Genomic DNA, 57,671 nt, shown 5'->3' with positions numbered 1-57,671 from the left:
GTATCCTAGTGGATCAAACCCGTGTGGATGATTGTATTTTCCCTATTGAGGGATCAGAAGGACTTTCTGTAATGACATCGGGTCCGATCTCCCCAAATCCAGCCGACTTACTAGGATCAACAGGAATGAAAAGGTTATTTGCAGAGCTTAGTGAGAGATTTGATACGATTGTCATCGATTCTTCTTCGGTGTTAATGCCTTTTTCGGATGCCCTTATCTTGGCAAAGATGACCGAAGGGGTACTGTTAGTCGTAAAATCCGGGAAAGTGCTCTTAAAGCATACCAACTCTGCAAAACAGATCCTTGAGCAGCAAGGAGCACATATTTTGGGAGCGGTTTTGAATTATCGAAAAAGTAGCAAACGTTACAAGATTCGCGGTGAAGATTTTGCCGATTGGGCCTCAACTTCAGGGTTGGTCTAACGCATTATGACACTTGCTTCTCTTCGTTATTTATTCGGAAATATCACATACGCTGGCGCTCAATTCGTGATTGTAATTTTGCTTAATAAATTTGGCTCATCCGAAATCGTTGGGCAATATTCGTTAGGGCTTGCGGTGACTGCTCCCATCTTCATGCTGTCGCATCTGCATCTGCGTTCGGTCTTGATCGTTGATACATCTGGAAAATATCTTTTTGGAGATTTTTTTGGCCTTCGTCTCGTGACAACCGCAGTTGCATTCACGGTTACAGCAGGTTGTTGCATCCTTAGTGGTGCTGATTGGAATACAGCTTTAGTCATATTTTTCATAGGATTGTATAGAATTGTTGAGTCGGTCAGCGATATTTTATTGGGTATCGTTCAGAAGCAGGAAAGGCTAGATCAAATCTCTTTCTCGAGAGCTGCTAAAGGATTGTTCTCCATACTTGTCTTCGCCCTCGTATTTATCCCTACTCAGAGTCTCATTCTAGCGTTGTTAGTCATGATTATCGGATGGTTAGCAATAACCATTGGATATGATGCTCGCAAAGCGAGAATGCATACGTCGCTCAGGCCACTTTTTAACAAAAGACGATTATGGGGCTTGCTGCTCGTAAGCTCACCCCTTGGCGTGGTGCTGGCGTTGATGTCACTAAATACAAATATCCCACTATACGCGATTTCATATTTTAAAGGAGAACATGACTTAGGCATATACGCTACGCTCTCATACATGATCGTTGCCTGCAATGTTGTTGTGACTGCACTCGGTGAAGCGATAACACCACGTCTTGCCCGTTGGCACGCTAGCGGACGACATAAGGAGTTCATCTCTTTACTCAGTCGAATGATTGTAATGGGTATAGGAATTAGTGCGATCGCTTGTTTGATCGGGTGGATCTTTGGTCATCAGCTACTATCTCTTCTATTCAGTCCAGATGTGGCTGCTGAAATAGATTTATTTCATTGGTTGCTCGTTTCTACCCTATTGGTATTTGTAACGTCTTACCTGTGGTATGCCATAACGGCTACCGGGAAGTACAAAGCGCAGATTCCCTTGTTTCTGTGTTCCGTGATCACTAATGGGCTTTCTTGTCTAATATTCGTGCCTATTTTCGGGGTGATAGGTGCTGCGGTGGGGGCTAGCTTGGCCTTATTCGTTCAGATGATAGGCAGTGTGATCGTACTTTTCTTGGTAATCCGTCAGGCAAGGAAGCAGGTACAACGGGAATTGGCCGCATAGAGGCAATTTCTCATAGGAAAGTAGGGGCTTGTATGACATCTGTACTCGTTGTAGGGAAACCCTACACCATGCGTAATTTATTTCTGTTTGCGGTTATGGGTTACATCATCTGCCTTCCGGCTCAAATTGATTTCGGTGGCGCATTTCGAATCGCACCCTCTGACCTTTTCTTAATGCTTGGTTTGTTTGCAGCAGGTTTACACCTCAAATTGGACCCGAGGCAGTTCAGTTCATGGCATTGGGGGATGTTGTTTATTTTCGTCCTTGCTTCGTTTGTATCCATTTGGCGCAATGGATTCATTACGCAATACGCTCTATTGCAAAAAGATTTTGGGTTTATACTCCTACTGCTCACTTACATCATGCTTGTTCAGGCTGTAGACAGCTGGGATCGGTTATATAAAATGCTACGAGCTTTTTTGATCAGTGTGCTGATCTTCAATGGCGTCGCTTTGTTCGATTTTTTTAGTGGAGTGAAGGTTCCGTTTATGGTGCAAGACGGTCGCCTCTCCGGGATGCTAATTGATCCGAATGCATACGGCGGATTACTAGTTACGGCTTTTGCCATTCATATCATGACGAGTGGAGACGGGGTGAAGATGCTAAGGGGATGGGTGAGTACGCTAGCGACGATCACCTTAGCCGGGGGCATAATAATGACTTTTTCGCGTTCGTCATGGATAGGTTTGTTCCTTGTTCTGCTTACATTACTGCTGACTAATCCTTCTCGACTTCTCAAGATCGGCATGGGGTTTAGCGTCGCGTTTGGAGCATTGCTGTTGTATAAAGGTACAGCTTATCTGGATGTGCTTGGGAATATGGCCAGCAGACCCTCGCAGATTCAGTCGCGTCTAGACATCATTGGGAAGGCTGTGGAGTGGATCGCTCAAAGTCCATTATTAGGGATTGGACTCGGTAGCTATAACTATGAACTGCGGATTATTATCCATAATACTCCGATCTGGTTTATGACAGAATTTGGCTTGTTGGGCTTGATTGTGTACGGCGGATTCATGATCTGGTTCTTCATCGTTGGGATCCGTTCTTATCGCGCGGCAGATAGGGTGAACAGACCGATCATTATGGCATTATTGCTGTCTCACGCAGCGATGATTGGACTTTCGATGGGTATTGAAGCCTTATTCCAGCGGTATTGGTGGTTCATGATGGCTATGAACGCAGCTTGCATCCGATTAACGAATACGGGATGGAAAGGAGTGAAGCGATATCGAACCAAGGGCACTGAAAAGTCAACGGGTCGTAACCTACGACAACAAACAGAACAAGCGCAACAAGCGCAACAAGCGCAATAATAAGAGGTTCGGGAGCATACCTGCTGAAGACTGTGGGCCGGTAAGAGTTGCTTTTGTAGCCTCCATTTTTGGGCATTTTGAGAGTTTCCATCTACCTTACATGGCGTTATTGCAGCAAAAAGGTTGTGAAGTGCATGCTTACGCGCAGCCCGGGGAAGCGAGATTGCGATTAGAAGAGAAGGGGATCGTGTGCCATGATGTGCCCATTCAGCGTAGCCCTTTACAGATGCAGAACTGGGCAGCGCTAGGGATACTAACGGAAAGCTTCAAGGAGGAGGGGTTCCAGTTCATCCATGTACATACGCCAGTCGCTTCGATTCTCGGACGGATTGCGGCCCATAAAGCAGGTGTACCTTGCACATTGTATACAGCGCATGGTTTTCATTTTTTCAAGGGAGCTCCTTTTCTGAACTGGATGCTTTATTATCCGCTCGAGAGGTTAATGGCCCGCTGGACAGATGTGCTAATCACCATAAATAGAGAAGATTATGAACGCGCCCAGAAATTTTCTATACGGAAAAAGGTGACTTATGTGAGTGGTGTAGGACTTGATCTCCAGGTTTACGGCAGTGAACAGGGTCATCCTGAAACTGCGTCGGAGAAGGCAGATAGGCGACGCCAACTGTTTGATCTGCTGAAGAGTGAGCATGATGAACCTCCCTTCGTCATCCTATGTGTTGCTGAATTGAACGCCAACAAGAACCAGAAGCAGTTGATCGAAGCGCTGGGTCAGTTGGGGTCTCAAGCAGGCAACATCCATCTGGCTTTTGCGGGTACAGGACCGTTCGAGCAGACTCTATTGGAACTTGCTAATCGGCTGGTTGTCAGCGATCGGGTGCATATGCTTGGGTACCGTAGAGATATTCCGGATCTACTCAGAGCATGTGATGTTGCTGCACTTGTGTCTTATCGCGAGGGACTACCTCGGGCGATTATGGAGGCGATGGCAATAGGGAAACCCGTTATAGGTACTCATATTCGGGGGATTCATGATTTGATCGAACATGAGTCAACAGGCATGTTGGTTCCTGTTGGTGATATTACCGCTACCGCTAAGGCTTTTACTCAATTACGTGATAATCCAGCATTAACTAGGGCAATGGGAGAAGCAAACAAGGAGAGGATCATTCGTTACGGGTTGCCTGCGGTGCTCCGTGAAATGGACTCGATCTATATAGAAGCGCTAAACAAGGAGGAAAGAAAGCGGGTTCCGTCTGAAATGCATGCCAGCCTATCGGGGGATTGAATATTCACTCTCACTTAAAAGGCGAGTAAATGAATTTTTAGTTAATTAGGGAGAAAGAAGTGATGAAAATGCGGATCGTCCGTTTGGTCATGTTGGATGCAGGGATTATTGCGGCTTCAGTGTGGCTTGTGTTTTTACTTCGGTTTGATTTTCAAATCCCTGAGATGTACGTGTGGATGCTTCCGTGGGCAATATTGATTCACATTGCGGTGTATGCGGCCTTCTCATTTGGATTCAAAGTGTATAACAATATCTGGCGATACACCGGAATGAGAGAGTTACTGCAGCTTCTAAAAGTGAGTGTATTAACCCTCGTTGGAGTGATTGCTGTCAACCTATCCACCCATGCAGTAATTCCTTCCTATCGACTACCGATTTCTATCTATTTTGCAGCGGGTTATGTGTTTCTGGGCATTGTTGGGTTACGAATGGTTAAACGTCTTCTAAATGATGGATTTGAGACAACGGGTGTGAAGGATGCCTTCGAAGGTAATCTTCTAATCATTGGGGCTGGTAAAGCAGGAATCCTCGTTACTAAAGATATCAAGCATTCAAGGTTCAAATTTATGCATCCGGTCGCTTTCATTGATGATGATGCATCCAAACAAAAGCTGGAAGTAATGGGGCTGCCGATTGTGGGTAATAGAAATTTCATTCCCGAGGCTGTGAAACAGCTGGACATTGCGTTCATTATTATTGCCCTCCCGACAGCGCCACATAACGATTTAATGGAGATTATCGAGATCTGCAAATCAACAAAAGCACAGATTAAGCTAATGCCTAGTATGACAGAAATTTTGGACGGGAAAATGGCAGTCAATCGAATTCGTGAAGTGTCCGTAAATGATTTGCTGGGTAGAACTCCTGTTGAGATTAATACTGAAGAGATTCGTGAGAATTTAGGGAGTGAGTGTATTCTCATCACGGGTGCAGGAGGCTCCATTGGCTCAGAACTGTGCCGTCAGCTAGCTGCGTATCGTCCGAAGGAAATGTTGCTGCTTGGTCATGGTGAGAACAGCATTTACCTGATTGAACAAGAGCTACGCCAGTTATATCCCGATCAGAAGATTCAACCTATCATAGCTGATATTCAGGATGTGTCGCGGATCGATAGTGTTTTTCAGAATTTCCGACCTACGATTGTGTATCACGCCGCTGCGCATAAACATGTGCCCCTTATGGAGATGAATCCGGTGGAGGCGGTAAAGAACAACGTTATCGGAACAAGGAATGTAGCGGAAGCGAGTGCCAAATATGGTGCTAAGCGGTTCATTCTGATCTCTTCGGACAAAGCGGTTAATCCAACAAGTGTCATGGGAGCTACAAAGCGAGCGGCAGAAATGATTATTAATGATCAGAATTCATCTAGCAAGACGGTTTTTGCTGCTGTCCGTTTCGGTAATGTTCTCGGTAGTCGGGGAAGTGTTATTCCGTTATTCAAAAGACAGATCGAGAGTGGTGGCCCGGTTACGGTTACCCATATGGATATGGTGCGGTATTTCATGACGATCCCTGAAGCAGTGCAATTGGTTATCCAGGCGAGCGTACTGGCACAAGGTGGCGAGGTGTTCGTGCTTGATATGGGTAAGCCGGTTCGGATATACGATCTAGCAAGAGATTTAATACGTCTGTCCGGCTTAGAACCCGATAAAGATATCCCTATCGTGGTCACGGGCATTCGTCCCGGAGAGAAATTATTTGAGGAACTCCTGACAGAAGAAGAGGGATTGATGGTCACCAATAACTATCGCATCATGATCAGTCGGCCTCAAAGTGTTTCGAGATCCGAATTGAATTTGGTCCTTGGTGTGCTGGAGAATTTGTGCAAACGGTACGAATTTGTGCCAAGCAGTTATCAGATTAAGAAATTATTAAAGCAGCTTATTCCAAGCTATTCGGGCTTTCAGGAAGAACCACAGGTGGCTACTCATGAGCTTGAACGGATCAAATCCGAAGTTCATGCGGGGATCTAAGTGATGAAGTCGTTTATGAGTAGATGGAACAAGAAATTGCGTTTGCGTGGCAAGAGTGACAAGAAATTCACAAGAAAGCAAATAGTCATGCGGCGAATTGGAAGATTCGCCCTGATTGGTTTTCTGATTGTGATTGTAATTGGTGGCATTTGGATTAGAGGGGTATTAAATGCTGAGCAGCGATTTCAAAAGGCTGCCCTAAATCCATTAACGATACCTAACTCTAAAATTTCTGCAGTACCTGTGGGGAAGACGCAGTCGGATGGGACTACGAAAAGTCCAGCAAATTCGGATGGCGTGGTACTACCATCGACTGAACCAGCAGCATCGCCAGAAGCAACCGATAAAAAAACTTCATCCTTTAATGTTGTATTAATTGGAACAGATACGTGGGGTGGGGAAATCTCGCGTGCAGACACGATAATGGTTGTGCATGTAATGCCGGAACAGCGGAAGGTGAACATCGTCTCTGTACCGCGCGATACAAGGGTTTATGTACAAAATGTTGGATACACCAAAATTAATCATGCTCATATTGTTGGTGAATCCAAAGGTGGGAATGAGCAAGGAACGTTGACGCTCATTCAAGCGGTGAGCGACTTTATGAATATTCCCATTCATCATTACATCAAGACGAATTTCTCTGGAGTTCGTGATTTCATCGATTCAATCGGTGGGATCGACATGGTAATCGATCAGGATGTCACAATAACCCCAGAGATTACCATCAAAAAAGGCGAACAGCATTTGGATGGTGTGCATGCTCTCTACCTTGCTAGGGCGCGTTACTCTACTCCGAACGGTGACTTTAGTCGTCAAGAGGAGCAATTCAATATCGTTAGAGCTGTGGCCAATAAGCTGTTGAGCCCTGAGCATCTTCCGGATCTGGCGGGATTATTGCTCCATGAAAAGAAAGACATTATCGATACAAGCTTCAGTGACAGTGATTTGCTCAGCTTAGCTTGGTTATTCAAGGGAATAACTTCCGAGGACTTTAAATACGAGCAGATTCCAGGCAACAACAGTTTTGGTTCTGATCCGCTAGTCAGAACTAAGGTGTACTACTGGAGTGCTGATTTAAAACAGGTGAACTCACTGAAGGAACGTCTTTTTACGGATTAAGAGAAAGGCGGGAGGAGTACTAACATGTATCGCCATATGAAACGAGGCTTCGATCTTGTGGGAGCGATCGTTATGTTATGTATATTTAGTCCAGTCATGGCTGTGGTGGCGTTGTTGATTCGAATGAAGCTTGGAAGCCCAATCTTGTTCAAGCAGCAACGACCAGGGCGGGGAGAGAAACCCTTCTTTATCTACAAATTTCGGACCATGGCTGAACTGTATGACACGCAGGGTCAGCCGTTACCAGATGAGCGACGATATATCAAATTTGGCGGAATCATCCGGAAGCTAAGTCTGGATGAACTACCACAATTGGTGAATGTTGTGAAGGGAGAAATGAGTCTGATTGGTCCAAGACCCTTACTCATGCGTTATAGCCCATACTATTCCGAACAGGAGAGGCTGCGTTTCTCAGTAAGACCAGGAATTACGGGATTAGCACAGGTGTCAGGACGTAATACTTCGTCGTGGAAAGACCGGCTTTCGTATGATGTCACCTATGTCGAGAATTTAAGTTTCAGACTTGATGCGCTGATATTATGTAAGACCGTCTTGAAGGTGATTCGCCAGGATGATGTTGTAGCCAATCCAGGTCGGCATAGCCTGCCTCTGGATGAGTATAGGCTGAATAAAAAGGAGGGCCAGGCATGAGTGTGCAGTTTAGACCGCTGCATGAAGACGATATACATCATGCATGCCGGCTCTTGAAGAGCAATTTACCGGAGCATGTGTACAATCAAACGATATTTGCTTGTACGGGTTATCCAGCATATCTACAAGCGGCTTGTAAGTGTGGAGGTCATTCGGCCACATTGTTGATTGGAGCCTATATTGGAGAAGTGCTCATTGGATTCGCGGAATGGCGAAGAATGGAACAAATATTGGTTCTGAATAATTTAAATGTGGATGCGGCGTTTCGCAAGGACGGTATTGGCGGAATGCTCATGGCGTACGGAGAGAAATTAGCCAAGAAGGACGATATTAAGAAGTTGGTACTGGATGTGTTCTCGTGGAATGAACAGGCGCATGCTTGGTACCTTCGCCTTGGCTTTTTAGAAGAAGGACGTACTTATTGGTATGTGAGGGATCTGGATCGTTCATTAACGGCTAGCGCAGATGTTATTGCTTCTGGAGCGGATATAGATGATGAAGAAGTGACTTACATTATTGATGATTACCCAATGGCAGAGGCTCATCATCTAAAATACGGATTTTCTTCATTTAGGATTAGAACGAAGCAGAAGACTTCAGTTGTGGGCCGGCTCGGCGAGCAGTATTTTCGCATCCAACTGCAAAGTGGGGAGTGGGACGGCGGATATCCACTAACCGATGTGTTACTCGACCTTGACCGGGAGAGAAAGCTGTTATTGCTTTCATCCGATGCATTCTTACGTGAGAGAGACCCAGCGCTAAGCTTAAGCACTGAAAGTATACGTATGATCAAGATATTGGATTAGCAGCGAATGCATCCGAAGTAAGTTTTGTCGAAGTATCTCAAGGAAGCGTACGCTAACATAACTTTTAGGAGGTGACGTATGAGTGATTTTATTGTGCTTAATAGCTCGCAATCTGAAGAATGGGATGCTTATTTGAATCAGATGGATAGTAAGGATATCTATTTTTCTGCAGATTTTTTTCGGCTGTTTGAGGATGATGATCATCAACAGGCAGAGCTGTTTGTTTTTAAGCAGGGTGAGAAGCTCATCATTTATCCTTACTTACTTCGCTCCATTAGCCATCTTCCCGCAGTCATCCAGCTGGGACTTGAAGGAGAATGGTATGACATCAGCACACCTTATGGATACGGGGGCCCAATATCTAATGTGCCTATAGGAGCGGAACGAACGGAATTGTACCGACAATTCAGTGATACGTTTACAGATTACTGCAGAGAGAAAAAGATCATGACCGAGTTTGTAAGATTCCATCCTTTCATAGGCAATGCCGCTGAATACCAAAAAGGGCTTACTACGGAGCTCAATCGGAATACAGTATACATGGATTTGACAGTTGGCTCAGAGTCAGTGCTAATCCAGAACTATGGCAGCAATCATAAAAGAAATATCCGTAAATTAAAGTCAGCTCCATTCACCATTCGAAAGTCGGATCTTAAGGATCGGATCGAGCCTTTCATCGAGTTATATTACGGGACGTTAAATGATTTACAAGCAGATCCCTTTTATTATTTCCCTCGAAAATTTATAGAAGATACAAGCCTTATGCCAGAAGGACGGGTAGCGCTGTTTGAGGCGATGGATGGGGAGAGGAGTGTAGGGGCAAGTATTGTACTCCTTGATCGACCATGGATGCATTATCACTTATGCGGTTGGGATCGAGCTTATCTGCAGTGGTCACCCACCAAATTTCTCATCCACGCAGCAGCCGTGTGGGGGATGGAGAATGGATACGACAAATTCCATCTCGGTGGGGGATATAAGGGGAATGACGAGTTGTTTCAGTTCAAGCTAAGATTCGCTACTCAACTAGAACCACTAGACTATTACTTAGGTAAGCGAATATTTTTCCCCGAGGTGTATGAACGAATGATTGCACTCTGTGACACTGGGGTTGCGGGAAATTATTTTCCGCTCTACCGGCATCCATCTCTGTTGAATCAAAATATCATGGACCACGCTCTGAAGTAAGACAATAAGATATGTATTCCATTTGGATTAAAGCATCCAAATGGAGAAAGGAGCAAGGCATGAGTATTCGTCAACCACGCATTCTACCACGAATCTTGTTATCCCCACCGCATGTAAGTGGACGTGAACAGGCTTATTTGGAGGATGCAATTCACTCTGGCTGGATCGCTCCCATCGGACCACAAGTCGATGCTTTCGAGCGGGAGATGGCCGACTATACAGGTTCAAAGGGTGCACTTGCATTAAGCTCTGGAACAGCGGCAATTCATCTCGCACTACGTCTAGCTGGCGTTTCTCAAGGAGATTACGTGATTTGTTCGACGCTCACGTTCGTAGCTAGTGCCAATCCTATTTTATATTTGGGGGCTACACCTGTATTCGTAGACTCAGAACTAGAGACATGGAATATGTGTCCACTAGCCTTTCAGCGGGCCTGCCTGGATTTGAATGATAGAGGGATACTGCCTAAAGCAGCTGTTGTTGTCAATTTGTACGGGCAGAGCGCAGACATGGAACCAATTGTAGAAATCGCGAATCGTTACGGTATTGTTTTAATAGAAGATGCTGCGGAATCCCTCGGTGCCTTTTATCACGGAAAGGCTAGCGGTACTTGGGGCCGCTTCGGAATCTATTCTTTCAACGGGAATAAAATTATTACAACCTCAGGTGGAGGTATGCTTGTATCGGATGATACCGATGCATTAGATCAAGCCCGTTTCTGGTCTACCCAAGCACGTGACACTGCTCCACACTATCAGCATTCCGAAATGGGTTATAACTACAGGCTAAGTAACCTGTTGGCAGCCATAGGACGAGGGCAACTGGAGCTACTTGAGGAAAAGGTCGAACGACGTAGATATATTTCTCAAGTGTACTCAGATCGATTGGGATCCATTCCGGGTCTTCATTTCATGCCGGAAGCGCCAAATTGTCGCAGTACACGCTGGTTAAGTGCGCTAACGATTGATGAAGAAATCGCAGGCTTCTCCGCTAATCAACTCTTAAAGTGCCTGGAATTCAACAATATAGAAGCTAGACCTGTATGGAAACCTCTACATTTGCAACCTCTGTTCGAGAACGCCTTCTATTATCCATACATGGAGGGACATAGTGTATCTGATCAATTGTTCACAAAAGGTGTATGTCTACCTTCCGGTAGCTCTTTATCGGATGATGATCTGGTACGCGTAATGGATGCGATAGAGTCTTGTATTCAGAACCGCTGAAAAATTACTTAGCAATCCATCCGTTAGCACCGGTTCCGCTTTCCTTCACATAAAAAGTGGCTTTCGCTACACCATCTGTTCGCATAGCCAGACTTCCAATCGGAGCGGTAATGGTTCCCTCAGGCGTTCCTTCCACGATAAATACTGCAGGAAGTAATGTTCCACCAACGAGTCGGACTGCCCGTTTGAAGTTACCATAGGTAGAGAACCATTCAGTTAAAGCATACGGATTATACAAAGTACCAAGAGAAGTACCCTGCATGGCAACCAATGTTTCGAATTCTAGAATGCGTTTTACCTTTACAGAACGGGTATCGAACACTGCTACATTGTTCAGGTGCAGGAAGGGCTTAGCTGCACCATAAGAAGACGCTAGCACGACTTGATTGGTCCCGCTGTTACGGACAATCATATTGTCGACAGTAACCATCGCGTCAGACTCTGTTGTGAATAATTGTAAGGTACTGCCCGTTAAGTCCTGTGCATCTATCGTCCCCACATAAAGATCTCCTCCGTCGATTCGGACTCCGCTTGCTAAGGTGGAACCCGAGCCGTACATCCCTAACGAGCCGATATGCAATCTTGGTTTTCCTCCAGCAGCATTAAACGCAGCAAAGATCGCAGGACCTCCGATGCCATCGAAGCTCGCACTAGCGATATCAATAAATTGTGAATAGATCGTCTGTAGACCGTAACTAGCTTTATGATCGGTGGAACGAATAAATAAGTTACTGATTTTCAGCGTTAGTCCATAAGACAGTATAGCAGGACTCACTGATCCACTAACACGCATATCAAGTGAACCGATGTCGAGGGTCCAAAGTCTAGCGATTTCATCTGTAAGCCCTGCAGACAGATCATTCCCAAAACCAATGGTAGTCAAGGAATCGAAGCGTTGATAGAAGCTGCGAGTTCCTTTGAATTCATCGGGTTCCAAGTCTAGAGAGTTGGCTCCAGTGAAGCTAGGTGCTCCACCGCGATTGTTGTTTAGGACGGCTCTGTTGACATGAAGTTGATCTACAAAATGGATGACGAAGTTCTTTCGGCCAGCCGTTTCACAGCGCGCATACCCAATCTGCACATTAACGGATGGAATTTCTTCCGTACCTCCAATAAAAATATTATCACCGTAGCAATCATGGGAGTACACCGATTCGATGGATATATTTTGCGCAGAAGAAATGAACAAGCCGTGAAGCTGATCGTTGACGTTTGATTTCACTGTCGAAGCACTTCCATCAATTTCGAGAGCGCCCGTTATCGTGATATTAGAGGCGTTTAAGATGACAAGTACTCTTGTATCTGATGGAGGGTTCGAAGCCAGTGACAGCTTAGACCCCGCTTCAAAGCTCAGGTTAGTTCCGGTTGGAATGCGAAGACACCACCATTCAAGGCTGGAAGGATTACGCATGCGACCTGAAGATACTTTATATACACCAGGCGGGAAAATAACAACCTTGCGTTTGGTATTTCCAGCATTGATTGCATTTTGAATCGCGACGGTGTCATCTTTGATACCATTCCCTGTAGCTCCATAGGATCGAACATTCACGTAACCGTTAGTCTCAGGATCTAATTTAATAGAAGTGACCGCGCCGTCTGAAATAACGGACGTTGTTACAGAATTATCTGGAATAGGTGCAGTTGCCATATACTTCACTCCTTTATTTTTTAATTTGAAATATAAGGCTAAGTTTCACGTTGTATATCATCCCTATACTTCTACGAGTAACGGTTGTCGTCCAAAAAAGGATGGCAACATCGTTTCTTCTTAAGTATTTTATGTGAACTTTTCTACAGATGCACGGTACAAAGAGCACTCTTAAAGGGCGAAAGGAGTTTTTTATTTGAAGGTATTAGTAACTGGGGGGCTTGGTTTTATTGGGTCACATGTTGTTGATCGGCTTATCAGAGAGGGGATCGAAACTGTAATTGTAGATAATGTATCGGGTGCTTCCGGCTCATTCTATAGAAATCCTTCCGCTGTTTTATATCCGTACGACATTCGGGACGAGACACTGGGTGAAGTCTTTAGCCGTGAGAAGCCGGATGTGGTCATTCATCTGGCTGCACAGATTGACGTAAGAGAATCTCAGCGCAATCCATTGTTTGACGCGAATGTGAATATTGTTGGCACACTAAACGTCCTGCGGATGTGTGAGGCCCATCAGGTTGAAAAGATCGTGTACGCCTCGTCGGCCGCTGTATACGGTAATCCTGAATATTTGAGCATTGACGAGAAACATCCCTTAAATCCTGAATCTTGTTATGGGGTATCAAAAAGTGTTCCTGAGTCTTATATTCGGATGTTTGCCAGCATGCATGGGCTAAAGTACACCATTCTTCGTCTTGCAAATGTATATGGACCTCGACAAAGCTCGCATGGTGAAGCTGGTGTCGTTTCGATTTTTCTGGATCGCATAAAGCAAGGCAAGGAACTTGTGATTTATGGGGATGGAGAACAGACCAGGGATTTTGTCTATGTTGAGGATGTTGCACAGGCGTTTGTAAATGCGGCTTGTACAGATGAGAATGCGGATAATCAGATCATAAATATTAGCTGCGGGGTGGCGACCTCCATTAATACGATTGTAGAAATGATAGGCGGTATTACAGGTCGGGAATCCCAGACAACCTATGAACAGGCTCGACCGGGAGATATTCTTCACAGCTACTTAAACAATAGTAAAGCAAACGAGTTGATGTCCTGGTCACCTCACCATGATCTTCACCAGGGACTCAAGAAGACAATTGCAGCCCGATTGACTGTAGGCAGTGCTGTGGACCATTAATCGCAAATATCGAAAGGGGTTATCCCCATGGAACGAAAATTAAATTCGGAAATGTTTGTTCTACGAAGTATTGCCTGCTTAAGTATAGCGCTGTTACATGCTTTATATCGAGTCTATGACGATGGGAACACGCCTTGGGTAGAGTCAGTGGGTCTACTGCTTACATTTGGCACACCGGTATTCGTATTTATCTCGCAATTCGTATTGTCTTTTGCATACCCGGGCGGAATTCCCGCGAAATTTTGGGAGAAACGGATCAAGTATATTTTGCTTCCTTACTTTTTTTTCGGAGCTTTGTACGCAGGGTTAAAAGGATTGGATATGGCGGGCAGTGAGGGGATTCCGCTTCTTCAAGCTTTTTGGTACTTTCTCTGGCGTCATTGGTTACTTGGCGATTTTCATGGCTACTTTATCCTAATTATCTTTCAGTTTTATGCCTTGTTCCTCTTATTTCAAAAGCATGCCAAAAAATTCACTCCACGCTCTATACTGATTGCGACATTCGTTATTAATGTGGCTTACTTAGGTTTTTTCAATTTCACCAAACCCGTAGATACGGTAGCTGCTCAATATATTTGGGATAAATTGTATTGGGTTTTCTCTCCGGGGTGGATTTTCTACTTTACTGTGGCTTATTACTTGGGGCGAAATGAGGCTTGGTTCCGGGAAAAATTAAAACAGTTCCGTTTAGCTGTCTACGTGCTTCCAGTTGTAACAGGCGCGTTTGTGCTATTCGTGAATGGGCAAGGCTGGATTACGGCACATAGTTCCAAGAGAATTGATATGTTACTTTTCGCCATGAGCATGATTCTACTACTATTCACAGTGGCTTCTTCATTGAAAAAAGTGCCGCGTGTGCTGGAGTGGAGCAGTAGATACTCCTTCGGCATATATTTGCTCCACCCGTTGTTGTTGGCTTTATTCGTCAAACTTCCTTCTTCGTTCGGGTTGCAAAACCTTGGACTATTCAGTGTGCTTCTCCAATTTGTTGGATGTGTGGTAGGATCGGCGATCATCATGAACATAGCGAATCGTATTCCAGGCGGAGCCTTTGTGTTCGGTCGAGTCGGGATTGGAATCAATCAGAGAAAACCCCCGAAACCGCTGGATAAGCCCATAAGCTCGAGTATAGGGAACATGAACTAGCTAAAAATAGACCACTAAACTTCCGTTTTTCAGGTGATTAGTGGTCTTTTAATATTGTCTTGGCTCTTACATCGCACTAGTTTCGGACCGTATAGTTGTTATTTCTATAAAAACACACATTTTGGTATTGGTTTTGAGCAAAAAGCAGCATCTGAGTCCAATAATCTCGCAAAATGGACAAAACCATTAAAATAAGGGCACCTCAGACCGATCAATAATCGAGGGGATCTGAAATAGTTGGAATTATCGGTGAATCCTATTATAATGGGTTTCTTGATTAAATGTAATTATGAATATTCAAACATTTACATCCAGAGAATAATGCATCGTGCAGAACTTTAGGAGGAAACGAAAGTGGAACTTGGAATAAGTACCTTTGTCGAGACAACGCCCGATGTCCAAACGGGTGAGACAATAAGTCATGCAGAACGACTACGTGAAGTAGTGGAGGAAATTGTACTTGCCGAAGAGGTGGGACTAGATGTATACGGAGTGGGCGAGCATCATCGTAATGATTATGCGGCTTCATCACCTGCGGTTGTGTTAGCTGCAGCTGCATCGTTGACTTCGAAAATTCGTTTGACCAGTGCCGTAATGATCCTGTCTTCAGCAGATCCCGTACGTGTATTTCAAGATTTTGCAACGCTAGATGGCATTTCGAATGGACGTGCAGAAATTATGATCGGCCGCGGCTCGTTTACAGAGTCTTTTCCATTATTCGGCTATGATCTGAAAGATTATGAAGAACTCTTTAATGAGAAGCTGGAATTGTTATTAGCCATCCAAAAGTCAGAAAAAGTAACCTGGAGTGGCAAACATCGAGCAGCCATAAACAATCTGGGGATTTACCCGCGTCCGGTTCAAGATCCGTTACCGATTTGGATTGGGAGTGCAGGTAGTCCAGAGTCTGCGATCCGCACTGGAGCATTAGGTTTACCTTTTGTATTAGCTATTATTGGAAATGTTCAACCGCTTGATTATGCGAAGCATGTGCAGCTCTACAAAAAAGCAGCGGCTGAAGCCGGATATGATCTTTCAAGCCTGCCTATTGCCTCGCACTCACACGGGTTTATTGCTGAGACTAATGAGTTAGCACTGGAGAAATTTTTCCCTTCAACGCATGCTCGGACCAATGTGCGGGCGAAGGAAAAAGGGACACCCCCATACCATCGGTCCGATTACGATGCAGCATGCAGCTTTGATGGCGCTCTGTACGTAGGTGATCCAGAAACCGTTGCGAACAAAATCATTCATCTTCGCAAGCATGTGGGAATTACGCGATTCTTTTTACATATGCCCCACGGTACAATGCCTCATGAGGATGTTATGCAGGCGATTAGACTGCTGGGAACGGAAGTAGCTCCTCGTGTTCGTGAAGAAGTAGCGCGCTGGGAAGCAAGTAATCGTTAACGAATAAGCTGCGTCCTTAGGACGTGGCTTTTTTTGTGCGGTATACTAAAATAACGAATAACGTTATATAAGGGAGGGGCAATGGAGACTATTCATTATTTATCTCAATTCAATTTGCTTCAATCGTTAGCGCTGGAAGATCTAATGGAAATGGAAGAGTTAACTCGAATAACAGTAGTTCCGAAAAATACATATATCCAGACACCGACAACCTTCTCTGAAGGATTATTTTTTGTGAAAAAAGGGAAGGTGCGTTTATACCGATTGAATGCGGATGGGAAGCAGTTTACTTCGGATATTCTGAGTGAGGGTAATGTTTTTGGTGAAATGAACGTGATTTCGTTTGGAACCAAAGATCATTACATTGAAGCCATGGAAGAGTGTCATATCTGTACAATTGATCCTGTAAGATTTGAAGAATTCGTAGCTACTCGACCTAGATTTTTGATGTCATTAATGCAAGTATTGAGTGATCGTATAAAAAGTATGAGTCAGTTAACTCAAAACCTAGCCATCGGAAATCTGCATGATAAAATATTGTGCGTTCTTTTAAAGCTATCGGATCAACTAGGCGTTAAAAGTGAGGATAATTATTATAAAATCAATGTTCCACTGTCACATCAAGAAATCGCCAATTTGATTGGTGCGAGCAGAGAAGCGGTTACTGTGGCATTGCAAGAATTGGTAAAAGCTGAGGTGCTTCAGACTGGGTTCAAAACTATACGTATCCATCATGATAAGATTTTGGAAAGAAATTTATAAAGATTATGAGTTGTAAATGAGATTACATCTTTATGGTTAGAAATACCCGTATCCTAGATATAAGAAGAAGGTTATCCAAGCCTTTAAAATCATAGGTGAAGGGAAGATTTCTATGGAGCATAGGAAGGGAGCTCGAAAAGTTAGCGATATTCCTGCTGATGTTGTAGGACTATTGCATAAAGGACAATTACAGACTGTAAATCTAACGGAATGGCTTGCTGTCGACCATATGGTTTTGTTGAAAAATGTGCTGGACGAGCTAGGTTTTGGACAGGAATCCGAACCAATTTTACAAAGGCTTCGCGATTCATCGGAAAAGAAAATCATGAAGCTCATACCGGCTATCGCGCGGGAGTGGCAACAGGTATTGGAGTGCAAATCAGAGGTGGAACAAGTCCGAGTATTCTCAGCTTTAGCGCAGCATCGTTCCGATAGTGTCCGCTGTTGGGCTGCCTATATGATCGGTCTAAATCAATCTTTAAGTCTATCGCAAAAGCTAATGGATATCCGTCCCTTTGCAGCGGATGATCATTTTGGGGTACGTGAGATTTCATGGATGGCTTTAAGGGAATCGGTCATTGCAGAATTGGATGAATCCATTAAGTTCTTAGAGAGCTGGGTTCATGATCAAGATACGAACATAAGGAGATATGCAATCGAATTGACGCGGCCACATGGGGTATGGGCGAAGCATATTACTGCGCTAAAAGAAAACCCAGCAATAGCACTTCCATTATTAGAACCACTTAAGTCAGATCCGGCAAAATACGTTCAGGATTCTGTAAGTAATTGGTTGAACGATGCGAGTAAAAGCAATCCAGACTGGGTGCAACAGCTTAGTGAGAAGTGGTTAATTTCTTCGGATTCCAAGGAAACGAAACGGATTGTAACACGGGCAACTAGGAGTATTACTGATCTACGTTGAAAATGAATTGTCGCTTTAGAATGGATGATAAACGTCAAACACTATGGCTAATTAGCTAATAAGTGTTGGCGTTTTTTTATTGTACCGAAGAAGGAGGCTTGGATAATTAAAGATATCTAATAGTTCTGATTTATTATTTAAACCTAGAAGCGTATAAATATTTATATTGTTAATCTGGAATCCATCTGTTATACTCAAAAACACAAAATGTTATAAAATCTAACATTGAATTGAGTTGAGGAGGATTTGACTATGAAAAGACAAACATTTCTGAAGGTTGGTGTCATTTTATCAGCGGTTTTGCTAGCAGGATCGTCAACGGGTGTTATTTTTGCTGACACGATGGAAAGCGCGTATAAACCGAAAACGCATGTTCTAAAAGCGAATTCGGAGACCGTTCGCTGGGGGAATATTGGTAAAGGTGATCCAGCTTTAACAGTACAATCGGGAGATATTGTGACGGTCGAGGCCATCACGCATCATTCCGGTGATGATTACGATCGGATGATTAAAGGGGATGCGGGTGTTGAAGATATTTTTCACTGGATAGAAGGGGAGAAGAACGAAGCGCTTCGTGGACCAGGCGTACATATTATGACGGGACCTATCGCAGTAGAAGGCGCTGAGCCAGGGGATGTTCTGGAAGTGAAGATTCTGGACATGAAGCTGAGACCTAATGGAAATGACAAATATGCAGGCAAAACCTATGGCGTGAATGCCGCGGCGAACTGGGGTTATCTATACGGAGATATGGTGGAGGAGCCGAAAAAACGTGAAGTGGTCACCATCTATGAGATGGATACTGAAGGTGGGACGGATTATGCAACAGCTGTTTATAACTACAAATGGACAGTGCAAACCGATCCGGATGGTCAAGTGCACCCGACAATCGACTACCCAGGTGTAATTGTAGACCATAATACGATTGATAAGAACTTTGATGTATTGAAAGGTATAAAGATTCCAGTACGTCTTCACTTCGGCACGATGGGTGTGGCGCCTAAAGAAGCGGATATTGTAGATTCAGTACCTCCTTCATACAATGGTGGCAACGTTGATGATTGGCGGATTACTGAAGGTGCAACGATGTATTATCCTGTATCCGTACCGGGTGCGCTACTGTCGATTGGTGACCCGCATGCCGGCCAAGGGGATTCCGAGATTAACGGAACTGCGATCGAGACATCAGTTACTGGTGATATACAAGTCATTCTTCATAAAAAAGCAACGCTTAACCAAAAACTGAGTGGGTTAAGTTTCCCATTACTTGAAAATGAATACGAATGGGTTGTGCATGGCTTCAGCTACGCCAATTATTTGGAGGAGCTGGGGACTAGTGCTCAGACGGATATTTTCAAAAACTCGTCCATCGACAAAGCAATGAAGGATGCCGCTCATAAAACAAAAGATTTTTTAATGGCTGGAATGGAATTGAGCGAGGATGAAGCGTACTCATTGATGTCTGTGTCCGCGGATTTTGGAATTACACAGGTGGTGGATGGAAACTGGGGTGTGCATGCTTTGATCGATAAAGGCCAATTCGGTGATTCGGAGCGCAAGGCAGTGGGATTACGTAGCAACTTTGAAAGCTTTGGTGCGAAGGTGAGCTGGAAGCCGACTACTCAGACAGTAACTATAAGCTACAATAATAATGTTCTAGAGATGAAAGTCGGGGCGACGACAGGAATGTACAATGGAGAGATCGTTAAGCTCGTTGCTCCAATAGAAGTTGTAAAAGAGAAGGTTCAGGTCAGCGAATATTTCGCGAAATTTTATAAAGCTAAGTTATCTAAAACAGAGTAGGTCGAATTAGCAATCATTTCATAAACATAATAAGATCCAAACCAGAGAAGAACCGTCTTAAAGTCGGTTCTTTTTTTTATATATTTAGACCATCCTGATTTTTGTGGCGTTTTAATAAGATTTGGTTTTCTACACGGACTAGACCATCCAGACAGTAGATGGATTCATGCATAAACCGTTCCATCTCTTCAAGGTTCTCAACTAGAATGTGAATGTGAAGAATGCACGGCCCTGTCATTTCATAAAGTACAGCTACGCGTTCATTTTCTTTTAGGACTCTGACAATATGATTTAAATGGGCAGGCTCCACTTCAAGCTCTAGATACGCCGAAATTTTCTTTCCTAATTTTTCTGCGTTGATGACGATTGAGAATTGCTCAATAATTCCTTGATTGACGAGCCGATCAATACGATCCTTAACCGCGACACTTGATAAATTAACTTCTTTAGCTAGATCGGTGTAGGAAATTCTGCTGTTTTGAGTTAGGCGTTCTAAAATATGATTATCGATTGGATCAAGCATACGGAGTCGTTCACCTCTTTTTTCGTAATTGTAACAGAAAAAAATAGGCAATGCCTAGTAGTGCGTCACAGCAGGAGTGTGTCTCAGCATTCTCAGCTTAAGATGTTGACATTGAAGAATTATTTCACTATACTGGCTGTAATCTTATATACGATATACGTTGAAGAAGCCCAGTAGTAGCTTAGTCCCTGTTTCAGAAAGCCGGGGGTTGATGAAACCCGGTACACACTAAGAGTACGAATTACACTTTGGAGTATCTCGGCTAACACCGAGCGGAATGGCGAACGATATCTCGTCACGAGTGGCATCAATGCTGTGTTTTAGCATTAGCGTTTCATTGGTGCAATCTGGGTGGTAACACGGTTATTCAATCGTCCCTATGTCTACAATAGACAAGGGGACGATTTTTTTGTTTTTAAATATAAGGATTTATAAGTTTCTCTTCATCAACTATCCTTATATTCGCTTGGCGGACTGATGATTCGTTATAGGATATCTACTAATTTAAGGGGTGTTAGGCAATGAATATTATCGATGAACTAGAATGGCGCGATGCCATCAATCAACAAACCGATGCCGAAGGGCTTAGAGAATTGACCAACCAGAAATCCGTTTCGGTGTACTGCGGTGTAGACCCGACGGGTGACAGTATGCATATTGGTCACTTGATTCCGTTCATGGTACTCAAAAGATTCCAGCTTGCAGGACATCGTCCGGTTATGCTAATTGGCGGTGCTACAGGTACGATAGGTGATCCAAGTGGACGACAATCCGAGCGTTCATTGCAGACACTGGAGCAAATCCAAGCTAACGTAGATGCGCTTACCGCACAAATGAAAAAACTGTTCGTTACTGATGGCGACAATCAAATTCGTATGGTGAATAACTATGATTGGACGCATAAAATCAATGTGATCGAATTTTTGCGTGACTATGGTAAGAACTTCAGCATCAATTCGATGCTTGCCAAAGATGTTGTAGCGAGCAGATTGGACAGCGGAATTTCCTTTACTGAATTCTCTTACCAAATCCTGCAATCCCTAGATTACCTGCATCTGTACCAGCATGAAGATGTGCAGCTGCAAATTGGTGGCTCCGATCAATGGGGCAACATTACAAGTGGTCTGGATCTGATCCGTAGAAAAGAAGGACCTGAAGCAAAAGCATTCGGTCTAACGATCCCGCTTATGTTGAAAGCTGATGGAACAAAATTCGGTAAATCAGCTGGAGGAGCAATCTGGCTCGATCCAAACAAAACGACTGCGTTTGAGTTCTACCAGTTCTGGGCGAACACTGATGACCGTGATGTTGTGAAATACTTGAAGTACTTTACATTCCTATCTAAAGAGCAAATTGATGCACTTGCGGAAAAAGTTCAGACTGAACCGCATAAACGCGAAGCACAAAAAACACTTGCTGAAGAAATGACCAGATTCGTGCATGGTGAAGAATTGCTGGAGCAGGCTAAACGTATTACTGCTGCTCTGTTCAGTGGAGATATCAAATCCCTAACTGCTGATGAGATCGAGCAAGGCTTCAAGGAAATGCCGACCTACGAAACTACACTGGAATCTAAAAATATCGTAGAGTGGTTGGTTGATCTCGGTATCGAGCCGTCTAAGCGTCAAGCACGTGAGGATATCACCAAAGGAGCAATCACCATGAATGGTGAGAAAGTTAGCGACGTAGCACTGGAAGTTACAGCTAGCGAAGCTATCGGCGGCCGGTTTATCATTATCCGTAAGGGTAAGAAAAACTACAGCTTGGTGAAATTGTCCTAAAAATAAGAGCCTTCCTTATGAATAAGGGAGGTTTTTTGTTGTATTTTAAGTATAGAGGCGGATCATTTGCATATTAAGTGAAATTTGAAAGGTGAAATAGCGAAAATTATGGTAAGCTTAGGATTCGTGTGATTTATGGATTAACATGATATTCTACAACTATAACAGAAAATTAGGAGTGGTAATTTGAGAAGACAAAAACCAATGACCATGGAAGAATTGATGAATGAGTTACAAGGACAGAAAACGTATCAAGAAGATCCCAATCACATCTCTTTCGAGAAATTGTTTAATGAAGCGTTTATGAGTAAGTATTCCAATTACAAAAGTTTCGATGAGTTTGTAACCAAAGGAAACTTTCAAGTAAAGACAGAAGAAGATGTTGCTGACATACCTGATGAACTTTTTGATCGTCATGTAGTTAGAGAAACTAAATTTGCGGATTGGAAATCAATGTTTGAAACAGCGAATAAGGAATACGTCCGTAATTAAAGAAACAGTGTCTGGTAATGCTCTATTTATCTTCAAAGAAAATACACTCCGCATTGTTTTAACAGACAATGGGGAGTGTATTTTTTTATCTCTAGATATTCGACAAACTATGATGTTTTACTCATCGTTGATGCACATACCTATGATTTAATTGAAGAAATAGGAAATAGGTTTCATAAAGGTTGTATTTATATAGGAGGGGCAGAATCGTATGACAACTTGCATACAGACCTCGAGGCCTGAGACTCTTCATGTCATGTGGAAAACCGTCTCGGAGGATTGTAATTTAACCTGTGATTATTGCTATTACAGCACAGCAGGGGGACATCCTCATCATCCGATCCGAGTGATGGATACGGATCTTCTGGAGCGGTTTATCGCTCAGTACATGAAAAGATCATCTGGTATAGCGACTTTCTCTTGGCAAGGAGGGGAGCCGCTATTAGCCGGACTTCCATATTTTGAACGCGTGATTTCACTCCAAGCTAAGTACGCTCCACCTCATACGATGATCAGTAATGCACTGCAGACGAATGGAACGCTTATCCATGAGAAATGGGCGAAATTTTTTAAACGGTATAACTTTTTGGTTGGGATTAGTCTGGATGGCCCAGAGCCTATTCATGATGCTCATCGTGTAACGGGTTCGGGGAAAGGTAGTTATGATCTAGTTATGCGTGGGATTCGCCATCTACAGAATGAGGGTGTGGACTATAGTATTCTGACGGTGATTCATGAAGATAATGTGATGAAACCAGACGAATTGATGGCATTCTACCAGGAACAACAATTTCCTTATATTCAGTTTATCCCTTGCATGGATTTTGTTTCACAGAAGAGTGATATGCCTGGCCGCTTTCGAATTACACCTGAACAATACGGAGCGTTTCTATGCCGTACATTTGATCTGTGGTACAACGAGGGGTATCCGGAGCTTCCCATTCGTATTTTTGAGAATATGCTTCTAGTATTCATGCATCATGAGGCAGAGTTATGCGTTCACAACTCATGTTGCCCGAAGATGATGGTGCTTGAAACGAACGGGGATGCCTACCCTTGCGATTTCTTTATTGATGAAGAGCATAGGCTAGGAAATATCGGCAAAACTGACCTGGAAACACTGCTAACCAGCCCAGTATATGATGATTTTTTGTTAATGAAGCCCAATATGAATGAATCATGCTATAAGTGTGAGTACCTTAGCTTTTGCAATGGGGGATGTCCGCGCAACCGGAATTGGCTTGATGTTCATGATCGTACTGAGGTTGATTATTTCTGCCGTAGTTATAAAATGTTCTACTCATATGCCTATGAACGGATGATACTGCTAGCAAACCGACTTAAATCGGAGCAGATGCTGGAGTTCAGGAAAAGTGCCAAACCACTTCCAGGTAGAAATGATCCATGTCTCTGCGGAAGCGGGAAAAAATTTAAGAGTTGCTGTCAACCACTATAGCTCAAATTAAAAAAAGGCTGTCCCAACAATCATGCAAATGGTTGTGGGACAACCTTTTTATTATGTTAAAGAACCATTTGATTTCTCACCATAATAGCCGCACCAGTCACCACAGCTTCTTCTTTTAATGTACCTAGGGAGAAGTGAGGTTGGTATTCAGGATAACGGTAAGTGTTTCGCTGTGCCACTTCAACCGCCGTTTGGAAAAACAACTCGTGAGAGTGGATGAGCGCACCACCTAGAATGATGGTCCCAGGATGAAACAGGTTGATAACGTTGGCGAGGCCAATACCGAAGTGAATGGCGGCTTGAGTAAATAATTCACGCGCATGTGGATTACCGTCTCTAAAGGCTTGTACCAATACATCATAAGTTAGTTTCTCAGGCGCCACTTTATATCTTTGGAAGATCAGATCGTTGTCTATTTTCGCCTCTGAGCGCGCACTTTGTTCTAGCGCCTGCACAGATACGAATGCTTCCAGAGCCCCGTAGTTCCCGTCATTATTTAATCGGGGTCCATCTGTCTGGATGATCATTTGACCAATGGCATCTTCCATATCCATCGTGCCATGAACAATACTTCCATGCGACATCATCGCATAGCGGAGTCCTGCTCCAGCATGAACATAGAGCATATGTTGAATGTTAGCGTGACGGATGGACCATCGTTCTCCAAGGAGTGCGGAATTGGCACCGTTGTCGAGTAAAGCTTTGAAGCCCGTTCGTTCCTCCACCAGTTTGCAAATAGGGAGATTGTTCCAGCCAGAAGAAGGGAAGTGTAGCGGTTTTAAGATTAAACCATTTTCCCGGTCAAGCGGTCCCACGGCTCCTATTCCTATCCCGATAATTTGACTGTCCTTCAGCTGATGGTCTCTAAGGAAAGCGCGTATTTGATTACTTATGTGATCCATAAATCTTTCAGGTGTGAATGCCTGATCCATTCGCCAGTGAACAATTGATTTTGGGTTCATTTGCATATCAAATAAACCAAGGGAAGAATACAGCCTGGAAATCTCTAAACCGATGATGTAGCCGTAGGAAGGATTGATCTGGTATAAAATAGGTCTTCTGCCTCCGCTTGATTCCCCGAATCCGCATTCTATCAGCAAGCCTTCTTCCGTCATTTCATCTAATATTCGGGTCATTGTGCTTTTGGTAAGTGAAAATGTTTGTAGAAGATCTAACTTGGAAACTGTGCCTTGTTCGGCGATTCGGTCGTATAGGAGTTTCTTTGGGGATGGAATGTGTGTCGAGCGCTTTTCCACGATATACCTCCAAGCTATATATAGGATGAACTAGTAAGATCGTTTTTTATAAAGTTTGTATTTATTAACATTAATATAGTATAACGCATAAACCATAGATTGTATTTTACCGTTCAAAAAACTTAATTCCATTTTGGGAAAAAGTGATATAATGAAATTACGACAGAAAATATAAGGGTGGAATCCATGAGAACAACTATGAAAACAAATGCGACGACGAATACAGACCTAAGGATAAGTCTATTGTTCCAGTTGTTTTGGGTATTTGTTCGAATCGGTCCCGTAACTTTCGGGGGAGGTTATGCGATGATCCCTATGATCGAACGGGAAATTTCCACTAACCGGAAATGGCTGGCTGAAGAGGAGATGGATGAAATTCTATCTTTAGCTGGCGCAGCACCAGGTGGGGTAGGTGTAAATGCGGCGGCATTCATTGGTTATCGTCTTGCTGGAGTGAAGGGTGCGATTGCTGCAATCGCTGGGATTACGATTCCAACCTTTATCATTGTTTGTTTGCTTAGCGCCGTTTACTCACAACTGGCCGACCAACCAAAAGTTATTGCCGCTATGAAGGGGATACATGGTGCTGTTATTGCTTTGATCCTAGTAGCAGCATATCGAATGGCCAAGAACGCTATATTTGACAAGACTACGGCTGTTACGGCGTTGCTTATACCGATTGTTTTATTAGTTTCCGGAATCAATCCCATTTACGTGATCGCAGTTGGATTGATTATCGGTTTTGTATATATGCCAATCAAACAGCTCTTAGGGCTCCGAGTTCGGACAGAGAAGGATTCCTTGAAAGCTTCTGATGAAGAATCGAATTATCCGGAGTATTACATCTAGGGGGAAGCGATGTGATTTGGAATTTATTTTTTATCTTTATAAAAATTGGACTGCTCTCCTTTGGAGGAGGGTACGCCATCATTCCGATGATTCAGCATGAAGCTATGGCTGGTGGTTGGTTATCTGAAAGGGAATTTCAAGAGGTAGTTTCCATCGCAGGGATGTCACCGGGCCCTGTTGCAACGAACAGTGCAACCTTGATTGGATATCGTGTAGCTGGAATAGAAGGAGCGATTGTGTCCACATTAGGCATGGTTCTGCCTTCATTAATCATCATCATTGTTATTTCCATCTTTTTTTATCGGGTGAGGGACAGTCAATGGATTAAAACGTTATTTTATGGTTTGCGACCAGTGATTACAGGCTTGATTGCCTATGCTGCGATTCGATTTGGATTAAATAGCATGGAACACGCTTTCATTAGTTGGCAGACCATTGGCACGTTGATCATTGTATTCGCTGCACTTTATGGTTTAATGAAATATAAGCTGCATCCACTCACCATTATCGTTGCCTCGGGCATTCTTGGTGTAGCCTTTTTTTAGACAGAGCCGGGACGATCCCAGATTGGAGGTAAGTACATGTCAGAGAATATACGGGCTTGCTGTTCAGCTAGTCGAAATCAAGTCGAGAAACAAGGTTCCATCGATGTTTGTAAGGAGAACACAACTATCCAAAGACCAGAAGGGGATAAAGATTTCTCGGACATGATCCTTATTCCTGGAGGCACTTTTCTTATGGGGACGGATGACAAAGAAGGGTTTCCCGCAGACGGAGAAGGGCCTGCTAGGAATGTTACCTTATCTCCCTTTTTGATTGATGCAACGGCAGTTACGAATAAGCAGTTTGCTGCTTTTATCAAGGAAACAAACTACGTTACAGATGCGGAGCGTTTCGGTTGGTCTTATGTGTTTCATTCTTTTGTTTCCATGGAGACAGGGAAAAAGGTGACCCAAGTAGCTACTCAAACTCCCTGGTGGTGGGTGGTAGAGGGAGCGAATTGGTGTCATCCGGAAGGTCCGGATTCCCATGTAGATGAACGCCTTGATCATCCGGTGATCCACATATCTTGGCATGATGCTGATGCATATTGCAGCTGGGCCGGCAAACGTCTGCCTACGGAAGCGGAGTGGGAGTATGCCGCACGAGGGGGGCTAGTTCAGAAACGATATCCTTGGGGGGACGAATTAAAACCGGGCGGTGAGCATCGCTGCAATATTTGGCAAGGAAAGTTTCCTGATAAAAATCATGCCAGCGACGGTTATGCAGGTACGGCACCTGTAAAATCCTATCTACCTAACGGATATGGTCTTTATAATATGTCAGGAAACGTGTGGGAATGGTGCGAGGATTGGTTTACTAAGGCCTATCATTTAACTTCCGAATCCGTGAATCCTAGAGGCCCGGTAAGTGGTGTAGCAAGGTCGATGCGCGGAGGATCGTATTTGTGCCATAAATCTTATTGTAACCGTTATCGGGTGGCGGCCAGGAGCGAAAATACACCAGACAGCTCTGCAGGAAATATTGGCTTTCGATGTGCGGCTGATTATACCGGTTGAGAATACATAAAGACTACTACATTAGAAGGAGGAACTTCTTTGTCCTCTATCATTCATAGTCAGTTTGATATCACCGTGCTGGACGTCATAAAAATTCAATATCAGAAGCGGGTCTTATTCGATTACGTCCAGTCTTGTTATACCGTCTCTTACATCCAAAAAGGTGAGGTATTGACGACATCCTCCGAGGGGGAATATGTTGCTTCTGCCGGAGACGTGATGATCCACCGTCCTAACGAGCCATTTAATGTGATCTCCAAAATGGAAGGCGTACATTATCTGTTTAATATTAACGCAAAGGTGCGAGACGGAGATGACTTCTTCAAGTTATTCCCGCTAGGCAAGGTGATTCGGATTCGGGATCAAAGCGAATATGAGCGAAGGTTTGACGAGCTGCGAAGCCTGTGGTTGCAGGAGGAGGATGATTTCAGAAATGTTCAGGTCGGTTCATTGGCATTTTTTCTCCTTTATGAAATTATGGAGAGCACCAAGCTTGGCGGGCGCCGCTCATCACGAGATCCCTATGTCACGGACCGCTTTAACGAGGCGTTGCAATATATGGAGGAGAGACTTGATCAGGAGATTAGTAGAGAGGAGCTTTCCAAGCTCTATCATATGAATCCTGTTTATTTTAGCCGGGCGTTTCAGAAAATATATAAATTGACACCTATGCAAATGTTACGAAAATTACGGCTGCAGCAAGCTAAACAAATGTTGGAGTATACGGATTATACCATCGAGCATATCTCCCAGAGATGTGGTTATTATGATGCTTCGCATTTCAGTAAGGTATTTCGTGGCGAATACGGCAGGGGTCCGGCAGAGTACCGAAAAAGTATCGAATATACAAAAACAAACATCGCTACTCCATAGCGGAGCTTTCCATATTCATTTACTCTATAAGCATGAGCAGATCATTCTGAACTGCCCGAATCGATGCGTAACCATTTCGATTAAAAGGAAAGGCAGGGTATAACTCATGAGAATCTTGTATTTGGATTTGGATTCGCTTCGCCCGGACCATCTGGGATGTTATGGCTATCATCGGAATACATCCCCGAATATCGATTCAATCGCTAAAGAAGGTGTCACCTTTACCAACTACTATTGTTCAGATGCGCCGTGTCTACCGTCCCGTTCTGCTTTAATGTCGGGACGATTTGGCATTCATAATGGGATTGTAGGACATGGCGGGACCGCTGCTGATATGCGTAGAGAAGGGGCGAAACGAGAATTTAATGACCGGCTGGGAATGGAGAGTCTTCCCGCTATATTAAGACAAGCAGCCATGAAAACCGCGTCGATTAGCACCTTCGCCGAACGGCACTCGGCCTGGACCTTTAATGCCGGTTTTCAAGAAGTGTTCAATGTTGGTGGAAGGGGGCATGAGACGGCAGAGCAGGTGCTTCCTGTGGCACTTAAATGGCTTGAGGATAATGGGGAGTCCGAAAATTGGTTTCTGCACCTGAATTTCTGGGATCCTCATACGCCTTATCGTACACCCGAGAGCTACGGTAATCCGTTCGAGAAGGAGCCGTTACCTGATTGGATCACGGAAGACGTGTTTGAGCTTCACCGGAGTAAAAAGGGGCAGCATAGTATTGAAGATATGAATGCACTCGCGAAATCGCATTATCATCAGCATTTTAGGCATCAGCAGGAGATAGAGAATCGTGATCACCTGCGAGTTATCTTTGACAACTATGATGCTGGAGTTAAGTATCTGGACGAGCATCTCGGGAAAGTATTTTCTAAGCTGAGAGAACTTGGCGTGATGGAAGATACGGCTATCTTGATCTCAGCGGATCACGGAGAGAGCCTGGGCGAGCTAGGGATTTACTCCGAGCACGGCACGGCAGACGAGGCGACTTGCCGCATTCCGATGATTTTTCGCTGGCCAGGCGGCAAGAAGGGAATAGTGGAGGATGGGCTACATTATCACCTTGATCTCGGACCGACATTAGCAAGCCTTCTGAATTTGAAAGGGGCTCCTTCTTGGGATGGTGAAAGTTATGCTGATACCATTCTGGAGGGACAATCAGGAGGGCGTGAGTATCTCGTAATCTCACAATGCGCGCATGTGTGTCAACGCAGCATCCGATTTGAGGATTGGTTATATATACGCACCTATCATGACGGACACCATGGATTTCCGAAAGAAATGTTGTTTGATTTGAAGCATGATCCTTACGAACAACATAATCTCGCCGAAGTGCGTAAAGACATTTGTATGAAGGCTGTCTATCTGTTGAATGAATGGCATGACAACATGATGAGCTCCATGGACTGTGATATCGATCCATTATGGACGGTACTTATGGAAGGTGGACCCTATCATGCGAAAGAGTATGCGAGCTCATCCTCAAAGGATGCTTAGCGTTGTCCCTTTGAATGAGGAAAGAAAGACAACTGAGAAGGAGGCTGCCCCTGAAAGGGCAACCTCCTTTTTTATTTTCTGGCTTCTTGCTGATCAATTAAAGCCCCGGGAAGCCTCAAAACGGTTTTCGTCCCGCTACCTTCCTTACTGTACAGCAGAACGCCGCAGGGATCACCGTACTTAAGATTTAGACGGTTGTTGACGTTTAGGAGCCCGATATGATCACCGGATTCTATGTTCTTACCAGCCAGCAGCTCGGTTAGCTGTTCCAGTCTCGCAGCAACGATGCCTACACCATTATCTTCTACAGCGATTTCAAGCAGTCCCGCTTTGCTTTTCTCTACTGTGATCAGCAAGACTCCCTGACCTTGAGCCTCAAGTCCATGACCAAGCGCATTTTCGACAATAGGTTGAAGGATCATTTTAGGTACGGGAATGTGTAACCATTCCTGTGGACAGAACAGCTTGTAACTGAATTTGTCAGGGAAACGGCCTTGGTAAATCCTCACACAAGATTCTGCGATTTTCAGCTCTTCCCCAAGAGTTACCTCCTCCTTGCCTTTGATGCTGTACTTGAGCATTGTACTTAAGGCGGTAGTCATTTCGTAGATTTCCCGATTTCCTTTTACGATCGCAACGCCTTTGATTGTATCTAAAGTATTGCTTAAGAAATGGGGATTAATTTGACTTTGCAAATACGAGTATTCGGCACGTTGCTTTTCCAGATCTGTCTGGTAAAGCTGGGTGTTTGCATCGATTAATTGGTCCGTCAAATCGTGAATCCGCGTTGTCATATCATTGAACTGTCGAGAGATGATTTCAATTTCAGCATAGCCTTTTAAATCGACCTTATTGTTCAATATTCCTAGACTTCCGCCTTTTAATTGATTCATATAGCGCATAAGCCTAGACAACGGTCTTAAGAGATTCATCATGAGTACAGAGTAGGGAATAGAGACGACCAATAAGATTAATGCTAGAAGAGCATAGCTGACCTTCTTTAATTTCTCCAGTTCTTTCATTAAATTATGGACAGGAACAGCGGTTATAATTTTTCCGGAGATCTCCGGTAAGATAAAGGACTGAATTGCATATTTCTTTCCGTTAACTGTTTCGACGATTGACTCTCCATCCCTTCCAGTTGCCCGAGTTTGAAACTGCTGGAGCATGTCCTCCGGCTCATCACTATTTGAGTAGATCAGCCCTTTATCATCCATCATAAAAAAGCTGGTTCCGACTAATCGAGGGTACTCTGAAATTTCAGTTTGAATAGCCTTCATATCCACAATAACTGCGATGTAGCCGATTTTTTCGCCATATAGGGACGTGTCACCTGAAGCAAAGATGTTCATCCCGAACAGTAATTTTCTCTTGTCGATGACCTTGTCTGGAGGACTGTATCCGCGATAATGAACGATTCCATCATCCCCAGCCGTCTTCATAAGATCGACGGCATATTTGGTTCTTCCCGCTAATGAAATACGTGTGTTAGAGCTACCAATAACAATAATATCTAAAATGTCCGTATTCATATTTCGCGCGATACTCAATAGCCCCTCTACCTTTTGGGATAGGTCGTAGCCACGAAGCTTATCATTCTCGACTAGGAACTTTTGGACGGTCGAATCGTATCCTACATTCATCATCATGGAAGAAACGTTGGCATAGTTGTTAGAAATCCGTTGCTTGAGAAGGGAGACCAGCTCCGTATTGTATTGCGTATTTTGATTAATGATGGTCTCGCTTGATAGTTGGTAGACTCGTGAAACGATGATTGGGATAATGGCAACAATAAATAAACCAAATAACAGAACCTGAGTACGGATGGATAATCTCTTAAATGTCTTCATTGCTTTGTTCCCTATATTGCGTAGGTGTCATTTTGAGATGCCGCTTAAAAATTCGTGTGAAGTAGAAATAATCCTGAAAACCGCATTTCTCACCGATTTGGTAAATGGAAAGGTCGGTCTCGACCAGCATTTTACAAGCGTATTCAATTCTTAAACGACTGATATGTTCGATGATGGTCTCGCCGACTTCTTTCTTGAATAGTTGGCATAAGTAATTTGGACTTAAGAAGAACTGATTGGCTAAATGCTGAATCGAAATTTCTTGATTGAAGTGGTTGCGGATGTACAACATGATTTCTTTGACTTTGTGGTTTGAAATTCGTGAAATATCAGTTTCGTTTCTGTTCATAAAAATATCAAGTGTCATAAGAATCAAATCATCGATCATAGCTTCAGCCGTACCGTATCGATAATAGAGCTGTTCATATCCTTCAAAAAAACGGCCGTTAACCCGAGTCCCTTCCCGAGGAAATAAGTAGAGGATCGATGTGTAGAGCAAATAGGCTTCTTTAATGGTGAACGTTCCCTCTTTGAATAATTTCTTTATAGATTCCATGACTGCTATAAAACCGAGCCGGTCTTTATTATGAAGAATCCGGGAGATCTCTTTGAGCTTCCCGTCGATCGGTATTTCCTGTTGTGGATTCACCCTATAACATCCAGGCATCCCCGTTGCGAACATACTGAAAGCAGCATGAGAAGCGGATTCTAAAGCCGCATCCAGTTGATGTATATCCGAAATAGGAGGACCGATCCCGACCCCGCATTCTTGTACAACCTCTGTATGTTCAAGACCCCGAAGGAAGACTTCGTATTGGCACTCTTCCAATAAGTAACCATAACGTCGGCGGCTCATCGGGAAGACCAAGGAAGAGAATTGCCCGACATCTGCGGGCGAACTTAACCCTTGGATAACAATGGGGATATGAGGGCGATCTTCCGACAAGGGTATTCGCTTCTCGTCCAACCATAAGCTAATTCGTTCAAGATCTCCGGAACAAACCGCTTCATATAGTTCGAAGTCATGGACAGGGATTTCTTTAACCACCTTCGATTCGTGTTGCTGGGCTATTCGGTTAAGCATTCCTTCAATTTCTTCGATTTCAAAAGGTTTCAGGCAGTATCCGAACGTACCATAATTCATCGCTTTTTGTGCATAAGCGAACTCTGCATGTCCGCTGAGTACGATGAAAATTGTATCAGGTGCGATGGCTTTGCCACGTTGAATGAGCTCTAGCCCATTCATTACAGGCATTTTAATATCTGTTAGAACAAGGGTGGGGCGAAGCGATTGAATTAATTGCAGGGCTTCTTGCCCGTTTTCGGCATCGTCGATCACTTCAAAGCCGTATTTCTTCCAATTCACTCCTGCTTTAATTCCCTCTACAATCCACTTCTCATCATCTGCAATAATCACTGAACGCATAAGTGAATCCCCCTTTCTATATGGAGCTCTTAGATTTATCCTAGCGATTGTGGATCAAGGGGGGTATGGACTATCTTACGCTCACTATGTCCGATATTACGTGTCACAGGAAGGTCACCCACAAAGGTGTGAAAAATCCACATGACCGGAGTTGTATCCTCTATACAAGAGAATTTACACTCCCGATATAATTTACCATATAAACCGCTTACAAGCATAAACAATCTCATACAGAAAGGTGGGGAGAAGATTGGCTGATTCTGTAACCGCTCGTACGCCTAAGCGAAGCTTAAAGACTCGTGCTCCTAAGCAAAGCCTAGGAAAAACGATTTTACAGTACAAGTATTTTTACCTCATGGTTCTACCGGTGTTAATCTGGTACGTCCTCTTCAGCTATGCTCCCATGTACGGTGTAACGTTAGCATTCAAATCATTTGATTACAGTAAGGGGATCCTGGGAAGTCCCTGGATTGGCTTAGAGAATTTTCAAACGCTGTTGACCGACCCCGATTTTCGCAGGGCATTTTGGAATACGGTCATTATCAGCTTGATGAAGCTGATCACTCATTTTCCGATGCCCATTATCCTGGCGATTGTTTTATATGAGTTTTCCAGGACAAAAATGAAGCGGTTTTTTCAGACGATCCTGACGTTTCCACATTTTATTTCGTGGGTTGTGCTGTCAGGGATTATCATCAATATTTTAAGCAAGGACGGGATTTATAACCAGATCATCATGTTGTTTGGCGGGGATCCAAATTCTCCGCTTGTAGATGAAAGTGCATTTAGACCCGTTCTGTATATCACACATGTGTGGCGAGAGATCGGTTGGGATTCAATCATTTACTTAGCGGCGCTTGCAGGGATCAATCCTGAGCTGTTTGAAGCGGCGGAAGTGGACGGAGCGAACCGGTTTCGCCGTCTGCTAAACATCGCATGGCCGGGCTTGAAGAGTACCGTCGCAGTTTTGTTAATTCTTCAAGTTGGACAATTATTGACGCAAGGTTCGAGCTTCGAGCAAATATTCAATCTGTATAGTTCACCGGTATATTCGGTTGCCGACACGATCGATACATACATTTATCGGACTTCATTCACGATTGGAGGCGACTTTGGATATATGACCGCCGTGGGTGTCGTCAAGTCCATTATCAGCCTAATCCTTTTATGGGCGGCCAATTCGTTCGCTAAGAAAATGGGTGAGGAAGGACTGTATTAATTTGCAGGAAAAGGGGAGAAGCAAGTGACCGACACAACGGTTAAAAAGAGAAAAAAATGGAGTGTCTTCGATATCGTCGCATTCGTGGTTCTGGGGCTTCTAGCACTAGTAACATTTTTTCCCTTCTATAATGTTCTTATTATCTCAGTTGCAAAGTTCGAAGCGATTAGTAAAAGCGACTTTTATATTTTTCCGCTTTCGTTTGACCTGTCGGCATACAAGCTGTTGCTTCAGGATATGAAGTTTTGGACTTCGATTTTAAATTCTGTCATCGTAACGGCGGTTGGCGTGTTGTTCAGCATGACGATCTCTGTAGCGGGAGCATACGCATTATCCAAGCGGGGCATGCCGGGAAGAAACATAATGCTTAGTTTGATCTTGTTCACTATGTTTTTCAATGGCGGTTTAATTCCCTTTTATCTAGTCGTTAAAGATCTAGGATTCGTAAACAATATACTCGTCATGATCATACCCGCCGGTCTCAATACGTTTTACCTGATCATTATGAAAAACTATTTCAACACGATTCCAGAAAGTCTGGAAGAGTCAGCTAAGCTGGATGGGGCAAATGATCTGTACATCCTTTACAAAATCATTATTCCGATCTCTGCCCCATTCATGGCGACCTTTGCTTTGTTCTATGCCGTGGAAAGATGGAATGAATGGTGGTACGCGTTGATCTTTATCAGTGACGCTTCAAAGGCCCCGCTTCAGATTTATTTACGTGAGACACTCATTACTTCGAATTCCTTGCTAAGTCAAATGGCACAGACGATGGCCGAGCAGGAGCAGACGGGGAAGGTCTACACACCTGCACTTCAAATGGCAGCAATTGTAGTTTCGAGTATTCCGATTATTGTTGTTTATCCGTTCCTGCAGAAGCATTTTAATAAAGGCATTATGGTTGGTTCGATAAAAGGATAAGAAAGATTTTAAATAGATTGATTCTATCCTAAAATAGTATAAAGGGAGGTTTCAAGCATGCTTAGAAAGAAAATGATGACACTGGCATTATGCATAACTTTATTGGCTTCGGTGCTCACGGCTTGTGGCGGAGGCAATAACGACAAAGGGCAGGCGGCATCAAACGGTGAAGTATCTCCGGATTCTTCTAATTCCACGGACAACCCTTACAAGGATCCAATGACCATTTCTCTTGGTTTCTGGGACGCGGATGCTGAAATTGCTAACATCGAAAAAGACCCGATCGCCAAACAAGTATTAGAAAAATTCAACATTACATTAAAACCTGTCAATATGACCTGGGATGACTATACCCAGAAGATTCAAATGTGGGCTGCTTCCGGTCAATTGCCTGATATTTTCGCGATCGACGCTGTCGGTACGCAATATCAGCGTAAATGGGTTGAACAAGGTGTTGTCAAAGCACTTCCGGATCTTTCTAAGTATCCTAACCTTGCAAAATACTTCGAATCGCCGGACATTAAAGGTTTAGGTGTAGACGGAAAGTATTATACCGTTCCTCGCCGGATGTTCCCGAGTGTCGATTGGAGCGCGCTGGATCGTATGGTGTTCTATCGATGGGATCTTGCTCAAAAAGCTGGAATCACAAAAGAACCCGAGACCTGGGAAGAGTTTGAAGCTATGCTTGATGCAATCGTCAAGTTGGATCCGGAAGGTAAGCATATTACCGGTCTTACGACGACAACTACCAAGATGCTGGGCGGATTCTTCTGGTTGTACGGTAACCCGGTCGCCACGAGTGATGGAAGCGGCAGTGACTTTAAATGGATCAAAGAGGACGGTAAGTTTATACCTGCTGTATTTTCGAAAAATGCGCTTCCGGCGTTAGAAAACATGAAGAATATGTACGAAAAAGGTTTGATCGATCCAGACATCGCGCTTGTAAAGCCTGCAGAGTCTTATGATAATTTCGTAGCAGGTAAAGCAGCTGCTCTTCTAAGCGGTGGCGGTTTTATAAATTTAAATAGCGATATGTATGAAAAACGCTGGAAAACAGCTTATCCGGATAAGGATATCATGGAGAGCGTAAAGGCACTCAAGCCACTTATTGGACCTGATGGTGAACGCTCACATGCTATTTTTAAAACGTACTGGTCGGAAAGTTATTTCAGCAATAAGGTTGACGATAAAAAGATGGATCGCATCATGGCACTCTATGATTATGTGTTGTCTCCTGAAGGTAAGGACCTGTTGACTTATGGCATTGAAGGTGTCGATTACAAGATCGAAAATGGGCAGAAGGTTGTCATTGAAAAGGGTTCATTAAATGAGAAGTATCCTGCTAGCAGATTTCTAAAAAATTTGGTGGCTTATGAAACTTCAGATAGCTATAACATGGATAACCCGACGATCGCTAACGAAGGGATCCGCAAAGAAGCTGTCGATTATATCGATTGGATTCAGAACAATACGAAGGTTCCAGAATACGACATTCGGTTAACGTATTTGTCTACCCCAACAAAGGATAAATTTACTGTGCTGGACCATGATGATCTGCTTAAGATCATGCTTTCCAAAGAACCCGTTGAGAGTTACTGGAATAACATTGTGAACGATTATAAGGCTAAAGGTCTTGATAAAATGATAGAAGAAGTAAATGCGAAGGCCAAAGAACAAGGTATTGAATAATCGATGAATAGAGAAGATCCGGGCTGAAGCAGCCCGGATCTTCCGTTTAATGATTTTGAAGAAGAACCAAGAATGTGCGGCGCTACTGATCGCATACTTATAATAAGATTAGGAGGGTAAAGTCTATGATACATAGCATTCACTTGACAGGGTTAACCGAGAAACAGTTAGCAGCTGTTTCAGAAGTAGCGGGAATATTGAGTATTCGAATAGAACGGTCAGGGATTCCAGTAAATTGTAAGAAACAAGGGAAGGGCATTCGAATATCTTACGATGAGGTTCAGGTCACTATTGAGTATGAACAGGAACATCAATTGATCCGGGCGCTCAGCCGATTTCTCGAGAATATACGTCGTGGTGAGAGAGTTGAAATTAATGAAATGCCGGTTTATGAACAGCTAGGTTTCATGGTAGACTGCTCGCGAAATGCTGTTCTTAACCATGAAGGATATAAGGAATTGATTCGGCGCTTAGCGCTTATGGGATATTCAACGGTTCAACTGTATACGGAAGACACCTACGAACTTGAGGGGTATCCTTATTTCGGTTATTTAAGAGGTCGATATACAGGGGAGAAAATTCGGGAGATGGACCATTATGCCGCGTTATTTGGTATAGAATTAGTTCCTTGTATCCAGACGCTGGCTCATCTGGGCCAAGCATTGAAATGGCAAGCACATGCACCGCTAGTGGATTTCCAAGACATTCTCCTCATTGATGATCCGAGAACTTACGAGTTAATTGATCGAATGTTCGCTTTCATGGCGACCCATGTAAGCAGTCGTCGCATAAATATTGGGATGGACGAAGCGCATATGATGGGACTTGGTAAATATCTAGACAAGCATGGGTATCAAGATCGATCCTCCTTGATGTTAAAACACTTTAGTACTGTTATGGAAATCGCCAGGAAATATGGTTTCCGTACGATGATGTGGAGCGACATGTTTTTCCGTCTGGTCAGTTCCGGAGAATATTACGATGCTGAAAGTCCAATCAGCCCCGATATTGTTAAGCTGATTCCTGAAGATGTTACCTTGATCTATTGGGATTACTATTCGGAAACGCAGGAGAAATACGACGGAATGTTACGCAAACATAAGCAGCTGAATGATCATATTGAATTTGCAGGTGGTGCTTGGAAATGGATGGGCTTCGCTCCAAACAATGAATTCAGCTGCAAAGTCAGTCTGCTGGCTCATGATAGCTGTGTTAAGCATGGAATTCAAGAAGTGCTGATTACCGCATGGGGAGATAATGGTGCTGAAGCTTCCGTCTTCTCGGTTCTTCCTACCCTTCAACTTTGGGCGGAGCTGTGCTACACGGGATGTTTCGTGGAGAATCATGTCAAAGAAAGATTCATTAGCTGCGTGCAAGGCCATTATGATGACTTTATGGCACTCGATGCGGCTAACCTGGTTCCAGGTAATTCGGTTCCGGGGGGGTGTTCCATCAATCCGGCTAAATACTTGCTTTATCAAGACATTTTGTGTGGTTTGTTCGATCGACATGTTATTCCTAGCGTGTATTCGAAGCATTATCAGCAAAGTGCGAAAATGCTCGAACAGGCGATTACTCGGAATTCGCCTTGGCAATCCTTATTCTCTGTACAAGCCAGCTTGTGTCGCTTGCTTGCGATAAAGAGCGAAATCGGGATTTCCATACGTGATGCTTATCATCGAGGGAATGTTGAGGAATTGGCTCATCTTGCCAAGGTGACTCTGCCAGAACTATCAGATTTAGCCGTTCGATTTATGGATGACTATCGGGTGCAATGGGAGCTGGAAAATAAGGTGTTTGGTCTTGATGTTTTTGATCTTCGTATGGGAGGTATGCTTCAGAGGATTAGGACGGCTATTCATCGAATCAATAGTTATGTCGAAGGGAAAGTGGAACAGATAGCTGAATTAGAAGAGGAGCTACTTACGTTCGACGGTCTCGTTGACGATGACGGCCCAAGGGCGATAAGTGCGAATTTGTGGCACACGATCGCAACACCGTCCGTCATCGCAGGAGTATAAGAAGGGAGTGAGGTTATGATTGACACAAATCTGGACCATCAAAATGGCTCAAAGCGGCCCAACCTTATGCTTATCACAGTGGATCAGATGCGTTTTGATTGCCTGAGCATCATGGGACATCCCGTCGTTGAGACACCCAACCTGGATTCTCTTGCATCAAGAGGGATATTATTTGAACACGCTTACTCAGCTACCCCGAGTTGTATTCCCGCGAGGGCTGCTATCATGACAGGAATGGGCCAACGATCACATGGGCGGGTGGGGTATCAGGATAAGGTCGAATGGAATTACGCCCATACGATTGCCGGAGAGCTTGCTCAAGCTGGTTATCATACGCAGTGTGTTGGCAAGATGCATGTGTATCCTGCACGTAATCTATGTGGATTCCATAATGTTGTGCTTCATGATGGATATCTTCACTACAATCGGGACAAGAGCCAAGCCATATATGATGAACACTATGATCAAGTGGACGATTATTTACAGTGGCTGCGAAGACAAACCAATGCCAATTCGGATATCACTGACTTAGGACTTGATTGCAATGCCTCAACGGTTGCCCGCCCCTGGCATTTGCCGGAATCGATGCATCCAACGAATTGGTGCGTAACCGAATCGCTAGACTTCTTACGAAGAAGAGATCCTGGAAAACCATTTTTCCTATGGTCCTCCTTCGTTCGCCCTCATTCCCCCTTGGATCCGCCGCAATGTTATCTAGATATGTACATGGATTTGGAAATTCCTGATCCTCCAGTCGGAGATTGGGTGGACGAGAATGCAGCTTTAAACAGTGCTAAGGATCCAACATCTTCGTTCACTCATTTGCCAAAGCGCAGATTGGATCGTGCCCGTGCCGCATATTATGCACTAATAACGCATCTTGACGACCAAATTGGGAGGTTGATCAATGGGCTGCAGGAATATGGAGTTTTAAATGAAACTTTGATTCTATTTACTTCTGATCATGGTGAAATGATGGGGGATCATCATTACTTCCGCAAATCTCTTCCTTATGAAGGAAGTGCTAAGATTCCTTTCATAGTGTTTGATCCGGGAGAAACGCTTGGACTTCTTGCAGGCTCCCGGCTTGATTCCATTATAGAGCTTCGCGATATTATGCCGACGTTTCTTGAAGCTGCTGGCGTCCAAATACCAGTTACAGTAGAAGGGCAAAGTGTGTTGTCGCTGTGTAAGGGAGAACAGATAGTGTGGCGGTCTTATATTCATGGGGAGCAAGCCTATGGAGAAAAGTCTCACCACTTTTTAACGGATGGAAGAGAGAAATTCATATGGTATTCTCAGACAGGCGAAGAGCAGTACTTTAACCTAGTGACCGATCCCTTAGAGAAGGTTAATGCAATCGGATGTACCGATAATTTAGAGCGTATACGTGAATGGAGAGAGCGTCTTATTCACGAGCTGGAGGGACGAGAGGAAGGGTTTGTAAACAACGGCGAATTGATTGCCGGACGTCCAATTTCTCATATTCTAAAGGCATCCGAATTGGGGAAATGATCTTAACGAAGGACAACCTGAACATTCAGGTTGTCCTTCGTCTGTTACGGAAAGATTAAGGAGTTTAGCATGTGTTTTGATTTACCAGCTACTCCGGCGCTGAGGCAATGGGTCCTGATCTTGAATCATTCGATGGACGAGCAATTCTACCATCGAACTGCGAATTTCACTATAATCGGGATCTTCAAAACGATTGTAGTTTTCATGAGGATCCTCTTTCAGATCATATAATTCACCGTAGGTCTCTCCTGCAAAGATAACTAGCTTATAACGTGTAGTTCGCAAACACTTAGCGTTTATGCCTCGATCATGAGCAATATAAGCGGTTAGGGCAGAATTACGTACATGGGACTCCCTGCCAGCTAGCACTTCCATCTGTGACACGCCTTGAATTCCGTAGGGGAATTTGAGACCTGCGGCTTCAAGCAGTGTGGGGACAATATCAACATGTTCCATCAAAGCAGAGACCCGTTGCCCGGAAGCAATCCCAGGACCACGTACGATCATCGGGATCCGTGTTAACCCTTCATAAAACCACGGTCCCTTGTAAATTAGTCCATGGTCACCGAGCAGTTCTCCATGATCGCTGGTAAAGAGGATGACAACATCATCGTACATTTCTTTTTGACGCCAAGCTTTTATAATACGTCCGATCTGCTCATCAATGAAGGTAATCATCGCATAATAATTTCGAGTGAGCCGTTTCATATGCGCTTCATCAAGAGAATGCTCCTCACCGCCACCAGGCCAATATCCTCCCTGACTCTGACGCAGCAAATGTGGAGGACGAAGATGAACGTCGTCAGCTTCTCTGGTTGGTGATGGAATGTCAATGTCCGCGTACATATCCGTATAAACTTCTGGAGGGTCAAAGGGATGATGCGGATCAACGAAACTGGACCATAAGAATAACGGTTGCTCGGTTTTGTGGGCGAGGATAACATCGATACTCCGTTCAGCAATCCAGTAAGTCTGATGCAGCTCCGGAGGAATTTCGCTCTCCCACACATCGTGTTGAGCATCGGAGGCTCTGAAACGGTCTTTACTGAATCGTTCTGCTACTTCCGGGTTGCGTTCCCTAAGCCACTCCATATATTCCCCGATACAATTGTCTTCAGTAATATGATGCTCATCAAATCCGTAGTACGTTCCATCGGAAGCTCTTCCGCGGTCACGATAATCAGGATCTTCATATTCTTGTGAAAAGTCCCCCTTCATTTGTGGACGGAAGTGCATCTTTCCTATACCGATGGTTTTATAATTCGCTGTCTTTAAATGATCGCACAAGGTAAGTTCGTCTTCTCTAAGCGCAGTACCGATGTTCCAAGCACCATGGACATGAGGGTACCTTCCAGTAAAAATGGAGGAACGTGAGGGCGTGCAAACGGGACTAGCGCAGTAAGCTCCAGTGAAGAGCGTGCCTTCTGAAGCAAGCTTGTCAAGCTCAGGTGTCAGTACGGAAGCGTTCTCGATACCTAGTGCATCCGCACGCATTTGATCTGTGGTAATTAACCAAATATGAGTTCTTTTTGACATCCGTAAAACCTCCTATGAATATAGTTTATAGCATCACAAAAGCCTCTAGCAACCAATGAATTCTCCATATATTTCATTAGAATTGTCCATATGGGTTGATATTTTTATTACCTATAATTGAATAGTCTATCTCAATGTTGGAGGAGAAATTATATGCGGAAGTTATCCATATCAGGGGATCATTTTATATTAGACGAACAACCCATCCGGTTGCTTTCTGGTGCGCTTCATTACTTCCGGATCGTTCCGGAATATTGGCAGGATCGTTTGCTGAAGCTGCAGGCTTGCGGATTAAATACTGTTGAAACCTATATTCCTTGGAATTTACACGAACCAGAGGAGGGGAACTTCAATTTTGATGGATTTGCTGACATCGAGGCTTTCGTTAGACTTGCTGGAGAGCTTGGTTTGCACGTGATTTTGCGGCCAAGTCCTTATATTTGTGCGGAATGGGAATTCGGTGGATTGCCAGCTTGGTTACTTGCGGACGATAACATCCAGCTGCGTTGTAATGATAACGTCTATTTATCTAAGTTGGATGCCTATTTCGATGAGTTGCTTCCACGTCTGCGGCCTTTGTTAAGCACTAACGGTGGGCCTGTGCTTGCCCTTCAGGTAGAGAACGAATATGGAAGCTTTGGGAGTGATAAGACTTACCTGCATGATCTAAAAGCAGGAATGATCGCCCGCGGCATGGACGTTCTGCTGTTTACTTCAGATGGAGCTGAAGATCATATGCTTCAAGGCGGTATGATCGACGGAGTGTTCGCCACCGTAAATTTCGGTTCACGGGCAAAGGAAGCCTTTGCTAAATTACGTGAATATCAGCCTACGGGACCGTTGATGTGCATGGAATTCTGGAATGGATGGTTTGACCACTGGATGAAACCGCATAATACCCGCCCCGAATCCGAAGTAGCGGAGACTTTGGATGAAATGCTGGCTCTAGGAGCCTCTGTTAACTTCTACATGTTTCATGGGGGGACGAATTTTGGATTTATGAATGGGGCAAATCTTTTTGACAAATATGAGCCCATCGTAACCAGCTACGATTATGATACACTGCTGGACGAATCGGGTAAGCCAACTGCAAAATTTTATGAAGCTCGAAAAATTATTGAGAAATACGTAACGTTGCCGCCACTGGAATTACCGCCGTTAATAAAGTCACAAGCTTATGGTAAAGTGTTGATGACAGAAGCAGCACCACTGTTCACTCAGTTAGACGTTTTGTCTCGTCCAGAACGTAGAGCATGTCCCGAGCCAATGGAGAAACTGGGTCAAGATTATGGATTTATCTTGTATTCAACGAAGATCAGTGGACCCCGCAGCAGTACGGAGCTCGTTCTTCAAGAAGTTCGCGATCGTGCGCTTGTATTCGCGAATGGGGCCTTTGTCGGTACAGTTGAACGCTGGGATCCGCGAGGAATTTCATTAGAGATCCCGATTGAGGGACTGCAAATCGACATTCTTGTGGAGAACATGGGACGCGTAAATTATGGCCCTCTGCTTCGTGATCCGAAGGGCATAACCTGTGGCGTTAGACTCGGCTATCAATTTTTGCATGATTGGACCATTCGTTCCTTGCCATTAACAGATCTTAAAGGATTATCATTCACACCGATAAATTGCGAAGAACGTCAGCGGCCCACTTTCTACCGGGGGAGCTTTCAAGTCAGTAAGCCTGAGGATACTTTTTTGCGGCTGGACGGATGGAGTAAAGGTCAAGTTTTTATAAACGGCTTTAATCTAGGTCGTTACTGGGAGGAGGGTCCGACAAAAACGCTTTACATACCGGCACCGCTTTTGCGTCAAGGCGGGAACGAACTTATCTTGTTTGAATTACATGGCGTAATGGAGCCAGTGGTTACTTTGGTAGATACACCTGAGCTCACATGATATTTAAATATTTAATGGGTGAGTAAGTATCATAATTCTATAGTATGGGTCTGATGATTTTTAATATATAATCAAAACAGCCCAACAATTTATAGGAACTGAAAATGCACGATTAGGGTGGTTTAGAGGAGGATTGCTAATGAGTTATGATTTGATGGCGTTCGAGACGTCTAAAGCACCGCAAGAGAGAGCAGCGTTTATGAAGTGGTATGAGCAGCAAGTGCAGTGGTCGGAAGACCATGCCTATAATGATCCATCAGTTTTATCGGAGGCGCTGCAACGTTTTTATAGTGAGTTGTCCGAGCAATTTCCTAATATGAATGTAGAGGATGAGATTTTTGAGGCGATGGAGGAAGCAGGAACGGATAACCGGTTGACTGACTACTCGCTTGGCTCATCCGTCATCTATGCAGCTTTCGCTTATTCTGTAGCTGAGGAAGCTTATACGGCGATGCGGGAGTTGGCTATAAAACACAAAGTAGGATTTTTTGATGTGAGCAGCAACGAAGGCGATATTATTTTTCCTTGAAGCAAAATGATTTAGATTGTAGACAGCTGGTTGCACTCCTAGTTGTTAATGAAGTAGTGGCAACCAGCATGTTTTCTATCTTCTTTACTCTACTACAGACGGAATAATACAATCCTTAATCAGAGGCCACCGGTCACGAGGCTGAAGTGTGTATTCTGAGGCGATAGCTACGACAAGTTTTTTTTCTGGAATGCAGCAAATGACATTACCACCATCCCCTAACGCTGAGTAAGTGTAAGTCCCATCTTCTTCGCGTAGCCACCACAAATAACCGTAATGATTAGGGTTCATCGCTGTTGATTCTTCAATCCATGTCTCCGAAATAATCTGATTATTCTCCCATTTTCCACGGTTCAAATATAATAAACCAAAACGCGCCATATCACGTGGAGACAACGTAAGTCCCCATCCTCCTGTGGTGATACGATTGGGGTCTTCCACCCATCCCTTCACATTTACCCCAAATAAATCATCAAACCCAAATGATTTCATCTCATAATCCGGGATTTCCGTCATGCCGATAGGGCTGAATAATCGCTCGTTAGCAAACTCACGGGCACTTTTTCCTGTGGAACGAGTGATGACAGCTGACAGTAAGTGCGCCCCTGCGCTGGAATATTTAAAATCACCGACATTCCCTTGGTGGCCAAGGATATCAAGTGTGTATTTGACCCAGTCGGACGATTTACAGAGTTGCTCCAGTGGCTCGTGCCAGTCTTCAAAAGCATAGGGAGCTGTCATGGTGAGCAAATGGCGTATAGTGATTTCTCGTTTTTGTAGATTGGCAGCAGCATCGTCGGGAACATAGTCGGGGAAAAAATCCAGCACCTCCTGATCAACATGCTTGATAAATCCGGCTTCAATGGCAATACCAATGAGGGCGGATAAGATGCTTTTCGTTACAGAAGCCACATGATGCAGATCATCCGGGCCATAGTCATTGAAGTATTGTTCATAGGCAATATATCCATTTCTCACCACTACAATTCCGTTTATATTACTATAGTCGGTTTTAATCTTAGCTTCTAGTTCTGAAAGTTGTTCAGCATCCATTCCTAAGGTAGCCGGATCTGAAGTTTGCCAGTCTTTTGTAGGCCAGTAGTTTCTGTGCATATCGATAACTCCTTTAATTAAATTTTTGTGTGAATATGAGTGTGGCTACGATCTTTTCTTAACTGGAAAATACACCTCAGTAACAAGATCCTCAGGATGAGTAGTTTGCGTGGGGTCTGTTATATATTTTTCATAGGGTGAGTTCACCATTTCATAACCTTCATTTTCAATCCATTCTGTGAGCTTCGCATAAACCGATGTTAATTCTGAATAAGGGCCCTTATAAACAGACTTCGCACACAGCCCTTCACGTAATTCTCTCGTTCCATTTACGATCTCCTCAATAGGTAGGGCAAACTCTGTATCATTCCCGGCAGGATTATATTCCTCACTGTGATAAATTGTTATTGGCGTGCCCAGCAAGGTCAGCTTTTCAGTGGCAATAGTTTCATACAGTTTGCTAAAATACTTACCATATCCAAACGTATAATCATCACTGCTCAACATTTGACGTGTATATAGGATATTCATTGGTTTGGTTTCAACAAGTTGCACTTCTATCTTATTTAGGTAGGACATCATCGATATTCCTTTCTCTAAATTTAGAACATCACTATTAAGTTGCTTTAATGTATATTCGTAAGTTCGTAGTTTCTCTTGTAGTTTTCTTTTTTTGAGATTTAGGGCTGTACTAAGCTTCTCTTCAAAATGATCCTGCTCCCATTCCAGAATATCTTTGATTTCTTCTAGTGAGAAATGATAAGATTTCAAACGATTGATAAAGAGTATTTTTGTTAGTTGTTTGATGGAATAATACCTATAACCGTTCTCGGGATTAATCTCATCGGGATGAATTAGTCCAATTTCATCATAATACCGCAGCGTTTTGGTTGACACTTCGCATATCTTCGAGAATTCTCCTATGGACAGCAACAATCTCATCTCCATTTCTTCGATATTTAATGATATATAAACTTTGAATTTCGGTGGTTTGTTCAATTCCACTATGCACCTTCCCCTAAGGGTAAAGTCAATAGCCAGACTTCTTATCTGGAAATAGGTTTAATGTTGTGTCTTCACAAATCGGTTTAGATCATTTAAATATTGATCTTCCACCAATTGTCGTGGAAAGAAAACAGCGGTTAAATAAGTCCTTAAGGGGGATGCGGCATTCTTCTTTGACAGCATAGAGTGGTCAGCGTTGGGAAAATAAGAGACTGAGAGCAAGCTGGTAGGTATTTTTTCACGATAAATACGTTCGGTTTCCTCAATATCTACATTGATATCTTGACCGCCGAGTACTAAATGGACAGGAGCATTGAAGTAACTAAGGTCTTCTGTGGCATCAGACTGATAGTTTTTGGCAATAAATCCCCAGCGTTCCTTAGAAATCAAGTCCTCGGATTGTGCAATACGCAAGTAATCCTCGTAAGATGCTCGTTCGTTAAGTAATTGTAATACTTGAGCATTATAATATTCTTTCGCTTGGATCTCATTTTCCGAGAAGCCTTCTTGTTTCATTTCTAATCTTGTATTGTATTTACCTTGAGAAATCCAGTTCACCGCAGGCGATACAAGAATACTGAACGCGAGATCAGGAACTTCTTTTACAATCTTGGGAATCACCCAACCGGCCTGACTTGCTCCCCACAAACCAATAGACTTCTTATCAATCATTGGTAAGTTCTTCGCCCAGTTAATCGCAGATATCGTTTCCTGAGCACGATCTTCCATGCTTTGCTCCAACCAGTTACCAGAGGAACCACCAATACCAGGCTTGTTAAGAGACAAAGACGCATATCCGGCAGATGCGAATTTCTCCCATAAAGGTTTATATCCGTCATCGTATGTGTCATTTATGGGACCATCACCATGAACAAAAACTATTAGCCCTACGTTTCCAGAATAGTGCTGGGGTAGAATTAAAGTTCCTGTTAGTTTACCCTGAGGGGTTTCGATTTCTATCTTTTGCTCATTCATTGCATAGGAATGCTGATTTAATACGAATAAGACTGAAGCTGCCATTAAGCCAATGATCAAGCATGCGGTTAATTTAATATTTTTTTTCATTTATTGAGCTCCTAGGATGTAGTGGTAAACGCCTCGTCATGTAATGCCAATTAGCCTCTTTAAAAAGAAGGTGTCTAATCCCGCTATAGTTTGATTGATCGATAGCAAAGTCCATCTGTTGGTACATATGAATAGCTCGTTTATTATTTTTAGCAACATGTAGCGTTAATTTGTCCACTTCTGAGTGACTGTTTACAAAATCTATTGCCCAACTAAGCAACTGCTTACCGATTCCTTTATTACGGTGGCTAGATCGAACGGCCAAATGATCGACATAACATTCTTTTGCGCGAGGCTGATAATTCAAAAAATGTAACCCAACCATTAACTTACACACATTTAGATATCCAAATTGCTTAAATAATTGTGAAAAGGAACTATGGTGAGGTGATATTAATTTACTTCTGTCTGAGGCTCGGCTGTCCTTCCACTTAATGCTGAGCGTACCGACAACCTCTCCATTTTCTTTAGCTACGATTTGTTGTGATGATGCGGACGGTTGGTCATGCTCCCAGAGCCCAAAAAGTAGTTCAGCAATATCATCGTCCTCTAGTGAGGTGAGGGAGTGGAACTTACCGTGGAACGCATCCACTAAAAGATTGCACACTGCTCTATGATCTTGTTCTTGGTAGTGAGCGATTGTTATCTTGTTCGGACTTATCATGCTACACCGTCAGGGTCATGCTTAATATTAATTTGGATTTCATAATGAAGCTTGTCATTGTTGAATAGGGATAGATATGATTTTTCCAAAAGGATCAATGGTCCCTGAATTGTATAGTGATGTTGTGTTATATAGTGTTCCAGTTGAGCAATCTCAAGTTCAATATCATGATCATCCGTCACGAAAAATGCTTTATATAAGTAGCTGCCTTTTTCTAGGATGATGTCCGGGAAGTGAGTGCTTTCAAAACATAAGGTTACTTGTTCAGTACCGTATAAATAATGCAGATCTGTTTCAAATAAATGAGTTGGTTGCGGCTTTTTTTCATACAGACTTCGAGCGGTGAGTGATTCATCTTGTTCTATTTCCATCCATTTTTTTAAATGACGAGTATCCAATTGTTTAATGTGATATTTGTCTTCTAGAATGTCGGAGTGCTCGTATTCCTTAAGTACTTTTTGTAAAAACTGCTGCAACAACATTAGCTGGTTTATTTCAGAGTTTATTTTACTTAGAGACTGCTCCAAAAGTTGATAGTAGTCATTTTTGGTGAAGTTATTCATGCTTTTGTTAATCGTACTGACAGGCACGTTCAATTTGCGGAGTAATAGGATCTGGGCCAACTGATAAATCTCATTAATTCCGTACATCCGGTATTGATTGCTATCAGTATAGGCTGGAAATAAAATCTCTTTCTCTTCAAAATATCGGATTTGATGTACGGATACATTCATAAGTTTTGAAAGTTCACCAATCGTAATGTAATGATTCAATGGAGGTGCTCCTAACTATATTGGTATTTGTTGATTTAACTATAAACCTTAGGTCTGACCTAAGGTCAAGCGTGGATCTCAGTTTCGTGTAATCGCTTATCGCCATTCCATTAATTTGTCGAAACATGAAGGAAAACAGAAAATTTTATAGAATTATCTATCGTTATCTATCGTTATCTATCCTATATAATCCAAGTGTTGCACGATGCCCCAAGCGTTTGCGCAGCTTAACATCACCATAGAAAAGGGGCCTACGATGCTCAAAAGGACGTTACTTATTTATTTAATTGCTTTCATCTCATTAGCAACAATCCCACTATCCATTTTTATAGATAATGATCAACATGAGAATTATCTGCAAGTTCAGAAGGGGAGCATGGATCTTTCAACTTGGGATTATGGGCAACAAAAGATCATCAAGTTAGATGGTGAGTGGGAATTTTATTGGAACCAGCTGCTAATGCCTGAGCATTTTATAGAATCAAGCACAGACAAACCTGCTCCTACAGCATTAATGGAGGTCCCCTCACGATGGAATGGCAAAGTGGTTGATGGACAACCTTTACCTGCATTCGGTTCTGCTACTTATCGGATGGTGCTGAAAAACTTACCTGTAAACGGTGTATTCGCTTTGAAAAAAACGAATATCCGCTTTTCGAGTGCGATTTATGTGAATGGGCATTTACTCATTAAGGATGGAAACCCCACTATGAGTACTGCCGATTACCAGTCAGGGAATATTCCGCAGATTGGGCTTTTTTCGTCTGAAAAAGGTGATGTAGAGATTATCATTCAAGTTTCTAACTATGAATATGTAAATGCAGGTATTCCGGTATCTCTTACTTTTGGCGAGGAAGCCGCTATGCTAGAGAACCAGCAGAAGAGTACGGCTCGTGAATTTAGTACAGTTGCAATATTGGGAACATTATCACTTATTTTTGTCATCTGCTTTGTGGCGGCTGCTTTATACCGTAAGAAGGATTACTCCTTACTTGTATTTGCTATTATTTGTTTACTGCTTGCGATCTATCATGGCTTGATTGGAGAACGTTCGCTGTTACTGTTTTTCCCAAACCTTTCGTTCATTGTGTTATACAAAGTGAAGGATATTAGCTCCATATCGTGTTTTATTGTTCTGGCTATATTTTTTTACCAAATGCACAAAAGCATAATCTCTTTAAAACTTACGCAAGTCGTAACGATTATACTAGGCAGCTTTATAATATTGGTAGCAATCCTGCCTATTCGTACTTACACGCTTTTCTCTACCTATGTGATCATTGTATATGAATTGATGTTAATTTGGATGTTGTTTAGAGTGGCTATCTTGTATATCAGAAGCACAGAAGTAAATCGGATCAAATCGTTGCTGCTGTTCTTGGCGATTCTTGCTATCAATCTGTACTCGATAGACATCATTCTGTTTGCTCTTTCGATGAAAGAAAACCTTTGGCTAGGACAGTTTTACATTGTAGCCTTTAATATCATTATGATCGTTCTGATTGTTCTCCGTTTTTTCGAGGCTTATCATACGATAGATGAAATGAAAAACCAACTGATCGGTCTGGACAAAATTAAGGACGAATTTCTCTCCAATACCTCTCATGAGCTGAAGACACCACTAAATGCCATAGTGAACATTACTGCTACACTACTTAATGGGGTTGAAGGTCCAGTTACCGAAAGGCAAGCGCAGAATCTAGCGATCGTAATGGGAAGTGGAAGAAGATTAACTTATATGGTAAACGAATTACTCGATTATTCCAAAATGAAGCATGGAGATATCACCTTATATAAAAGCACCCTAGATCTGAAAGCTGTTGTAGATTCTGTTATCGGTATACATTCGTTTCTGCTCGGAGAAAAGTCGATCTTTCTCGTAAACAATGTTGCTCCAGAGTTTCCACCTGTACATGCAGATGGCAACCGTTTGATTCAGATTTTGCACAACTTGGTAGATAATGCGATTAAATTCACGGAGCAGGGTGAAATAAATATTAGTGCCAGATTTACTCATGAATGGGTTGAGGTCCGTGTGGCAGACTCGGGAATCGGAATTGCACCGGATATGCAGAAACGTATTTTTATGGCCTTTGAGCAAGTGGACGAAGCTGAAATTCACAGTCATGGTGGGACAGGTCTCGGACTAAGCATTACCAAGAAGCTGGTTGAGTTACATGGCGGGAACATTAGAGTGGACTCTGTTGCAGGTAAAGGTTCGGTCTTTATATTTACTATTTCACGATGGGATCGAACATCTAATCAAGTCACGGGTCCAATCGTGGATAAGACTCTTCCTTATAGAGAAGTTTTCTTTCCGCGCCAGGAGTATCCTATATATATCAAAGGTAAAATCAATGAGCCGATTTTGGTCGTGGACGATGATTTTGCCAACCTGCAATCTATGATCAACTTGTTCAAGCTTGAGGGATATTCCATTGTTGTTGTGAACCGCGGGCAGCTGGCACTTGATGAGTTATCGAAGAATTCAGACTTCTTTCTCGTTGTACTGGACATTACAATGCCGGATATTTCTGGCTATGAGGTTCTGCAAAGGATTAGAGAGAGATTCACACCCTTTGAGCTGCCTGTGTTAATGCTAACGGCGAAGAATAGAGTTAGCGATATGAAAATGTCCATGGATAATGGGGCAAATGATTATGTGGGGAAGCCGTTTGAAGCGGAAGAACTAATGGCGCGTGTGAAAAGTCTGACCCGATTGAGAGCTTCTGTGAAGAAAGCTAAAGATGCCGAAATTGCCTTTTTACGTTCTCAGATCAAACCTCATTTCTTGTACAATGCCCTGAATTCAATTGCTGCATTATGTGTGGAAGAACCTGAGCAGGCGGAAGAATTAACGCTGGAGCTGTCACAGTATTTGAGAAGCAGCTTTGACTTCAAACAGTTGGATTCGTTAACTACCTTGGAGGGTGAGCTAGAGCTAGTTAAAGCATATATTAATATTGAAAAAGTGCGCTTTGGTGCTAGATTACAAGTGGAATATGATATAACCGCAAATACGGATAGCCGGATTCCCCCACTTATCCTACAACCATTAGTAGAAAATGCTATAAGACACGGACTGATGTCCAATTTACGGGGAGGAAAGGTAACTATATCTGTGAAAGAGTCGGATCCTTCTGTAGTCAGCTTTGTTGTAGAAGATAATGGACGCGGAATGAGTGAGCACAAGCTGGAGGAAATCATGAAATCAGATGTAGATAAAAGAGGCGTAGGGCTTTGGAATATTAGTCAACGCATCAAACTTCTCTATGGAAAGAACATTCGTATTCAAAGTGTTGAAGGAAAAGGCACACGGGTTTCTTTTGATATCCCCAAACAACACATGAAGCGGATAGGAGGTTGAAGTATGCTGCGAGCCATTATCGTGGATGATGAAGAATTATCAGTAAAGCGCTTAAAAAGGATATTATCTCAGAGTGGAGAGATTGAAGTATACGATACTTTTCTGGATCCGACGGAAGCCTATGAATTTGTGAAGGGGAATTCGATTGATGTAGCTTTTTTGGACATTTCTATGCCTGACACAAATGGAATGAAGCTTTCCACCCTTTTGCATGAACTAGATGAATCGATTAATGTGGTTTTTGTTACAGGGTATGACGAATACGCACTGCAAGCCTTCGAACTGAGTGCTGTGGATTATTTGCTGAAGCCTGTAACTGCACAGCGTTTAACTAAAACTTTGGATAAGATCAAAAAAATGAATAGAGGTGTGACGGTTCAGCCCGTCATAGAAGTTCTCTTATTTAATGGACTAAAGATATACCGCCGTACGCAAGACAGAGAGCCCATCAAGCTAAGGAGCCCAAAAACCGAAGAATTGTTTGCCTTTTTGATTAGTAAAGGGACGGTTAGCCGAGATGAAATTATCGATACCTTATGGAGCGGGCTGGAACCTGATAAAGCGTTGAAGAATCTGAACTCAACCCTGTACTATATTCGAAAAGCAATCGGAACTAGCTTTATTAAAGCCAGCAGAATCGAAATTAGTATAGAGGAACGCAGTATTTATTGTGATTTGTATGAGTTTAAGCGACAGCTGAAGCAAATTAGGCAGGTCTCGAAAAAAGATTCTGAATGGTTCAATCAAGTAGAAACATTGTATACGGGGTCCTTTCTCAAAGGTAAAGCATACGATTGGGCTAGTGGGAAGACACGCCGACTTGAACAGGATTTTATTGGACTGCTGGAACTAGCTGCTAGATTTCATATGGAGCAGAACGAGCGTCAACAATCGCTGCACTACTTTGAGAGAATATTGAAATTGGATCCCTTGAGAGAAGATATCCATCAGGAAATCATTCATTTGTATATTGAACTAGGACGTATGAATGAAGCTTATCGGCGATATGGGCAATTAGAAGAGACTCTTCAACAGGAGCTTGGAACTTCACCTGATCCTAAGCTCAAAGCTCTGATTAAGAAGATGATGAACTAGTATAAAGAAAAAGAGAACCGACGAATCGATTAGAATTCGAAGGTTCTTTTTTTGTTTATTTTTCGTTTATCATAATTTTGTATAATACTCTCGATTATTGTCGAAATGATGACATGATTTAAGCTAGAGGGGGAAAAAGAGTTTGAAGCCATCATTTATGAAAATAGGCATTAGTATTTCGTTAGCCACTGGAGTTGTGGTGCAAGGTGTGGGGCCGATCCACACTCAAATAGTGAGTGCAAAATCGGACTTTGGTTGGATCGTGAATAGCCCAGCTGTGATACCGTCCATCAATGAAGACGATTCTTCCAACGCAGGCGTTGTTGTGTCTAGTCTTTTGTCGGGTAAGGTAACTGACCCAGCTTCAACAGGAATTGCTGTGGTGTCATTTGATAATACCAATGGGGCCTGGCAATATTACAACACGCAAGCAAATATTTGGTATAATATCGAGCCAGTGTCTGACACTAAAGCTTTTCTGCTGCTGAAATCGGAGAAAATTCGTTTTGTCCCCGCTAAAGACTGGAACGGAACAGCTTCCATTGACTTTAAGCTATGGGACACAACAGCAGTCGGCTATCAAAATTATCAAAAAAATGCGAATACCACTGTTTCTGCAGCATTCAACCCAGATCTAGGTACTGCTACAATTACTGTAAATCCAGTGAACGATGCACCTTATCTGACAGAACTGAATGGTGGGGACTATCTTAGTTTTGACGGCAATGGGGATTATGTGACGTTCCCAGATCAACTGTTATACAAGAATTCTTTTACAATTGAAGGTAATTTAAAAGTCAATGGTTTTAATACCTGGATGAGATTCTTCGAATCTTCGATCGCAGAGCAGAACCACAATATTTTTGTGGGTTTTAACGGCAAAAAAATGCATTTCATCGCTTACACCAATAAAGGAGATATTAATGTCACAGACGATTTCCCGATATCCAAGTGGGTACATGTCTCGATTGTTTACGATCACAGTCAGAAGAAGGGGCGTATTTATTGGGATGGTGTTCTTAAGGCAGAAGGGGCTATGGATTTAAGTACAGTTGGAAATATGGCACGTCCGAACAACTGGCTTGGTAAAAGCACCTGGAGACAGGACGGAGATTACAGCGGTGGGATGAGAGACGTAAGGTTTTGGAGTAAAGCTAAAACCCAGAGCGATATTGTTCGTGAAATGAATGTAGATTTGACGGGTTCAGAGCCTAATCTGGCCTTAAGCTATAAATTAGCAAATAGTAAAGATGGTAATGTTGCTGTCAATACAATCACCCCACTTAAGAACGGTTCAATCACTGGTGCTAGCTGGAAGCAGGACACAGGCTTCATGGGAAGTACTACAACGGAAAAAAATAAATCTGTATCACGCTCCTTTAAGGTCATTGATGTGGATGGGGATGACCTAAATGTATCAGCTACATCTTCTAATACTTCCCTAATTCCGAATAATGGACTGAAAGTAAGTGGAAGTGGGGATGTGCGGACGTTAGAAATAACACCAGCGAAGAATGCCTACGGAAACAGTGTGATTACTGTTACTGTAAATGATGGCATTTTAAGTAGTTTATACACCTTCAATGTGCAGGTAAACGATGTGGGAGATGTCCTCGTAACTGGAGTGACTTTGAATAAAACATCACTTAGTTTAACAGAGGGAGAAGCAGGAGATACACTAAATGCTGTAATAGAACCTGCTAATGCCACGAACAAAACCGTGATCTGGAGCTCCAGTGATGCAACTGTGGCGACAGTTGTGAATGGAGTGGTCACCCCAGTTGGCGTTGGAACGGCAACGATAACAGCAACAACAACAGACGGAAGTTATACTGCGACATCCACCGTAACTGTGAGTGCTCCAATTGTGAACGTAACCGGAGTGAAGCTTGATCAGGAGACGCTCGACTTAACTGCTGGTGAAGCAGATGCCTTACTAAAGGCGACAATAGAACCTGCAAATGCGACAGATACAGATGTGATCTGGAGCTCCAGCGATGAAACTGTTGCAACAGTCGTGGATGGAGTGGTTACACCAGTTGGTGAGGGTATAGCAATTATTACTGTAACGACTAAGGATGGAAGTTTTAAGGCTTCAACAACTGTGAATGTGGCAGCACCTAAGCCACCAATTGTTATAGTAACCGGAGTAACCTTAGACCAGCCAACACTTGATTTAACAGTTGGAGAAGGTGATAAAACGCTACAAGCGACAGTCGCACCTGCCGATGCAACCAATAAGGGGGTAATCTGGAGCTCCAGTGATGAAACAGTAGCTAAGGTTGTTTACGGAGTAGTAACCCCGGTTGGTGTTGGAACAGCCACCATTACGGTTACGACTAAAGATGGAAGTTTTACTGCTTCAACAACAGTACATGTAAGTGAACCAATTCCACCAGTTGTGAATGTAACTGGGGTGAGGCTAGATCAGGAGACGCTCGTTTTAACAGCTGGTGAAACTGTGGGAATACTAAAAGCGACAATAGAGCCTGCAAATGCAACAGATCCAGACCTGATCTGGAGCTCCAGCGATGAGACTGTAGCCAAGGTTGTGAATGGAGAAGTAACTCCAGTTGGTGAGGGACCAGCCATCATTACAGTTACAACGAAAGAAGGAAGTTATAAAGCTTCAACAACCGTTACTGTGAAGGCTCCTGCTAAGCCAATTACAGCACCGGGTATTCCAACATCCGTAACTGCAACTGCAGAAAATGGTCAAGCGATCATCACCTTTACACCGCCGGTAAACGATGGTGGAAGTGAAATCACAGGATATATTGTAACGGCTCATCCGGGAGGGCTGACGGTTACGGGTAATGGAAGTCCGCTTACAATCAGTGGTCTTACGAATGGTACAAGCTACACCTTCACGGTACAGGCCATCAATAAGGCTGGCTTTAGCGAATCATCTGCTGAATCTAATACAGTCATCCCGAGCGCACCATCCAGTGTTGATGTTCCTTCTCAACCAACTCCATCAGCAACGCCGGCACCTGTGGCAAATGATGCTTCCATTTTAATCAATGGTAAAGCGGAAACCGTGGGAACTGCAACGAATGGTAAACGGAATGATCAAACGCTAACCACCATTGCTTTAGACCAGAAGAAGCTGGAAGACAAACTCGCCGCTGAAGGTAAAGGTGCTGTGGTTTCTATCACTGCCACTAGTAAATCTGATATTATCGTTGGCGAACTAAACGGACAAATGGTTAAAAATATGCAGGGAAATCAAGCTGTACTTGAAATCAGAACGGGAAATGCGACATTTACACTGCCTGCTGGGCAGATTGATATTGAGGCCTTATCCGCGCAGATTGGTAAGTCTGTAGCTTTACAAGATATTAAAATACAGATTGAAATCAGCGCACCAACTGCCGATCAAGTTAAGGCATTAGGAGCTGCTGCACAAAACGGATCATTTTCATTAGTCGGCGCACCAGTAAACTTTACTGCTAGAGGCATGTACGGAGATAAGAGTATTGAACTTTCTCAATTCAATACGTATGTGAAACGTACGATTGCTATTCCGGAGGGGATGGACCCGAAGAAGATTACAACCGGAGTGTATATTGATGCTGATGGCTCAGTGCATCATGTACCTACTAAAGTGATAGTCATTGAAGGCAAATATTTTGCTACAATCAACAGCCTTAGTGGCGGCACTTACTCTGTAATCTGGCATCCACTTGAATTCAGTGATGTTGCTAATCAC

At 43.3% G+C, this 57,671-nt stretch carries 45 protein-coding genes and 1 other annotated feature (2 of these 46 cut by a window edge); of the genes, 34 read left to right on the top strand and 11 right to left on the bottom strand.

Features of this window, described 5'->3' with window-relative positions; translation table 11 throughout:
* From MKX60_RS23035 to MKX60_RS22990, 10 genes are all read left to right on the top strand, one after another.
* Window positions 1-422, top strand: partial view of a CpsD/CapB family tyrosine-protein kinase gene (locus tag MKX60_RS23035; RefSeq protein WP_341061078.1) — the 3' portion only. The gene continues 286 nt to the left of window position 1, outside the view; the window shows 422 of its 708 coding nt (coding positions 287-708); its start codon lies off the left edge, out of view; the stop codon is at window positions 420-422.
* Between the two features lie 6 nt (window positions 423-428).
* A complete protein-coding gene (locus tag MKX60_RS23030; RefSeq protein ID WP_341061077.1) occupies window positions 429-1,664 on the top strand; it encodes an oligosaccharide flippase family protein in 1,236 nt (411 codons plus the stop codon).
* 32 nt (window positions 1,665-1,696) lie between these two features.
* Entirely contained in the window at window positions 1,697-2,977 is a 1,281-nt protein-coding gene (locus tag MKX60_RS23025) for an O-antigen ligase family protein (RefSeq protein WP_341061076.1), read from the top strand.
* Entirely contained in the window at window positions 2,892-4,223 is a 1,332-nt protein-coding gene (locus MKX60_RS23020; RefSeq protein ID WP_341061148.1) for a glycosyltransferase family 4 protein, read from the top strand. The genes MKX60_RS23025 and MKX60_RS23020 overlap by 86 nt, the downstream gene beginning before the upstream one ends.
* Before the next feature lie 62 nt (window positions 4,224-4,285).
* On the top strand, window positions 4,286-6,196 hold the full coding sequence (locus MKX60_RS23015) for a polysaccharide biosynthesis protein (protein ID WP_339265296.1): 1,911 nt from the start codon (window positions 4,286-4,288) through the stop codon (window positions 6,194-6,196).
* A 3-nt stretch (window positions 6,197-6,199) separates the two neighbouring features.
* The gene (locus tag MKX60_RS23010) at window positions 6,200-7,318 is read left to right on the top strand and encodes an LCP family protein (RefSeq protein ID WP_341061075.1); all 1,119 of its coding nucleotides are present in this window, start codon (window positions 6,200-6,202) and stop codon (window positions 7,316-7,318) included.
* A gap of 24 nt (window positions 7,319-7,342) precedes the next feature.
* Complete coding sequence (locus MKX60_RS23005; RefSeq protein WP_143759584.1) at window positions 7,343-7,969, top strand: sugar transferase; 627 nt, start codon at window positions 7,343-7,345, stop codon at window positions 7,967-7,969.
* On the top strand, window positions 7,966-8,775 hold the full coding sequence (locus MKX60_RS23000; protein WP_341061074.1) for a GNAT family N-acetyltransferase: 810 nt from the start codon (window positions 7,966-7,968) through the stop codon (window positions 8,773-8,775). The genes MKX60_RS23005 and MKX60_RS23000 overlap by 4 nt, the downstream gene beginning before the upstream one ends.
* A 78-nt stretch (window positions 8,776-8,853) precedes the next feature.
* Window positions 8,854-9,963, top strand: coding sequence for a GNAT family N-acetyltransferase (locus tag MKX60_RS22995; RefSeq protein ID WP_341061073.1), 1,110 nt, complete (start codon window positions 8,854-8,856; stop codon window positions 9,961-9,963).
* A gap of 59 nt (window positions 9,964-10,022) precedes the next feature.
* Window positions 10,023-11,189 carry a DegT/DnrJ/EryC1/StrS family aminotransferase gene (locus tag MKX60_RS22990; RefSeq protein WP_076286734.1) on the top strand — a complete coding sequence of 389 codons (1,167 nt, stop codon included), beginning with the start codon at window positions 10,023-10,025 and terminating at the stop codon, window positions 11,187-11,189.
* A gap of 4 nt (window positions 11,190-11,193) precedes the next feature.
* On the opposite strand, the gene MKX60_RS22985 is transcribed toward MKX60_RS22990, so the two are convergent.
* Complete coding sequence (locus MKX60_RS22985; protein WP_076286735.1) at window positions 11,194-12,840, bottom strand: glycosyl hydrolase family 28-related protein; 1,647 nt, start codon at window positions 12,838-12,840, stop codon at window positions 11,194-11,196.
* A gap of 196 nt (window positions 12,841-13,036) precedes the next feature.
* On the opposite strand from MKX60_RS22985, the gene MKX60_RS22980 reads away from it, so the two are divergent.
* The 6 genes from MKX60_RS22980 (at window position 13,037) to MKX60_RS22955 (ending at window position 20,027) form a co-directional block, all read left to right on the top strand.
* Window positions 13,037-13,981 carry an NAD-dependent epimerase/dehydratase family protein gene (locus MKX60_RS22980; RefSeq protein ID WP_076286736.1) on the top strand — a complete coding sequence of 315 codons (945 nt, stop codon included), beginning with the start codon at window positions 13,037-13,039 and terminating at the stop codon, window positions 13,979-13,981.
* A gap of 27 nt (window positions 13,982-14,008) precedes the next feature.
* A complete protein-coding gene (locus MKX60_RS22975; protein ID WP_341061070.1) occupies window positions 14,009-15,127 on the top strand; it encodes an acyltransferase family protein in 1,119 nt (372 codons plus the stop codon).
* Between the two features lie 354 nt (window positions 15,128-15,481).
* The gene (locus MKX60_RS22970; RefSeq protein WP_339796376.1) at window positions 15,482-16,537 is read left to right on the top strand and encodes an LLM class flavin-dependent oxidoreductase; all 1,056 of its coding nucleotides are present in this window, start codon (window positions 15,482-15,484) and stop codon (window positions 16,535-16,537) included.
* Between the two features lie 81 nt (window positions 16,538-16,618).
* Window positions 16,619-17,299, top strand: a complete 681-nt coding sequence (locus MKX60_RS22965; RefSeq protein ID WP_076286739.1) for a Crp/Fnr family transcriptional regulator — start codon at window positions 16,619-16,621, stop codon at window positions 17,297-17,299.
* Window positions 17,300-17,411: 112 nt separating this feature from the next.
* Window positions 17,412-18,224, top strand: a complete 813-nt coding sequence (locus tag MKX60_RS22960; protein WP_341061069.1) for a DNA alkylation repair protein — start codon at window positions 17,412-17,414, stop codon at window positions 18,222-18,224.
* A 252-nt stretch (window positions 18,225-18,476) separates the two neighbouring features.
* Entirely contained in the window at window positions 18,477-20,027 is a 1,551-nt protein-coding gene (locus tag MKX60_RS22955; RefSeq protein WP_341061068.1) for an acetamidase/formamidase family protein, read from the top strand.
* Window positions 20,028-20,103: 76 nt separating this feature from the next.
* Here the strand turns inward: MKX60_RS22955 and MKX60_RS22950 are convergent, their stop codons facing one another.
* Entirely contained in the window at window positions 20,104-20,550 is a 447-nt protein-coding gene (locus tag MKX60_RS22950; RefSeq protein ID WP_076286742.1) for an Lrp/AsnC family transcriptional regulator, read from the bottom strand.
* Between the two features lie 151 nt (window positions 20,551-20,701).
* Window positions 20,702-20,932, top strand: a binding site (T-box leader).
* A 139-nt stretch (window positions 20,933-21,071) separates the two neighbouring features.
* On the opposite strand from MKX60_RS22950, the gene tyrS reads away from it, so the two are divergent.
* The 3 genes from tyrS (at window position 21,072) to MKX60_RS22935 (ending at window position 24,279) form a co-directional block, all read left to right on the top strand.
* Complete coding sequence (gene tyrS / locus MKX60_RS22945) at window positions 21,072-22,331, top strand: tyrosine--tRNA ligase (RefSeq protein WP_076300889.1); 1,260 nt, start codon at window positions 21,072-21,074, stop codon at window positions 22,329-22,331.
* Between the two features lie 186 nt (window positions 22,332-22,517).
* Window positions 22,518-22,823 (top strand): hypothetical protein, encoded by a 306-nt coding sequence (locus MKX60_RS22940; protein WP_445670767.1) that lies wholly within the window; start codon window positions 22,518-22,520, stop codon window positions 22,821-22,823.
* A gap of 211 nt (window positions 22,824-23,034) precedes the next feature.
* Entirely contained in the window at window positions 23,035-24,279 is a 1,245-nt protein-coding gene (locus tag MKX60_RS22935) for an anaerobic sulfatase maturase (RefSeq protein WP_341061067.1), read from the top strand.
* Between the two features lie 65 nt (window positions 24,280-24,344).
* Here the strand turns inward: MKX60_RS22935 and MKX60_RS22930 are convergent, their stop codons facing one another.
* Window positions 24,345-25,544 (bottom strand): ROK family protein, encoded by a 1,200-nt coding sequence (locus MKX60_RS22930; RefSeq protein WP_076283423.1) that lies wholly within the window; start codon window positions 25,542-25,544, stop codon window positions 24,345-24,347.
* A gap of 186 nt (window positions 25,545-25,730) precedes the next feature.
* Between MKX60_RS22930 and MKX60_RS22925 the strand changes: the two genes are divergently transcribed.
* From MKX60_RS22925 to MKX60_RS22905, 5 genes are all read left to right on the top strand, one after another.
* The gene (locus MKX60_RS22925; RefSeq protein ID WP_256721578.1) at window positions 25,731-26,393 is read left to right on the top strand and encodes a chromate transporter; all 663 of its coding nucleotides are present in this window, start codon (window positions 25,731-25,733) and stop codon (window positions 26,391-26,393) included.
* An 11-nt stretch (window positions 26,394-26,404) separates the two neighbouring features.
* Entirely contained in the window at window positions 26,405-26,938 is a 534-nt protein-coding gene (locus MKX60_RS22920; RefSeq protein ID WP_076283424.1) for a chromate transporter, read from the top strand.
* A 36-nt stretch (window positions 26,939-26,974) separates the two neighbouring features.
* Entirely contained in the window at window positions 26,975-27,952 is a 978-nt protein-coding gene (locus MKX60_RS22915) for a formylglycine-generating enzyme family protein (RefSeq protein WP_341061066.1), read from the top strand.
* 39 nt (window positions 27,953-27,991) lie between these two features.
* On the top strand, window positions 27,992-28,825 hold the full coding sequence (locus tag MKX60_RS22910) for a helix-turn-helix domain-containing protein (RefSeq protein ID WP_076283426.1): 834 nt from the start codon (window positions 27,992-27,994) through the stop codon (window positions 28,823-28,825).
* A gap of 106 nt (window positions 28,826-28,931) precedes the next feature.
* Window positions 28,932-30,329: a sulfatase gene (locus MKX60_RS22905; protein ID WP_076283427.1), complete on the top strand. Its 1,398-nt coding sequence runs from the start codon at window positions 28,932-28,934 to the stop codon at window positions 30,327-30,329.
* Between the two features lie 71 nt (window positions 30,330-30,400).
* Here MKX60_RS22905 and MKX60_RS22900 read toward each other — a convergent pair whose 3' ends face one another.
* A complete protein-coding gene (locus tag MKX60_RS22900) occupies window positions 30,401-32,179 on the bottom strand; it encodes a cache domain-containing sensor histidine kinase (protein ID WP_076283428.1) in 1,779 nt (592 codons plus the stop codon).
* Window positions 32,166-33,605 carry a response regulator gene (locus tag MKX60_RS22895; RefSeq protein ID WP_076283429.1) on the bottom strand — a complete coding sequence of 480 codons (1,440 nt, stop codon included), beginning with the start codon at window positions 33,603-33,605 and terminating at the stop codon, window positions 32,166-32,168. Before MKX60_RS22895 ends, MKX60_RS22900 begins: the two co-directional genes overlap by 14 nt.
* Before the next feature lie 250 nt (window positions 33,606-33,855).
* Between MKX60_RS22895 and MKX60_RS22890 the strand changes: the two genes are divergently transcribed.
* The 5 genes from MKX60_RS22890 (at window position 33,856) to MKX60_RS22870 (ending at window position 40,973) form a co-directional block, all read left to right on the top strand.
* Window positions 33,856-34,824 (top strand): ABC transporter permease, encoded by a 969-nt coding sequence (locus tag MKX60_RS22890; protein ID WP_076283430.1) that lies wholly within the window; start codon window positions 33,856-33,858, stop codon window positions 34,822-34,824.
* Window positions 34,825-34,848: 24 nt separating this feature from the next.
* Complete coding sequence (locus tag MKX60_RS22885; RefSeq protein ID WP_052404326.1) at window positions 34,849-35,748, top strand: carbohydrate ABC transporter permease; 900 nt, start codon at window positions 34,849-34,851, stop codon at window positions 35,746-35,748.
* Window positions 35,749-35,805: 57 nt separating this feature from the next.
* Window positions 35,806-37,437, top strand: coding sequence for an extracellular solute-binding protein (locus tag MKX60_RS22880; RefSeq protein ID WP_076283431.1), 1,632 nt, complete (start codon window positions 35,806-35,808; stop codon window positions 37,435-37,437).
* Window positions 37,438-37,562: 125 nt separating this feature from the next.
* Entirely contained in the window at window positions 37,563-39,458 is a 1,896-nt protein-coding gene (locus tag MKX60_RS22875; protein ID WP_341061065.1) for a family 20 glycosylhydrolase, read from the top strand.
* Between the two features lie 15 nt (window positions 39,459-39,473).
* On the top strand, window positions 39,474-40,973 hold the full coding sequence (locus MKX60_RS22870) for an arylsulfatase (protein WP_076283433.1): 1,500 nt from the start codon (window positions 39,474-39,476) through the stop codon (window positions 40,971-40,973).
* A gap of 81 nt (window positions 40,974-41,054) precedes the next feature.
* Here MKX60_RS22870 and MKX60_RS22865 read toward each other — a convergent pair whose 3' ends face one another.
* Window positions 41,055-42,509 (bottom strand): sulfatase family protein, encoded by a 1,455-nt coding sequence (locus MKX60_RS22865; RefSeq protein ID WP_076283434.1) that lies wholly within the window; start codon window positions 42,507-42,509, stop codon window positions 41,055-41,057.
* Window positions 42,510-42,662: 153 nt separating this feature from the next.
* On the opposite strand from MKX60_RS22865, the gene MKX60_RS22860 reads away from it, so the two are divergent.
* The gene (locus MKX60_RS22860) at window positions 42,663-44,408 is read left to right on the top strand and encodes a glycoside hydrolase family 35 protein (RefSeq protein WP_076283435.1); all 1,746 of its coding nucleotides are present in this window, start codon (window positions 42,663-42,665) and stop codon (window positions 44,406-44,408) included.
* Between the two features lie 139 nt (window positions 44,409-44,547).
* Window positions 44,548-44,937, top strand: coding sequence for a hypothetical protein (locus MKX60_RS22855; protein ID WP_042189026.1), 390 nt, complete (start codon window positions 44,548-44,550; stop codon window positions 44,935-44,937).
* An 84-nt stretch (window positions 44,938-45,021) separates the two neighbouring features.
* Here MKX60_RS22855 and MKX60_RS22850 read toward each other — a convergent pair whose 3' ends face one another.
* The 5 genes from MKX60_RS22850 to MKX60_RS22830 all read right to left on the bottom strand — a co-directional run bounded on the left by MKX60_RS22850 (window position 45,022) and on the right by MKX60_RS22830 (window position 49,497).
* Window positions 45,022-46,050, bottom strand: a complete 1,029-nt coding sequence (locus MKX60_RS22850; protein ID WP_341061064.1) for a serine hydrolase domain-containing protein — start codon at window positions 46,048-46,050, stop codon at window positions 45,022-45,024.
* A 45-nt stretch (window positions 46,051-46,095) separates the two neighbouring features.
* Window positions 46,096-46,923: a MerR family transcriptional regulator gene (locus MKX60_RS22845; protein WP_076298866.1), complete on the bottom strand. Its 828-nt coding sequence runs from the start codon at window positions 46,921-46,923 to the stop codon at window positions 46,096-46,098.
* Between the two features lie 129 nt (window positions 46,924-47,052).
* Entirely contained in the window at window positions 47,053-48,060 is a 1,008-nt protein-coding gene (locus tag MKX60_RS22840) for an alpha/beta hydrolase family protein (protein WP_341061063.1), read from the bottom strand.
* Window positions 48,044-48,724 carry a GNAT family N-acetyltransferase gene (locus MKX60_RS22835; protein WP_143764023.1) on the bottom strand — a complete coding sequence of 227 codons (681 nt, stop codon included), beginning with the start codon at window positions 48,722-48,724 and terminating at the stop codon, window positions 48,044-48,046. The genes MKX60_RS22840 and MKX60_RS22835 overlap by 17 nt, the downstream gene beginning before the upstream one ends.
* Complete coding sequence (locus MKX60_RS22830) at window positions 48,721-49,497, bottom strand: MerR family transcriptional regulator (protein WP_340970498.1); 777 nt, start codon at window positions 49,495-49,497, stop codon at window positions 48,721-48,723. The genes MKX60_RS22835 and MKX60_RS22830 overlap by 4 nt, the downstream gene beginning before the upstream one ends.
* Window positions 49,498-49,753: 256 nt before the next feature.
* Here MKX60_RS22830 and MKX60_RS22825 point away from each other — a divergent pair, with 256 nt between their 5' ends.
* From MKX60_RS22825 to MKX60_RS22815, 3 genes are all read left to right on the top strand, one after another.
* Window positions 49,754-52,864 (top strand): hybrid sensor histidine kinase/response regulator, encoded by a 3,111-nt coding sequence (locus MKX60_RS22825; protein ID WP_076283439.1) that lies wholly within the window; start codon window positions 49,754-49,756, stop codon window positions 52,862-52,864.
* 3 nt (window positions 52,865-52,867) lie between these two features.
* Entirely contained in the window at window positions 52,868-53,959 is a 1,092-nt protein-coding gene (locus MKX60_RS22820) for a response regulator (protein WP_341061062.1), read from the top strand.
* A 142-nt stretch (window positions 53,960-54,101) separates the two neighbouring features.
* Window positions 54,102-57,671, top strand: the 5' portion of a protein-coding gene (locus MKX60_RS22815) for an S-layer homology domain-containing protein (RefSeq protein ID WP_341061060.1). The gene runs 540 nt beyond the window's last position; 3,570 of the gene's 4,110 nt are visible here — the first part of the coding sequence; the start codon lies at window positions 54,102-54,104; the stop codon falls past the right edge of the window.

This window comes from Paenibacillus sp. FSL R5-0914, assembly GCF_038004525.1.
Lineage (GTDB): Bacteria > Bacillota > Bacilli > Paenibacillales > Paenibacillaceae > Paenibacillus_AQ.
Note: the sequence above shows the minus strand (reverse complement) of the source record. Positions and strands in the feature narration are given on the sequence as shown.

Coding starts and splice junctions, on each gene's coding strand:
- MKX60_RS22850 (WP_341061064.1), bottom strand. CDS start 46,050: ATGCACAGAAACTACTGGCCTACAAAAGACTGGCAAACTTCAGATCCG.
- MKX60_RS22860 (WP_076283435.1), top strand. CDS start 42,663: ATGCGGAAGTTATCCATATCAGGGGATCATTTTATATTAGACGAACAA.
- MKX60_RS23005 (WP_143759584.1), top strand. CDS start 7,343: ATGTATCGCCATATGAAACGAGGCTTCGATCTTGTGGGAGCGATCGTT.
- MKX60_RS23025 (WP_341061076.1), top strand. CDS start 1,697: ATGACATCTGTACTCGTTGTAGGGAAACCCTACACCATGCGTAATTTA.
- MKX60_RS22915 (WP_341061066.1), top strand. CDS start 26,975: ATGTCAGAGAATATACGGGCTTGCTGTTCAGCTAGTCGAAATCAAGTC.
- MKX60_RS22825 (WP_076283439.1), top strand. CDS start 49,754: ATGCTCAAAAGGACGTTACTTATTTATTTAATTGCTTTCATCTCATTA.
- MKX60_RS22935 (WP_341061067.1), top strand. CDS start 23,035: ATGACAACTTGCATACAGACCTCGAGGCCTGAGACTCTTCATGTCATG.
- MKX60_RS22925 (WP_256721578.1), top strand. CDS start 25,731: ATGAGAACAACTATGAAAACAAATGCGACGACGAATACAGACCTAAGG.
- MKX60_RS23015 (WP_339265296.1), top strand. CDS start 4,286: ATGAAAATGCGGATCGTCCGTTTGGTCATGTTGGATGCAGGGATTATT.
- MKX60_RS22880 (WP_076283431.1), top strand. CDS start 35,806: ATGCTTAGAAAGAAAATGATGACACTGGCATTATGCATAACTTTATTG.
- MKX60_RS22905 (WP_076283427.1), top strand. CDS start 28,932: ATGAGAATCTTGTATTTGGATTTGGATTCGCTTCGCCCGGACCATCTG.
- MKX60_RS22950 (WP_076286742.1), bottom strand. CDS start 20,550: ATGCTTGATCCAATCGATAATCATATTTTAGAACGCCTAACTCAAAAC.
- MKX60_RS23000 (WP_341061074.1), top strand. CDS start 7,966: ATGAGTGTGCAGTTTAGACCGCTGCATGAAGACGATATACATCATGCA.
- MKX60_RS22990 (WP_076286734.1), top strand. CDS start 10,023: ATGAGTATTCGTCAACCACGCATTCTACCACGAATCTTGTTATCCCCA.
- MKX60_RS22965 (WP_076286739.1), top strand. CDS start 16,619: ATGGAGACTATTCATTATTTATCTCAATTCAATTTGCTTCAATCGTTA.
- MKX60_RS22865 (WP_076283434.1), bottom strand. CDS start 42,509: ATGTCAAAAAGAACTCATATTTGGTTAATTACCACAGATCAAATGCGT.
- MKX60_RS22895 (WP_076283429.1), bottom strand. CDS start 33,605: ATGCGTTCAGTGATTATTGCAGATGATGAGAAGTGGATTGTAGAGGGA.
- MKX60_RS22835 (WP_143764023.1), bottom strand. CDS start 48,724: ATGATAAGTCCGAACAAGATAACAATCGCTCACTACCAAGAACAAGAT.
- MKX60_RS22955 (WP_341061068.1), top strand. CDS start 18,477: ATGAAAAGACAAACATTTCTGAAGGTTGGTGTCATTTTATCAGCGGTT.
- MKX60_RS23010 (WP_341061075.1), top strand. CDS start 6,200: ATGAAGTCGTTTATGAGTAGATGGAACAAGAAATTGCGTTTGCGTGGC.
- MKX60_RS22870 (WP_076283433.1), top strand. CDS start 39,474: ATGATTGACACAAATCTGGACCATCAAAATGGCTCAAAGCGGCCCAAC.
- MKX60_RS22900 (WP_076283428.1), bottom strand. CDS start 32,179: ATGAAGACATTTAAGAGATTATCCATCCGTACTCAGGTTCTGTTATTT.
- MKX60_RS22960 (WP_341061069.1), top strand. CDS start 17,412: ATGGAGCATAGGAAGGGAGCTCGAAAAGTTAGCGATATTCCTGCTGAT.
- MKX60_RS22975 (WP_341061070.1), top strand. CDS start 14,009: ATGGAACGAAAATTAAATTCGGAAATGTTTGTTCTACGAAGTATTGCC.
- MKX60_RS22995 (WP_341061073.1), top strand. CDS start 8,854: ATGAGTGATTTTATTGTGCTTAATAGCTCGCAATCTGAAGAATGGGAT.
- tyrS (WP_076300889.1), top strand. CDS start 21,072: ATGAATATTATCGATGAACTAGAATGGCGCGATGCCATCAATCAACAA.
- MKX60_RS22820 (WP_341061062.1), top strand. CDS start 52,868: ATGCTGCGAGCCATTATCGTGGATGATGAAGAATTATCAGTAAAGCGC.
- MKX60_RS23030 (WP_341061077.1), top strand. CDS start 429: ATGACACTTGCTTCTCTTCGTTATTTATTCGGAAATATCACATACGCT.
- MKX60_RS22875 (WP_341061065.1), top strand. CDS start 37,563: ATGATACATAGCATTCACTTGACAGGGTTAACCGAGAAACAGTTAGCA.
- MKX60_RS22985 (WP_076286735.1), bottom strand. CDS start 12,840: ATGGCAACTGCACCTATTCCAGATAATTCTGTAACAACGTCCGTTATT.
- MKX60_RS22855 (WP_042189026.1), top strand. CDS start 44,548: ATGAGTTATGATTTGATGGCGTTCGAGACGTCTAAAGCACCGCAAGAG.
- MKX60_RS22840 (WP_341061063.1), bottom strand. CDS start 48,060: ATGAAAAAAAATATTAAATTAACCGCATGCTTGATCATTGGCTTAATG.